This is a genomic window from Candidatus Bathyarchaeia archaeon, assembly GCA_038873195.1.
GTDB lineage: Archaea > Thermoproteota > Bathyarchaeia > Bathyarchaeales > Bathycorpusculaceae > DSLH01.
The window spans coordinates 1313741-1371411 of the sequence record JAVZEV010000001.1 but is presented as its reverse complement, the minus strand read 5'-3'; the positions used below and the strand labels follow the sequence as shown (position 1 = coordinate 1371411).

Annotated in this window: 65 protein-coding genes and 1 tRNA gene (2 of these 66 running past the window's edge); 41 read left to right on the top strand and 25 right to left on the bottom strand. The window is 41.8% G+C overall.

Annotated features, from left to right (window positions below; translation table 11 throughout):
* Positions 1-1454: the 5' portion of a glycosyltransferase family 2 protein gene (locus QXW63_07670; protein ID MEM3461770.1), read on the bottom strand. It extends 28 nt beyond the left edge of the window; the window shows 1454 of its 1482 coding nt (coding positions 1-1454); its start codon is at positions 1452-1454; its stop codon lies beyond the left edge, outside the window.
* Between the two features lie 123 nt (positions 1455-1577).
* Between QXW63_07670 and QXW63_07665 the strand changes: the two genes are divergently transcribed.
* The 3 genes from QXW63_07665 (at position 1578) to QXW63_07655 (ending at position 4078) form a co-directional block, all read left to right on the top strand.
* The gene (locus QXW63_07665; GenBank protein ID MEM3461769.1) at positions 1578-2402 is read left to right on the top strand and encodes a winged helix-turn-helix domain-containing protein; all 825 of its coding nucleotides are present in this window, start codon (positions 1578-1580) and stop codon (positions 2400-2402) included.
* Positions 2403-2501: 99 nt separating this feature from the next.
* On the top strand, positions 2502-3854 hold the full coding sequence (locus QXW63_07660; GenBank protein MEM3461768.1) for a hypothetical protein: 1353 nt from the start codon (positions 2502-2504) through the stop codon (positions 3852-3854).
* A gap of 101 nt (positions 3855-3955) precedes the next feature.
* Positions 3956-4078: a hypothetical protein gene (locus QXW63_07655; GenBank protein MEM3461767.1), complete on the top strand. Its 123-nt coding sequence runs from the start codon at positions 3956-3958 to the stop codon at positions 4076-4078.
* A gap of 63 nt (positions 4079-4141) precedes the next feature.
* Here QXW63_07655 and QXW63_07650 read toward each other — a convergent pair whose 3' ends face one another.
* Positions 4142-4483 carry a winged helix-turn-helix domain-containing protein gene (locus QXW63_07650; protein MEM3461766.1) on the bottom strand — a complete coding sequence of 114 codons (342 nt, stop codon included), beginning with the start codon at positions 4481-4483 and terminating at the stop codon, positions 4142-4144.
* A gap of 183 nt (positions 4484-4666) precedes the next feature.
* On the opposite strand from QXW63_07650, the gene QXW63_07645 reads away from it, so the two are divergent.
* Positions 4667-5164 carry a metallophosphoesterase gene (locus tag QXW63_07645; GenBank protein ID MEM3461765.1) on the top strand — a complete coding sequence of 166 codons (498 nt, stop codon included), beginning with the start codon at positions 4667-4669 and terminating at the stop codon, positions 5162-5164.
* 93 nt (positions 5165-5257) lie between these two features.
* Here the strand turns inward: QXW63_07645 and QXW63_07640 are convergent, their stop codons facing one another.
* Both QXW63_07640 and moaA read right to left on the bottom strand, forming a co-directional pair.
* A complete protein-coding gene (locus QXW63_07640) occupies positions 5258-6175 on the bottom strand; it encodes a GNAT family N-acetyltransferase (GenBank protein ID MEM3461764.1) in 918 nt (305 codons plus the stop codon).
* A 64-nt stretch (positions 6176-6239) separates the two neighbouring features.
* Positions 6240-7163: a GTP 3',8-cyclase MoaA gene (moaA, locus tag QXW63_07635; protein ID MEM3461763.1), complete on the bottom strand. Its 924-nt coding sequence runs from the start codon at positions 7161-7163 to the stop codon at positions 6240-6242.
* A gap of 195 nt (positions 7164-7358) precedes the next feature.
* Here moaA and QXW63_07630 point away from each other — a divergent pair, with 195 nt between their 5' ends.
* Complete coding sequence (locus QXW63_07630; protein ID MEM3461762.1) at positions 7359-7649, top strand: hypothetical protein; 291 nt, start codon at positions 7359-7361, stop codon at positions 7647-7649.
* A gap of 26 nt (positions 7650-7675) precedes the next feature.
* Here the strand turns inward: QXW63_07630 and QXW63_07625 are convergent, their stop codons facing one another.
* The 5 genes from QXW63_07625 to QXW63_07605 are packed head-to-tail and all read right to left on the bottom strand — an operon-like array spanning position 7676 to position 10834.
* Positions 7676-8212: a MogA/MoaB family molybdenum cofactor biosynthesis protein gene (locus QXW63_07625; protein MEM3461761.1), complete on the bottom strand. Its 537-nt coding sequence runs from the start codon at positions 8210-8212 to the stop codon at positions 7676-7678.
* Positions 8187-8729, bottom strand: a complete 543-nt coding sequence (moaC, locus tag QXW63_07620; protein MEM3461760.1) for a cyclic pyranopterin monophosphate synthase MoaC — start codon at positions 8727-8729, stop codon at positions 8187-8189. Before moaC ends, QXW63_07625 begins: the two co-directional genes overlap by 26 nt.
* Positions 8668-9360: a hypothetical protein gene (locus QXW63_07615; protein ID MEM3461759.1), complete on the bottom strand. Its 693-nt coding sequence runs from the start codon at positions 9358-9360 to the stop codon at positions 8668-8670. The genes moaC and QXW63_07615 overlap by 62 nt, the downstream gene beginning before the upstream one ends.
* 12 nt (positions 9361-9372) lie before the next feature.
* A complete protein-coding gene (locus tag QXW63_07610; GenBank protein MEM3461758.1) occupies positions 9373-9669 on the bottom strand; it encodes a winged helix-turn-helix domain-containing protein in 297 nt (98 codons plus the stop codon).
* Positions 9650-10834 (bottom strand): ORC1-type DNA replication protein, encoded by a 1185-nt coding sequence (locus QXW63_07605; GenBank protein ID MEM3461757.1) that lies wholly within the window; start codon positions 10832-10834, stop codon positions 9650-9652. Before QXW63_07605 ends, QXW63_07610 begins: the two co-directional genes overlap by 20 nt.
* Before the next feature lie 117 nt (positions 10835-10951).
* Here QXW63_07605 and QXW63_07600 point away from each other — a divergent pair, with 117 nt between their 5' ends.
* From QXW63_07600 to QXW63_07585, 4 genes are all read left to right on the top strand, one after another.
* Positions 10952-11527 carry an arginine decarboxylase, pyruvoyl-dependent gene (locus QXW63_07600; GenBank protein MEM3461756.1) on the top strand — a complete coding sequence of 192 codons (576 nt, stop codon included), beginning with the start codon at positions 10952-10954 and terminating at the stop codon, positions 11525-11527.
* Positions 11528-11643: 116 nt separating this feature from the next.
* Positions 11644-12306: a triose-phosphate isomerase gene (gene tpiA / locus QXW63_07595; GenBank protein MEM3461755.1), complete on the top strand. Its 663-nt coding sequence runs from the start codon at positions 11644-11646 to the stop codon at positions 12304-12306.
* Between the two features lie 13 nt (positions 12307-12319).
* Positions 12320-13201: an ARMT1-like domain-containing protein gene (locus tag QXW63_07590; protein MEM3461754.1), complete on the top strand. Its 882-nt coding sequence runs from the start codon at positions 12320-12322 to the stop codon at positions 13199-13201.
* Positions 13202-15286, top strand: a complete 2085-nt coding sequence (locus QXW63_07585; GenBank protein ID MEM3461753.1) for an amylo-alpha-1,6-glucosidase — start codon at positions 13202-13204, stop codon at positions 15284-15286. It begins immediately after the preceding gene.
* Here QXW63_07585 and QXW63_07580 read toward each other — a convergent pair.
* From QXW63_07580 to QXW63_07560, 5 genes are all read right to left on the bottom strand, one after another.
* Positions 15278-16315: a DUF4921 family protein gene (locus QXW63_07580; GenBank protein ID MEM3461752.1), complete on the bottom strand. Its 1038-nt coding sequence runs from the start codon at positions 16313-16315 to the stop codon at positions 15278-15280. The two genes, QXW63_07585 and QXW63_07580, sit on opposite strands and share 9 nt — an antisense overlap.
* A 67-nt stretch (positions 16316-16382) precedes the next feature.
* Entirely contained in the window at positions 16383-16991 is a 609-nt protein-coding gene (locus QXW63_07575; GenBank protein MEM3461751.1) for a lysine exporter LysO family protein, read from the bottom strand.
* Positions 16988-17269 carry a LysO family transporter gene (locus QXW63_07570; GenBank protein ID MEM3461750.1) on the bottom strand — a complete coding sequence of 94 codons (282 nt, stop codon included), beginning with the start codon at positions 17267-17269 and terminating at the stop codon, positions 16988-16990. Before QXW63_07570 ends, QXW63_07575 begins: the two co-directional genes overlap by 4 nt.
* Before the next feature lie 94 nt (positions 17270-17363).
* Positions 17364-19580 (bottom strand): elongation factor EF-2, encoded by a 2217-nt coding sequence (locus QXW63_07565; GenBank protein ID MEM3461749.1) that lies wholly within the window; start codon positions 19578-19580, stop codon positions 17364-17366.
* A gap of 178 nt (positions 19581-19758) precedes the next feature.
* Positions 19759-20208, bottom strand: coding sequence for a hypothetical protein (locus QXW63_07560; GenBank protein ID MEM3461748.1), 450 nt, complete (start codon positions 20206-20208; stop codon positions 19759-19761).
* Between the two features lie 111 nt (positions 20209-20319).
* On the opposite strand from QXW63_07560, the gene QXW63_07555 reads away from it, so the two are divergent.
* Together QXW63_07555 and QXW63_07550 are read left to right on the top strand one after the other, a co-directional pair.
* Complete coding sequence (locus tag QXW63_07555) at positions 20320-21201, top strand: RsmB/NOP family class I SAM-dependent RNA methyltransferase (GenBank protein MEM3461747.1); 882 nt, start codon at positions 20320-20322, stop codon at positions 21199-21201.
* 3 nt (positions 21202-21204) lie between these two features.
* Positions 21205-21675, top strand: coding sequence for a hypothetical protein (locus QXW63_07550; protein MEM3461746.1), 471 nt, complete (start codon positions 21205-21207; stop codon positions 21673-21675).
* On the opposite strand, the gene hisS is transcribed toward QXW63_07550, so the two are convergent.
* The 3 genes from hisS to mtnA are packed head-to-tail and all read right to left on the bottom strand — an operon-like array spanning position 21672 to position 24599.
* The gene (gene hisS / locus QXW63_07545; protein MEM3461745.1) at positions 21672-22967 is read right to left on the bottom strand and encodes a histidine--tRNA ligase; all 1296 of its coding nucleotides are present in this window, start codon (positions 22965-22967) and stop codon (positions 21672-21674) included. The two genes, QXW63_07550 and hisS, sit on opposite strands and share 4 nt — an antisense overlap.
* 14 nt (positions 22968-22981) lie before the next feature.
* A complete protein-coding gene (endA, locus tag QXW63_07540) occupies positions 22982-23539 on the bottom strand; it encodes a tRNA-intron lyase (protein ID MEM3461744.1) in 558 nt (185 codons plus the stop codon).
* Positions 23540-23570: 31 nt separating this feature from the next.
* Positions 23571-24599, bottom strand: a complete 1029-nt coding sequence (gene mtnA / locus QXW63_07535; protein ID MEM3461743.1) for an S-methyl-5-thioribose-1-phosphate isomerase — start codon at positions 24597-24599, stop codon at positions 23571-23573.
* 74 nt (positions 24600-24673) lie between these two features.
* Between mtnA and QXW63_07530 the strand changes: the two genes are divergently transcribed.
* Entirely contained in the window at positions 24674-25384 is a 711-nt protein-coding gene (locus tag QXW63_07530) for a hypothetical protein (GenBank protein MEM3461742.1), read from the top strand.
* Here QXW63_07530 and QXW63_07525 read toward each other — a convergent pair.
* The 3 genes from QXW63_07525 to leuS all read right to left on the bottom strand — a co-directional run bounded on the left by QXW63_07525 (position 25350) and on the right by leuS (position 29269).
* On the bottom strand, positions 25350-26108 hold the full coding sequence (locus QXW63_07525; protein ID MEM3461741.1) for a phosphoribosyltransferase family protein: 759 nt from the start codon (positions 26106-26108) through the stop codon (positions 25350-25352). The two genes, QXW63_07530 and QXW63_07525, sit on opposite strands and share 35 nt — an antisense overlap.
* Positions 26109-26209: 101 nt before the next feature.
* A tRNA-Arg gene (locus QXW63_07520) sits at positions 26210-26321 on the bottom strand.
* Positions 26322-26368: 47 nt separating this feature from the next.
* The gene (leuS, locus tag QXW63_07515) at positions 26369-29269 is read right to left on the bottom strand and encodes a leucine--tRNA ligase (GenBank protein MEM3461740.1); all 2901 of its coding nucleotides are present in this window, start codon (positions 29267-29269) and stop codon (positions 26369-26371) included.
* Between the two features lie 266 nt (positions 29270-29535).
* Between leuS and QXW63_07510 the strand changes: the two genes are divergently transcribed.
* Genes QXW63_07510 through QXW63_07500 form a run of 3 tightly spaced genes read left to right on the top strand, consistent with a single transcriptional unit; the run spans position 29536 to position 30749 of the window.
* Complete coding sequence (locus tag QXW63_07510) at positions 29536-29787, top strand: GIY-YIG nuclease family protein (GenBank protein MEM3461739.1); 252 nt, start codon at positions 29536-29538, stop codon at positions 29785-29787.
* 46 nt (positions 29788-29833) lie between these two features.
* The gene (locus tag QXW63_07505; GenBank protein ID MEM3461738.1) at positions 29834-30304 is read left to right on the top strand and encodes an MGMT family protein; all 471 of its coding nucleotides are present in this window, start codon (positions 29834-29836) and stop codon (positions 30302-30304) included.
* 22 nt (positions 30305-30326) lie between these two features.
* Positions 30327-30749 carry a GNAT family N-acetyltransferase gene (locus QXW63_07500; protein MEM3461737.1) on the top strand — a complete coding sequence of 141 codons (423 nt, stop codon included), beginning with the start codon at positions 30327-30329 and terminating at the stop codon, positions 30747-30749.
* 82 nt (positions 30750-30831) lie between these two features.
* Here the strand turns inward: QXW63_07500 and alaS are convergent, their stop codons facing one another.
* Both alaS and QXW63_07490 read right to left on the bottom strand, forming a co-directional pair.
* Positions 30832-33627: an alanine--tRNA ligase gene (gene alaS / locus QXW63_07495; protein ID MEM3461736.1), complete on the bottom strand. Its 2796-nt coding sequence runs from the start codon at positions 33625-33627 to the stop codon at positions 30832-30834.
* 75 nt (positions 33628-33702) lie between these two features.
* On the bottom strand, positions 33703-34011 hold the full coding sequence (locus QXW63_07490) for an FUN14 domain-containing protein (GenBank protein MEM3461735.1): 309 nt from the start codon (positions 34009-34011) through the stop codon (positions 33703-33705).
* 93 nt (positions 34012-34104) lie between these two features.
* Between QXW63_07490 and QXW63_07485 the strand changes: the two genes are divergently transcribed.
* Positions 34105-34368 (top strand): hypothetical protein, encoded by a 264-nt coding sequence (locus QXW63_07485; protein ID MEM3461734.1) that lies wholly within the window; start codon positions 34105-34107, stop codon positions 34366-34368.
* Here the strand turns inward: QXW63_07485 and QXW63_07480 are convergent.
* Together QXW63_07480 and QXW63_07475 are read right to left on the bottom strand one after the other, a co-directional pair.
* Positions 34365-35705: a tRNA(Ile)(2)-agmatinylcytidine synthase gene (locus QXW63_07480; GenBank protein MEM3461733.1), complete on the bottom strand. Its 1341-nt coding sequence runs from the start codon at positions 35703-35705 to the stop codon at positions 34365-34367. The two genes, QXW63_07485 and QXW63_07480, sit on opposite strands and share 4 nt — an antisense overlap.
* Positions 35706-35796: 91 nt before the next feature.
* Positions 35797-36036: an Lrp/AsnC ligand binding domain-containing protein gene (locus QXW63_07475; GenBank protein MEM3461732.1), complete on the bottom strand. Its 240-nt coding sequence runs from the start codon at positions 36034-36036 to the stop codon at positions 35797-35799.
* Positions 36037-36169: 133 nt separating this feature from the next.
* Here QXW63_07475 and QXW63_07470 point away from each other — a divergent pair, with 133 nt between their 5' ends.
* The 24 genes from QXW63_07470 to QXW63_07355 all read left to right on the top strand — a co-directional run bounded on the left by QXW63_07470 (position 36170) and on the right by QXW63_07355 (position 55608).
* Positions 36170-37702, top strand: coding sequence for an NAD(P)H-hydrate dehydratase (locus tag QXW63_07470; GenBank protein ID MEM3461731.1), 1533 nt, complete (start codon positions 36170-36172; stop codon positions 37700-37702).
* The gene (locus QXW63_07465) at positions 37686-38204 is read left to right on the top strand and encodes a DUF367 family protein (protein MEM3461730.1); all 519 of its coding nucleotides are present in this window, start codon (positions 37686-37688) and stop codon (positions 38202-38204) included. Before QXW63_07470 ends, QXW63_07465 begins: the two co-directional genes overlap by 17 nt.
* A 66-nt stretch (positions 38205-38270) precedes the next feature.
* Positions 38271-38780: a hypothetical protein gene (locus QXW63_07460; protein ID MEM3461729.1), complete on the top strand. Its 510-nt coding sequence runs from the start codon at positions 38271-38273 to the stop codon at positions 38778-38780.
* Between the two features lie 100 nt (positions 38781-38880).
* Entirely contained in the window at positions 38881-39501 is a 621-nt protein-coding gene (locus QXW63_07455; protein ID MEM3461728.1) for a LysE family transporter, read from the top strand.
* A 78-nt stretch (positions 39502-39579) separates the two neighbouring features.
* Positions 39580-40134 (top strand): O-acetyl-ADP-ribose deacetylase, encoded by a 555-nt coding sequence (locus QXW63_07450; protein ID MEM3461727.1) that lies wholly within the window; start codon positions 39580-39582, stop codon positions 40132-40134.
* 222 nt (positions 40135-40356) lie between these two features.
* On the top strand, positions 40357-41085 hold the full coding sequence (locus QXW63_07445) for an archaeal proteasome endopeptidase complex subunit alpha (protein MEM3461726.1): 729 nt from the start codon (positions 40357-40359) through the stop codon (positions 41083-41085).
* A gap of 7 nt (positions 41086-41092) precedes the next feature.
* A complete protein-coding gene (locus QXW63_07440) occupies positions 41093-41782 on the top strand; it encodes a ribosome assembly factor SBDS (GenBank protein MEM3461725.1) in 690 nt (229 codons plus the stop codon).
* Positions 41783-41813: 31 nt separating this feature from the next.
* Positions 41814-42533, top strand: a complete 720-nt coding sequence (gene rrp4, locus QXW63_07435) for an exosome complex RNA-binding protein Rrp4 (GenBank protein ID MEM3461724.1) — start codon at positions 41814-41816, stop codon at positions 42531-42533.
* A complete protein-coding gene (rrp41, locus tag QXW63_07430) occupies positions 42517-43254 on the top strand; it encodes an exosome complex exonuclease Rrp41 (protein MEM3461723.1) in 738 nt (245 codons plus the stop codon). Before rrp4 ends, rrp41 begins: the two co-directional genes overlap by 17 nt.
* Positions 43254-44045 (top strand): exosome complex protein Rrp42, encoded by a 792-nt coding sequence (gene rrp42, locus QXW63_07425; protein ID MEM3461722.1) that lies wholly within the window; start codon positions 43254-43256, stop codon positions 44043-44045. The genes rrp41 and rrp42 overlap by 1 nt, the downstream gene beginning before the upstream one ends.
* A 5-nt stretch (positions 44046-44050) precedes the next feature.
* A complete protein-coding gene (locus QXW63_07420) occupies positions 44051-44350 on the top strand; it encodes a 50S ribosomal protein L37ae (GenBank protein ID MEM3461721.1) in 300 nt (99 codons plus the stop codon).
* 8 nt (positions 44351-44358) lie between these two features.
* On the top strand, positions 44359-44613 hold the full coding sequence (locus QXW63_07415; protein ID MEM3461720.1) for a KEOPS complex subunit Pcc1: 255 nt from the start codon (positions 44359-44361) through the stop codon (positions 44611-44613).
* Between the two features lie 241 nt (positions 44614-44854).
* On the top strand, positions 44855-45226 hold the full coding sequence (locus QXW63_07410; GenBank protein MEM3461719.1) for a prefoldin subunit beta: 372 nt from the start codon (positions 44855-44857) through the stop codon (positions 45224-45226).
* Positions 45227-45260: 34 nt separating this feature from the next.
* Positions 45261-45554, top strand: a complete 294-nt coding sequence (locus tag QXW63_07405; protein MEM3461718.1) for a DUF3194 domain-containing protein — start codon at positions 45261-45263, stop codon at positions 45552-45554.
* Positions 45536-46528 (top strand): DHH family phosphoesterase, encoded by a 993-nt coding sequence (locus tag QXW63_07400; GenBank protein MEM3461717.1) that lies wholly within the window; start codon positions 45536-45538, stop codon positions 46526-46528. Before QXW63_07405 ends, QXW63_07400 begins: the two co-directional genes overlap by 19 nt.
* Positions 46529-46590: 62 nt before the next feature.
* Positions 46591-47442 carry an ATP-binding cassette domain-containing protein gene (locus QXW63_07395; protein MEM3461716.1) on the top strand — a complete coding sequence of 284 codons (852 nt, stop codon included), beginning with the start codon at positions 46591-46593 and terminating at the stop codon, positions 47440-47442.
* On the top strand, positions 47439-48263 hold the full coding sequence (locus QXW63_07390; protein MEM3461715.1) for an ABC transporter ATP-binding protein: 825 nt from the start codon (positions 47439-47441) through the stop codon (positions 48261-48263). Before QXW63_07395 ends, QXW63_07390 begins: the two co-directional genes overlap by 4 nt.
* Positions 48260-49048: an energy-coupling factor transporter transmembrane component T gene (locus QXW63_07385; GenBank protein ID MEM3461714.1), complete on the top strand. Its 789-nt coding sequence runs from the start codon at positions 48260-48262 to the stop codon at positions 49046-49048. The genes QXW63_07390 and QXW63_07385 overlap by 4 nt, the downstream gene beginning before the upstream one ends.
* 56 nt (positions 49049-49104) lie before the next feature.
* Entirely contained in the window at positions 49105-49704 is a 600-nt protein-coding gene (gene hxlB, locus QXW63_07380; protein MEM3461713.1) for a 6-phospho-3-hexuloisomerase, read from the top strand.
* 289 nt (positions 49705-49993) lie between these two features.
* Positions 49994-51556, top strand: a complete 1563-nt coding sequence (locus tag QXW63_07375) for a type II/IV secretion system ATPase subunit (protein ID MEM3461712.1) — start codon at positions 49994-49996, stop codon at positions 51554-51556.
* Positions 51553-52551 carry a type II secretion system F family protein gene (locus QXW63_07370; GenBank protein MEM3461711.1) on the top strand — a complete coding sequence of 333 codons (999 nt, stop codon included), beginning with the start codon at positions 51553-51555 and terminating at the stop codon, positions 52549-52551. The genes QXW63_07375 and QXW63_07370 overlap by 4 nt, the downstream gene beginning before the upstream one ends.
* Positions 52551-53372, top strand: a complete 822-nt coding sequence (locus QXW63_07365; GenBank protein ID MEM3461710.1) for a type II secretion system F family protein — start codon at positions 52551-52553, stop codon at positions 53370-53372. Before QXW63_07370 ends, QXW63_07365 begins: the two co-directional genes overlap by 1 nt.
* A gap of 12 nt (positions 53373-53384) precedes the next feature.
* The gene (locus tag QXW63_07360; GenBank protein MEM3461709.1) at positions 53385-53804 is read left to right on the top strand and encodes a hypothetical protein; all 420 of its coding nucleotides are present in this window, start codon (positions 53385-53387) and stop codon (positions 53802-53804) included.
* A 37-nt stretch (positions 53805-53841) separates the two neighbouring features.
* Positions 53842-55608: a hypothetical protein gene (locus QXW63_07355; GenBank protein MEM3461708.1), complete on the top strand. Its 1767-nt coding sequence runs from the start codon at positions 53842-53844 to the stop codon at positions 55606-55608.
* Between the two features lie 4 nt (positions 55609-55612).
* Here QXW63_07355 and QXW63_07350 read toward each other — a convergent pair whose 3' ends face one another.
* Complete coding sequence (locus tag QXW63_07350; GenBank protein ID MEM3461707.1) at positions 55613-56593, bottom strand: hypothetical protein; 981 nt, start codon at positions 56591-56593, stop codon at positions 55613-55615.
* A 559-nt stretch (positions 56594-57152) separates the two neighbouring features.
* On the opposite strand from QXW63_07350, the gene QXW63_07345 reads away from it, so the two are divergent.
* On the top strand, positions 57153-57671 hold the 5' portion of the coding sequence (locus QXW63_07345; protein ID MEM3461706.1) for a hypothetical protein. The gene runs 291 nt beyond the window's last position; 519 of the gene's 810 nt are visible here — the first part of the coding sequence; the start codon lies at positions 57153-57155; its stop codon lies beyond the right edge, outside the window.

Below are 57671 nucleotides of genomic sequence, written 5' to 3'. Positions count from 1 at the left end.
TGGTCTCCGAACAAATATTTGACAGAACTGGTTGAGCGTGCAAGAATGTTAATTAACCGCAGAATCGGGTAGAAAGGCGTGTAATAGAGCAGAGCTCTGTAATTGTGTTTATTGTATGCGTACTTTAGGGCTATGGCTTGGTTTATTACGCCTATGAGCAAGCCGTAAGACGCGAATACTAGCAAGTTGATAACAAAGAATATTTGGTCAGGAGCAAACCAAAAGAGAAATGGAAACGCAAATAAAGCAGCCAAATCCACAAAAGCGCCGCCATACTCAAAAATATAGCAGTACCACAAAAGCAAGCTTAACCAAGACCTTTTCAGCAGTAAATCTTTATGAATGCCTAAAGTGTTGTGGAGCCAGCCGGTAAACCATCTTAAGCGTTGATTCCACAACATGCTAAATGAAGATGGAACAACCGTCAAACTTGTTGCAACATTAACGTAGCCAACATGCGCACCTTTCTTATGCATTTCCAGCGTTATTTCCAAATCTTCAGTAACAGAACGCAAACTCTTTTCATCTAGAATTCCACGCAAAACATCTGCATCATACAAGCCTATGGCGCCAGAAACAACCAATACATTATTGCCTAAGGACTGGGCACAGCGAGCTACTCCTAACCCTTGACTATACTCGAGCTGCTGCAAAACCACATATGGATTCACTTCGGCATTTCCGTCTGAAGGATGCACATAACCCGTTACAGCCTTTTTGCCATTAAGAAGCATGAAATCGACAAGCCTAACCAGCGTATTTGGCATCCACCAAGAATCTGCATCAACAATACCTATCAAACCGCCTAACGCTTTACTCACGCCGGTTTTGATAGCTTCAGATTTGCCAAGATTTGCAGAATGCCTGATAACTTTTCCACGTATGTGTGGATGTTTTCTGCGGTTAAGTTCTACGGTTGCCCAAGCAACTTCATAGGTGCAATCGGTACTTCCATCATCTACAACGATGATTTCGCATGGTCCATGATAGTTCTTGGCACATTTGAAGAGACTTTCCAAGCAACGTGAAATGTTTCGCTCCTCATTGTATGCTGGAACAATAAGAGAAACCATGGGATAATATACTTGCTTTGCACTGTCCCGTCGAGTTTTTGCAACCCATGCAGCAACTGCCCAAACTCCTGCAATACCTATGGCTAAAAACGTGTACCAACTGTAGAAAAAGAAGACAATCGAGTGCCAAAGCCAATTTGGTGGTTGTGCTGCTACGTTGTATCCAAAAACCCGCGTTATGAGCCAATCTGCGAATAAGGGGAAGAACTGCCATGAAACATAAGCCAGAATAACGGGTATAAGAAAAAGTAGATAAACTGCTTTGGAATGTTTCAGTTCTTCCAGTTTTATGGGCAAGTCTATCCCCTTAGTAACCAGGTTCGAAGCTTCTCCTTTCCACGATTGAACAGTGTTTTCTTTAGATAAAGCAACTATTCCCAACGAAACAATATTCTAAAAAGAAGAGCACATCCCTAAGAACATGTTTTAACGGTAGCTAGGGATAAGAAATTTTTAAATATGGTCATGCGACAAGTGTCAAGAATTACGGAGAAACGCGCCCAAATGGAAGATTTATCGCGATATTACACTTTACTTAGGGACCCTGCACGCAGAAAAATAATCGAGATTTTAGGCGCGCAAGAGAAGATTGGGTTTAAAGAGTTGAGAGAAATTTTAGGCTTGGGTGTTGGCACAGTTTACTATCATTTGGACATGCTTTCAGACTTCATAACGCAAGACAAACAACGCAAGTACAAGCTTAATGACCGTGGACAAACGCTTTACAGAATCTTAAAAGAGGGCAATGTTCCAGCAACCTTAGAGATAAGCGAAACTTTCAGTCACCGTGTTGGAAAATGGATTTTTCTCTCGCCTGTTTTCGCCAAAACAGCCAAACCTTTAAAGCTTTTACCAGTTTCAGTTGTCATACTGCTTATCGGCGCTTTGGGCGCGGCCTATGCTGACCTTGAACCACTAATGTTTTTCTATTTTCCATACTCTACTTATAATTTCAACAGTATAATGGCATTGTTTGTTTTTAGCTGGATTGGATTGTTTCTTTTTGCAGAACTTCTCACTTATTTGCTTTATCGGCGTGTGGGAAATGACCTTCAGCTTTTTGTTTGTGTTGGTTTAGCGGCTACGCCTTTAGCAGTTTACCCGTACATTTACATGGCGCTTTTCGCATTTTTCCCAAATCTTAGCGTAGCTTACTTACATATGGTTCTGCAGTTCATTTTGATATTCTTACAAATATGGAGTTTGTTGCTGATTTCTGCGGCTTTCTGCTTTGGAAAAGGAATAAGACTTGATAAAGCAGTAGTCATAAGCCTAACAGCAATGTACTTTAACATGGCAATATTATTCATGCTTGGACGTTTCTCGTAAAGTTCGAGTTTTCTAGAACCCCAGTGAAGTCATATTCGGGTTTTTTCGAAACGATTTTCTTAATAAGCCGTTTTACATGGTTATTTTCGGTGAAAAACCGTGAAAATTGAAAGAAATCAAATATTGGCTTTGAGTTTGACACTGCTTCTATCGCTGTCTACGTTTGCAATCCTAATGCCAGCAGCAAACGCTGAAGAAAATGACGAAACACCCGTGAATGTAGAAATTGATCCGCAATGGAGAAGCATATGGTACAAATTTGAAACTCCGTTGGTAACACTTATTTTTCCAGCGAGTGGGAGGAAGCCCATGTTCTTGTGGTGGTATACAAACGATAACAGCACTGTATATGTGGTGAAATTCAAAGGCGTAATTGAATATCTCTTACTTGACAGGCAGTATTACCAAAGAAGGTTCAATGCGGACAACGACACTATAAATGCAATGTTGTGGAAGAACTATATTGAGCCGAAACTGCGTCTTAGATATGGATATGGCAATTGGCGCTATAACTGGGCTGTCAACCAATTCCTTGGGCTATTGCTTGGTTTGCATCGTGCCTTTCTACCCTTCAGCGCGTGCAACTGGACCCTTACACCTCCAACGCTTGTAGTTGACGAAGATTCTTCCTACTGGTCCTTCAACTTCACCTTAACAGAAGTATATGGCCATCCCGGCTTCAAGTTTGCAGAAAACAACATTGAGATAAGATGCAGATTTTACAACACAACAACCACGGAAACGCCTGATGAAAACTATCCAGAATACAATTATACAGTCGCAGTTGGACAATTAAAGTTTGACTTTGTTGTAAGCAATTGGGAATGGAACATCGACAAAATTAACCAGTTTGTTAGGAATAATGACATTGAAATACCCACAAACAGAACGGGATTAGCTTTATGGATTAACATGGCTTCAATAAAAATTGAGGACATAAGTGCCGCGGAAAATGAAATTCAAAATCAATATCAAGAAACTGTCGAAACAAAATCTCAAATGCAAGCCGCAAGCGTAAACGATGATTACTACTCGGTCACTGAAAATCAAACACAAAACGAGTACGAAAGACAAGTACGCGTAACTAGTAACTTTAGAAACCGCACAAGAATACAATATGCAAAAGTTGAAGGGAACATTTCAGGCTTTCTCGAATTTGTTCCATGGGCAAGACTTCTAGACGATGCAGGCGCTACTGTTGATTACGTGGATGTTACTGCTTCATACATTGCTGCTGGGGCTCACTTAAGATTATTCATTTGTTATCCATACTTTGGCAACTACACGTTGGAACATGACCCCACAATAGGGCTTGCCTCAGCTCCATTAATTCCAACGCTTGTATCGCCGACGCTGCTGGCAATTCTAATCGGAGCAACAATTGTGATTGTTCTTGCTGTAGCGACTTTGAGAATGAGAAAGAAACCAGTGAACATCGTAGGCATTCACTAGCTCCTTTTTTTCTTTTTTTTTGTTGTTGGAGGAATATTTCATGGTGGAAATAAAGGTTTATATGGAGTATTGCTACATACTATTAGAGGTCGTTTATTCGCATGAGCGCTAACGCAAAGAATGAGGAAATTCGTTGGCAAGTCATAAAGGCTATGTTAGATGAGTTTCCAGCGTTAAAAGAAAAAGTCAAAAGCTATCTGAAAGAGCAGAAGCGTAAAAAATAGTTTGAGTTAGTTTTGTTCTTTTATAAAGAAGACTTTTGCAAAGTTCAGCAGCTATAGGCGGTTTTAGTTTCTTTTCAGAAGATGCGGAGGCGGTATCTTAACGCCATTTTTATTGTAATTTTCGCCTTCTGCCTTAATCAGTTCCGTTATTTCACGATAACGTTGAAGAAAATCCAACCCTTTCGCGGTTGCCCTGTATATTTCTTTGTCATTTTCTTCTGTTTTATCTAACAGGTTGATTTTTAACATGAACTTGAGATAGTCGTTAAGCTGTGTAAAGCTAAGGTTCGCTCTGTACATGATTTGAGTTTTTAACGTTCCATCCTTCGCTATCTCCAAAATCTCTGCGATTATGTACAGTTTATCTCTCCTTTTCTGGGACGGGTTCGAACCCCAAGGATTCATTTTCTATATTCCTCTTTCAGAACAGTTTTCTATTTGAAAAAGCGTTATGGAGCATTTTAAGCGGTGTTTCGTTGGTCTAACTATTCCGAGAATCGAAATATTCTCTAGAACAAACTTCTATATGATTAAACTATGAGAAGGCTTTATTTTCCCAAAACGAAAATTTAGGAAGGAAGTGAAAAGATGTTAATAGGCATAATTTCAGACACACATGACCGTTTGCCTTTAGTTGAGAAAGCCATAGAAAGATTTAACGAGGAAAAAGTTGAACTTGCTCTTCACGCTGGGGACTATGTTGCGCCGTTCGTGATTCCGAAATTCAAAAAGTTAAAGGCAAAAATGATAGGGGTTTTTGGCAACAATGATGGCGACCGCGAGCTTTTGAAGAAAAGGTTCAGCGAAAACTCTGCTCTTGAAATTCGTGGAAGCTTTGCCATGATTGTTGTTGATGATGCAAAAATTGCGTTGTTGCATGGAACTGAGGAAGAGTTGTTGAGGGCTTTGATTGATAGTGAAAGTTTTGATGTTGTGGTTCATGGGCATTCTCATACGGCTGGAGTTTATAGGAAGGGCAAAACGTTGGTTGTTAATCCCGGAGAGTTGTGTGGGTATTTGACTGGGAAATCAACGATTGCTTTGCTTGACACGATGAAGCGTGAAGCGAAGATAATCCAACTGTAGACTGAGAATGTTTCTGTGAAATTTCGCTCTCTGCAGAGTTATCCCCTCACTTATATATAGGTTGAATCAGGTTGAGAATTCATTGTATACTTTTTAGAACCAGTCCAGAGATGTCATAAAGAATTTGTCGCCGTATGCTTGTTTTATTGAAGCATTCGCTGTTAGAGGTTTCGCCATGAGAACAGAGTGGCTTTCTCTGCGGATCATGTAGCCGCGAGATTCGTAAAACTGAAGTAAAGCGTTGTTTAGAACAATTCTATCGTAGACTATGTCTCTGGCTTGCTGTTCAATTCTGCTAACTAACCTTTCCATATCCTTCGCGGTCAATGCAATAAGCTCTCTAATCCAAACCCCTTCTCGGTCTTTTCTGAATATGGCGTATCCTTTTTCGCTGAACATGCATTGTTTAGCGGTTATTCTTTCTCCTTTCTTGAGCATTTTCAAATGTTCTTTGTCGCGAATTACAAAGCCAGTTTTGTCCCGTGAAAATTCATTGTATATTTTTAAGATTTTGTCGAAATCAAACTTTACAGTTTCTTTCTTTGTAGAGAGTTCAGCTTTTTTATGTGTAACTACCTTGTAGGCGCTTAGATATTGGGTAACGTCAAAGTAGCCGAGTTTTTCGTAAAACGCGTGTGCTATGAGAGTTCGGCTTGTTGTTAAAAAAGAAAAGCGGAAACCTTTCTCGGCAAAATACTCATGGGCTCTTTTCATTAACGCCGTGGAAACTCCTTTCCGCACATGACTTGGCAATGTGGCGACTCCATAGATTCCGCCAACACGCTCTACGCTTCCATCTATCGTTCGAGTAGACAAGTGCATGACTCCAACGAAACCAATCGGCAAATCATTTTCCACTGCGCAGAAACCGACGGGACCGTCTCTCGACCTTGGGTCGCTTTTGATGAAATCTTCAAATGTTCTATGGTTGAATGGCCAGCGAAAGGCTTGGTCCATCAGGGGCAAGAGCCCGTCTTTTGATGTTAAGTCTCTGTAGGTTACTATCTTCACTATGTGTTCTCCTTTTTGCTGAGAATTTGGCGCTAATGTGTAATAAAAATGTTTAAGTTTAAAGTTAACTCTTGTTGTATGGCTCTCTTCTCTGGTTTGCCAGTTTAAACAACTCAGTTAATTCTTTGTCATTTGCCCCGTTTCTCAAAGGCGTTAGGATATCCACAAGATTACCATTCCTCATCAAGCATGGTTTCAGTTTTCCATCGCTTGTTACGCGCAACCGTGTGCAGTGCATACAGAAACTTGTGTTTTCTAGTGGATGCACCACTTCTACCTTTGCGCTTGGCAAGTGGTAGACACGGCGGTTTTGCATGTACTGCCTAACCTCAACGTTTACCGCCTTTTCTTTCAGCATCATTTCGTACTCATCTAAAGATTTATGACTTGCAGAGTAATACGCGTCGTCAATGTTTACCGGTTCAAGCTCAATAAGCTGCAAAATTGCTCCAGTTTCACTGGCAAACTCAATCATTTCCGGAACTGCATAATCATTCACGCCTTTCAAAACAAGCATGTTAAGCTTAACAGGATAAAATCCAACTTTCACAGCGGTTTTAACGCCTTCCACAACATCGCCTAATCTGCCGCCAGTTAACTTGCCATAAACTTCTTCATTTAGTGTTGGAAGACTAATGTTTAAGCGTTTCAAGCCATTAGCATGGAGTTCTTCAGCTAAAGAAGTAAGCAATGTCCCGTTAGTAGTCATGGAAAGGTCCGTTAAGCCTTGTAAGGATGCGATGCCCTTGACGATTTCTGTGATGTCCCTCCGCATTAACGGTTCTCCGCCTGTAAGCTTCACTTTTGAAACACCAAGCTCCACAGCAATTCGCACAATGCGGACAATCTCATCAACAGCCATTTCCTCGGCAGAATTAGCATTTTTTTCTTCGCCTTCCATGTGGCAGAATTGGCAACGCAGATTGCAGCGTCTAGTAACTGCTAAGCGTAAGTTGAGGAGTGGTCGTCCATAATTGTCCTTTAGTATCATCGTTATTCCCGAGCATGCTTAACGATGTCAGCAACTTCCGGCAATATAAAATTTGCTTAAGAGACGTGACTTTACATACTTCGACAACGCTAAATATTAAAAAAATAATTAAATTATTGGTGAACATAATTGATAGAAATTTTTGTACGTTCCCATTCCCCTTACTCCGGCGATATAAGCTTCGCCAGGGAAATGTCTACGCATATAATTTGTCTCCCAGAAACAGCCGCGCGAGCAAGCGAATTATTTTCTTCCAAGTTCAAAGGGCGCATAGTTTCCCAAGAAGACAGCACCGCTTTAGAACAAGCATTATTAGTGGCTAATAAAACCAAAGAAAAAATAATAGTATACGACATTTCACGAATGACTGACAAACTTAAAGCGCTAAAGCGTGGGATTCGAAAAACACCAGTGGTCATAATAAATGGAAAAAAATACGAAAGAATAGAAGAAATCCTAGAAGGATTGCAAACAATTACCTAGCAAACCAGACTTGTAAGAGGCTAATCTCAAGTTCGTTCGCGCGCATGCTTTAGTACGTGAGGCGCTTCAGGCAAAATAAGCTCTTTGACGCAAAGCTGCACTGCGTCAGGTGAGCCGGGAATGCAGAAAAACACCTTGCCTTTTGCGACCCCAGCGATTGCTCGCGACAAAATTGCAGCGGAACCTATTTTCTTGAAGCTTAAAAGCCTAAAAATTTCGCCAAACCCGTGCAGAATTTTCTCTAAATATGATGAGACCGTTTCAATTGTCATGTCTGAAGGAGCTATGCCTGTGCCGCCGCAAAATATGACAGCATCTAAATCTGCAGAAGACAAAACTTGCTTTACGCCTTTTTCAATAAAAGCTTTATCGTCTGGAATCAACTCTCTAAAAACCACCGTGTGCCCAGCGTTTTTAAGCATAGACTCAACCAAGTCACCAGAAACATCCTCAAACTTCTCACCTTTTTCCAATTTTTGATAACGCGACGTGCTGCATATGAAAATGCCAAATTTCAGCTTCTTAGGCGCTTCAGCCTTATGCCTTCTTACGCTTTCGCTCACCTAAAACTCCTTCCTTGATTTTCTTTACTACACAAATATTCTCAATACGCGTATGCGGATACTGTCCTTCAGCGTCCTTTTCATATTGTTTAACCATGTCCCAGATGGTTAGAAGGCTGGTAGCAACGGCGACGAGAGCCTCCATTTCAACGCCAGTCTGAGCTTTCGTTTTAACAGCAGAAGTAACTTGTACAGTGGTTTTGTCTAAAATTTTTGTTTCAATTTCTACGTTTGTTAAAGGCAGCGGATGACAAAGCGGAATCAAAGTGCTCGTGTTTTTGGCAGCCAAAATTCCAGCTATTTTCGCTGTGTAGAGCGGGTCTCCTTTTGCAATTTTTCCTTCCTTAATCAAGCGTACAGTTTCTGCTTTAAGTCTAATAGTTCCAGTTGCGGTGGCTTCGCGAAAGATTTCAGGTTTATCCGACACATCAACCATTGACATGCTTTTTTCCTCTTTATGCTTGTTCAGTTTTAAAGTTTGAAAGAGAAAGCTGTTTCTGTTCTGTCTTGTTTTCAGCCAAACTAGGCTGCGAAGAATGTTTGCTTGAAAGGATTTTTAGGCTTTCCTCTTGAAGTTCCCGCATAATTTGTTTCATTTCATCAACCTTCTTCTCCAAAGCGATTAATGCAACTCTAAAATCGTCAATACGACCTAAAACATATTTGATAAGGGGCTGAATATCCTCTTTTGCTTGTATGCTTATGACGGAACCTTTCGTCTCAGAAGCCTTCTTAAAAGTTATTATAGCATCTATGAGCGGAGATGGATTATCCCTAACCTCGCGCATTAGAAAGAGGAAATCTGAACCATCACACAAAGCCTTCCTCAATTGTTCATAAGCCAAACGCGAATTTGCAAGCGGCTCTTGAGTGGTTTGAAGGAGAATTTCTTTGAAGTTTATCAGCGTTTGAATTAGATTCTTACACTTTAACTTGATTGTCGACGCCTTTTCCGGTTTCAGAACAAGCATGAGTTCTTCGCCGTGTGTTGCCAAATCTTTCATACTGTTAACGTCATGTTCAGTCTTTGCGAGCAGTTCAGAAGGAGAAAGTTTCTCGGACACGACACCACTAGCGATTTCGCTAGCAACCTTCTGCAACACTTCTTCAAACTCTCTTATTTTTTCTTCAAAATCCTCTTTAAACAAAATTCCCCACCACTACTCATTTGCGCGCTCCCAAACTTCAATAAGACTCTGCACCACTTTAGCCTTAGGCGAATTCTCGTCAAACCTGTACAAGCGTATCCTTCCAAACACTTTATGCTTAACAACACCTTCGTCTTCCAAAACCTTCAGATGCCTACTTGTCATATTATAGTTGACGCCAAGCCTACGTGCAATCTCAGAAACGTTAAGCTCGCCCACTTGCGCCAGAATCTTCAAAATCTTCATCCTAAGCTTAGAAGAAAAAACATCCTCTACATCCATAAAGTGTTCACGCTTTCTCCTTTTCAATAATAACACTTAATTCTTTCTCCAAATCCTCCGCGGAAATCTTAGGCAAGCAAATAAGCGTTGACCTTCCTCGAGAGCCAACAGTCGAAACCTCCGTCTTTACTACGCCCAAAGAAGAAAGGCTTTGCAAGTGTTTCCATAACTGCGTGTGGCTATGCGTTCTCTCATTAAATTCCTCACAAACAACAGCATAGAATTGTTCTGCTTCAGAAAGCGAAATGTAAGCTTTACGACTCTCCTTAAAACATCTAGCAATCCCCAACAAAAGGAGCTTTTCATGAAAACCTAAAGCTGTTAATTCGCTTTTTCGCATGGCTGGAACCACACTTGAAACCGCCTTTCGAACACAATCAGGCGTAACGGAATCCAATCCGTCCGCGTCTGCGTATTTTCCCGCTCTCCAAAGCAAATCAATGCCGAAACGCGCGTTTCCGCCTTCGGAAGAGGCAAGCTCAGCTATTAAGCTCACAGAGTCTTCCAGCACAGCTAATGGTTTGAATGCAAGCGAAACACGGTCGTTAAGGATGTCTACCAGTTGCTGCTTTGAGTATCTTTCAAGACTGATTACGTTAGACTGCAAAGTGCTACGTGTACTCTCATCCAACCGCTCAATCGCTCTTAAGTTTCGCAAAATACAAACAAGCGAAAGCCTTTGAGGCTTATTTTGCCTCGTTTCATGCAATCGCGTGAGCTTGTAAACAGCGTCAGAGCCTTCTCTTTCGATGAGGCTTTCAAATTCGTCTAAAGTCAAAATAACATAGGCGTCTTCTTCATCCAAAATTTGCATGAGCATGCCTAGAAGCTCTTCTGCTGAGTAACCGCGTTTTGGAAAGTTCGGATGAAAAGTGGAAACTACATGATGCAATAATAAGAACAAGCTTCCGCGGTATTCGCGACAGTTAACATGCACATACCGAAGATTTATTCCACGCTTGCCTGCTTCACGCGAAATGTCAGCCCCAAAACGTTGAGAAAGAACAGTTTTGCCAGAGCCCACATCACCAGTTATCATCACCCGCTGAGTCATTTTCCCGGGAAACTGCAGCATAAAACCGAAAAACTTCATAAGCAAACGCAGTTCAGCGTCTCTGTGTGGAAGCCTAAAGGGCACATAGTTTAAATCAAGCTTTGTTTCGTCCGTGAATACGCTTCGGTAATGCGACACTAAACTGACCTCAAATAAACTATGCGCGTTTACATGTATTCTTTTCTCCTGCTGTGAGAAGCGCTAATCAAAATTTGTGTATTACAAAAACAAAAAACTAATAAGTGCATTTGCTAAATGTATTGCAAAATGATTCCAAAATATTTCTTTCTAACGAAAGGTGTTGGAAAACACAAAGAGCAACTGCAATCTTTCGAGTTGGCGCTGAGAAACGCTGGTATACAACACTGCAACATAGTGAACGTCTCAAGCATAATACCGCCAGGCTGCAAGCTAATCTCAAGAGAACGTGGCTTAAAAATGATAAGACCAGGCGAAATAACTTTTGTTGTTTTAGCCAGAAACCAAACTAATGAGCCGCACAGGCTTATAGCGTCATCAATAGGAGTTGCGATTCCTTCAGGTAAAAACAATTATGGCTACTTGTCCGAACACCACTCTTACGGACAGCCAGACGACAAAGCAGGAGACTACGCAGAAGATTTAGCGGCAACAATGCTTGCTACAACCATGGGAATTCAGTTCGACCCAGAAACTGCTTGGGACGAAAGGAAACAGCTTTTCAAAACCACTGGAATGATCATCAAAACAACGAATATAACGCAATCTGCAACCGGAGACAAGGGTGGCTTATGGACCACAACCATTGCTGCTGCTGTTTTCGTGCCTAAACGAACCGCTTTTAACCGTTAGGTGCGAGATTAGTCGCGGCACATCCACAACCAATTTTTTTGTTCCAAAATAATATTAACTGTTAAAGTTAACCTAAGATAGGTGGGTTACTCTTGCCGAAAAAATTCGGAACACCAATGATAATTGTCAACTTCAAAACATACTCTGAAGCAACTGGACGAAAAGCAGTTGAGCTTGCAAAAAAAGCTGAAAGGGTGAATGAGGAGACATCTGTTTATGTCGGCGTTGCTCCCCAGTTTGCAGACATCGCGGCAGTCGCGAAAGTTGTGAAGATTCCAGTTTTTGCTCAACACATAGACCCTATAAAGCCGGGCAGTTTCACGGGACACGTGCTTGCTGAATCTGTAAAGGAAGCAGGCGCTGTTGGAACGTTAATTAACCATTCGGAGAGGCAGCTTAAACTTTCAGACATCAATGAAGCAATCATGATAACGCGTGAACAAGATTTGCTTTCAGTTGTCTGCGCCAATGACCCCAACGTAAGCGCGGCGGTGGCAGCCCTTAAACCAGACATAATAGCTGTTGAGCCTCCAGAACTTATCGGCACGGGAATCCCTGTTTCAAAGGCTAAGCCAGAGGTTGTAACTGGCACCGTGAAGCTCGTCAGAGAAGTTAACTCCGAAGTAACGATACTTTGTGGCGCTGGAATAACCCGCGGAGAAGATGTTAAGGCAGCGTTGAAGCTTGGCACTCAAGGAGTGTTGGTTGCAAGCGGCATAGTGAAGGCAAAAGACCCATATACTGTTTTGCGGGAATTTGCAGAAGTAGCAAAGAAATAGGCGTGTTGAACGTTTGAAAGTCGAAGCAGAATGTGCAGCTTGTATTCTCAACAGAGCATCAGCAGAAGCCATCGAAGCCACGACAAACCCTGCATTGCGTTTCAGAGCAATGAATGAAGTTATACGATTACTCCACAAAGAGTTTAGACCGACCGCTGTGCCTGCAGATTTGGGAACGAAGAGAGACCGAATAATAAAGAGAGTAACGGGCAACAATGACCCATACATGAGAAGCAAGCGAATAAGCAACGAAAAAGCATTGAAGCTTCTGCCATACGCAAGAAAAATGGTGGAAGATGGCTACGCGCAGCAAGACAGATTCAAAAAAGCATGCTTGTGCGCAATGGTTGGCAACATAATGGAATTTGACATTCCCGGACACAAGTTTACCTTTAGCATTTTGAGGAAGAGTTTTCGAGAAGCAGCAAAAGATTTAGCAATAGACGACACCGGCAAAATTTACGAGATAGCAAAAGGAGCACGCAAGGTTCTGTATTTGGCGGATAATGCTGGAGAAATCGTTTTTGACACATTGCTTGTGGAGCAGTTGAAAAACATGGGCTTAACCGTTATTGTTGCAGTGAAAGGCGGTCCAGTAATAAACGACGCCACTTTAGTGGATGCTGAGGTTTCTGGAATGAACAAAATTGCGGATAAGATAATAACGACGGGTACAGACGCTGTTGGACTAGCGGTTAAGGAAGTTTCAACAGAATTTCTTGAGATTTACAATAGCGTAGATGTGGTTTTTGCGAAGGGCATGGGCTACGCAGAAACTCTTACGGAATATAAACTGAGAAAGCCACACGCGTTACTTTTTAGGGCAAAGTGTAATCCAGTAGCAAACTTTTTTGGTGTAGTAAGAGAGAAGAATGTTGCAAAGTTGATGCCGTAAATGAGGTTGCCAGTCATAAGCCTTAACAGTGAAGTGCTTTCTCGCTTCGATGATGCAATCTCGAAAGAATGGATTATAACGAATGGTCTAGGCGGTTACGCTTCTTCTACTGTTTTTGGCTTGAACACGCGAAAATATCACGGGTTGCTTGTAGCTGCTTTTAATCCACCCGGAGACCGCAGAGTATGCCTAGCAAAGTTGGACGAGGAAGTAAGCATAGGAAACAACACATATTCTCTTTACGCTAATGAGTTCCAAAATGGCATTTTTCCGCAAGGATATGCACTCCTAAAAGAATTTTCAATCTCGCCCTTCCCAAAATACTCTTATTTGATACAAAACGTGGAGATTCAAAAAACTATTTTCATGCCTCACGCAAAAAACGCCGCGATAGCAATCTACAAAATTTTGAACAAGAACGATTCTGACATTAAAATCCGCGTTTTTCCCTTAATAAACTGGAGACACATCCACTCGGTTACTGACAGATGGAAAATATCATGGGAATTTGCTCTAAAACATGAAAACAAGGAAGTAAACATGTACTTTGGCACTCCGAAATCTGTACTTATGATGAAAGCTACAAACGGACATTACCATGACGCGGGCAAATGGATTGAAAAGCTATATTACCGTGAAGAAGCGGCGCGTGGAGAAAGCTGCGTAGACGACGGTTATCAACCCGGCTATTTTGAAGTAGACACGAAAGCAAACAAAAGAGCAGATTTTGCTATAATTGCCGTCGCTGACAAAAGTGAGGATTATGCGCAGAAAATTCTGGCTGAAATGCCTTTGACCACCTATGACGCAGAAGTGCTGTATGAACAGGAAACAGCACGCCGCGAGGCGAATTTGGCGAAATTTTACGAAAACTATGAAGGCTTTCCTAGAAGTGACTGGTTAAATTGGATTTTATCAGCAACCGATACGTTCTTAGTTAAGGGAACAGATGACACGCAACAGTCTATAATTGCGGGTTATCCATGGTTTGGAATTTGGGGAAGAGACACCTTTGTTTCTCTGCCTGGTTTATTGCTTGTGACTGGAAGATTTGGGGATGCAAGAAAAGTTTTCTTAACATTCAAAAATTACTGTAAGCAAGGCTTGATTCCAAATTGTCTTCCAGAGCAAACAGAACCGCCAGTCTATAATGCTGTTGATGCAACATTGTGGTTTGTAAACGCGATATTACAATACTTAAAATATACAGAGGATTTTAGGTTTGTTCAGGACCAACTTTGGGAAACGCTAAAAAATATTATGGAAAACCATTGCAAAGGAACAGTTTTTGACATACATGCAGACCATGATGGTTTGCTTTCTCACGGCCCGCAATTAACATGGATGGACGTGGCAATAAACGGTCAGCCATTAACCCCGAGAGCTGGAAAAGCCGTTGAGATTCAAGCATTATGGTACAATACTCTTAAAACTATGGAATTGTTAGCAAGCAAGTTTAAAGAAGGAAACGAAGCGGAAAAATATTTACAGATGGCTGAGAAATCAAAGAAGAGTTTTGCCGAAAAATTCTGGAACCCGGATAAAAACTGTCTATTTGATGTGGTGAGCGAAAACGCTCGTGACGATTCCTTAAGACCTAATCAAATAATTGCCGTTTCTCTGGATTTCACCATGCTAGATAAAACGAAAAATGAAAAAATAGTTGATGCCGTCCACCACGAGCTTTTGACGCCTTACGGATTGAGAACTCTCGCAAGAAGCGACCCAAGATATGTCGGCGTTTATGCTGGAAACAGAAATAGCAGAGACAAAGCCTATCATAATGGCACAGTTTGGCCTTGGCTGCTTGGGCCTTTCGTGACGGCGTTTTTGAAAACTAAAGGCTACGTTGAATATAGACGCGAATATGCCTTGAAAAATTTCATTTTACCCTTATTTACTGAACAAATTGTTAAGGCTGGATTAGGCATGATAAGCGAAATTTTTGATGGAGAACCACCACATACTCCCAAAGGATGCATTGCTCAAGCATGGAGTGTGGCCGAGCCATTAAGAGCTTACGTTGAAGATGTCATGCAAAAAAGACCGAAATATGAAAAGCAAGTTTTACAAAGATTAAGCTGAAATTGTTTTTCTGAGGCTTTCAGCTGCTGTTTCTGGCGTTACCGTGTTTATGTACGTGCCTGTGCTTTTTTCGAATCCAGCCCAAATTGCCAGTTTCGGATAAACTTCCAGATGCCAATGGTAATAGTTGCGAGCGTCTTTGCTGGCGGCTAAGTGAAAACCGTAATTATAAGGTGGGTCGTTCACTAGCTCTTTTAATCCTTTAAGGCATGTTTTTAATGTTTCAGCGAAAGTTTTAACTTCAGTCTGTGACATGCCTAGTAAAGTGCTTTCATGTTTTTTAGGAATTATCCAGAATTCCATGGGGTTAACGCTTGCGTAAGGAGCAAAAACAACAAAGCGCGAGTTTTCGAGAATAAGCCTCGGTCCATCAATCTCCTTTTCTATTATGCTGCAGAAAACGCATTTTCCGTTTTGTTTCCAAAATTTCTTACCAGCCATAAGCTCTTCTTCAACAGTCTTTGGAACAAACGGCGTAGCAATTATTTGACTATGCGCATGTGAAAGCGAGGCTCCTGCTTCTAATCCGTGATTGCGGAAGATTGAGACGTATTTCACGTATTTTTTTGCGGAAAGCCAGCGAAGTCGGTCAATGTAAGCATTAATCACGTGGATTAACTGGGGGATTCTTGCATCGGCTGGGTGTTCATCATGGTTTGACGATTCAATAAGGACTTCGTGATGTCCGATGGCTGCAGCCAAATCGTTTCTTTTAAGAATGCTTTTTTTGCTGGTTTTCTTTTCTGGAGGAGAAAATGCAGGGTAAAGGTTTGGAACGCAACGAACAAGCCAGTTCTTATGCCTAAAACCGTTCTTGTCCTTGTCTTTTCCGATGCCCTCGCCCTTTTTAATGTAGACAAGCACTGCTGGCGGCGTCATGTGCTCGTTGCCTGGACACATTGGGCAAACTGTGGTTTTAGCTTGCTCTCTTTCTTTCTTGGCGAAGTCTGTGGGTCTGCGACTTCGTTCTGTGGCTATGACAACCCAACGGTCTAGCAAATAATCCTTGCGGATTTCATTGTGTGGCATGAGCAGACCTTCGGCAAGGATTAGATTATTCGCCTCACTGCATTTAGCATTTTCCAAAACTGGATTTTCAGTGAGGCAATGCTGCAATTGCTGTTATTGTGAACGGCGCTAGTACGCTTAATATAAAGCCGCTTGAAAACGCAGTTATCAGCGTGTCCGCCCCGCAGTAACGCATGATTATTGGCAATGTCGTGTCCATGCTTGTTGCTCCGCCAAATGCTATGGGCGCGTACTTGTCAACTTTAACGGTCAAAGAAATCGTCGTTATCGTTAACAGCTCCCTCAGAAAGTTTACAGTAAAACCCAATGCGCCCCATTCAACCCCAAAAAGTTGATTAGTTAAAGGTCCAGCTAACGTGTACCAGCCGTAACCTGCGCTTACAGCCATAGACGCCACTACATTACCAAAAATCAATCCGCCTACGAATCCGCCTAAAACGCTACCTAAAGCAACAGCTGATGGAAAAGCCAAAATTTTGAAGCCCGACTTTTTAATTTTCACTATTGATTCCTTGTCCATTCCAAACGATATGCCCATGACAAAAAGCAACAAAAGAAGAAAAGCATTAAACAAGTAGTCAGAAACAAAGTTTCCCGCTGCAATGTTTCCCCAATTGTTATTAACGTAACCAACTATTCCACCAAAAAATAGAGCAGCAACAATGTACTTCATCATTCTATTTTCACCAGTTTTTTTGCTGCTTTAACAAAAACTACACTGAAAAACACGGACAAAACCAAAATTACAATCGCGTTAACTCCAATCTTTGGAAAAGAGCTTAGCAATTCATTATTTGAGCCTATGCTGAATCCTAACGAAAATATTAAGGCTATGATAATTCCTAAAGTAACCTTGTCCAAGTTGACGCGTTTTCTGTTCCTTAAAAGAAAACCTAGCAATAATCCAGCAACCAACGCAGCCACAAGCCCAACCAAATACACAACATTAAACATGCTCAATACCAACCTAACTAAATGAAAACTATAAGCTCCACTAAAGGATTTAATCTTTCTCAAAAAGCGAAAGAAAGAGAATAAGAATCATTTGTTATGCTTCTTCGTAGAACTCTTTCGCGTCTGGCGGTGTTGGACTCAAACCTCTGCGTTTGCGTATTTGCGCTATTATTTCAGCTTGCATCGACTCTGGAACAGGAGCCCAACGGCTAAACTGCGTCGCCCAAAAGGCTCTTCCCTGCGTTGACGAACGCAACTCGTCTGCAATGCCGAAGGATTCAGCCACAGGCATTTCAGCCTTAACAACAACCATGTCCTCTTCGTTTATCATGTCCAATATTTTTCCGCGGCGTTTCTGCACTATCGCGATGACCGAGCTTACGAAGTCATTTGGTACTTTGCACTCAAAACTCATTAAAGGCTCCAGAAGTTTCGGGTCGCTCAGTAGAAAGCAGCACCAGATCGGACGCCAAGTCATCGGAAGTATTTGTGCGGGACCTCTGTGCACTGGGTCCTCGTGAACCATAATGTCTTCCAAGTTTACTTTTAATCCATAGGCGGGTTCTTTTGCTAAAACAGAAGTGTGCACTGCTTCCCTGAAACCCGATTTCACATGGTCTATGACCTCTTCAACGTATTGTCTTCCCTTTATTCTGTTCACAAGAATGTTTGTTCCTTCAATCGCGATAACGTTGCGCGCATCGTCTGTTGACCAGCCAAACTGTTTCAGAATTTTCTGTCTTTCATCACGTGTTTGCATCTCTGAAATCTTGCCGGCTCTGATGGCTTCGATTACTTCTTCCGGCAATTTCTCCAATGTCACCCACAACTTGCTGTGTTTGTTGGGGCTTTTACCCATAATTGGCGGTCCTTTGTAGTCATGACTTATTGTTTCACGATAAATCACTATGGGCTTACTAATCTTTACCTTCAAGCCTGCTTCTTGCATTCGATAAGCTGTAACTTCAAGGTGTAATTCGCCCATGCCGCTCAGTAAGTATTCTCCACTTTCCTTGTTTATTGTGAAGTGAAGGTTTGGGTCTTCCAGCGTCAACTTGTGGATTACTTTGTCAAAAAGCGGCAAGTCCTTAACATCTTCAGGCTCAACAGCAACCGTTACCACAGGGTCAGAAACATATTTTAATCCTTCAAACGGATGCGTTTCCACACCTTCTTCCGCGACTGTTTCGCCCACATGAACGGATGGTAGTCCAGAAAGTGCAGCGATGTTTCCTGCTGGAACTTTGTCTACTATGACTCTGTCAGCAGCCATGCTCATGTAAACCTGCTGAATTGTTCCTTTCTGTCGGCTGGTTACGAGATTAACAACTTTCCCCTTTTCAACTGTTCCGCTGAAAACACGTCCAATGGCGACGACTCCGCTGTGTGGGTCAACTTCAATGGTTGTTATGCACATAAGAAGCGGTCCATTTGGGTCAACATTCGCCATGCCTTTGCCTACTGGACTGTTTGGGTCGCCTGGCCAAATTTGGCTTTGTCTGTATGGTTGTGCCTGTAATGGATTTGGCAAGTGTTCGCAGAACATGTCTAATATGGGCTCATATAACGGTGCTTTTTTGCTTAATGCGTCAACTTTTCTTGCAATGTCTTCTGGTTCTCCAGAGTAAGCGTCAATTATGTCTTTGAACGAGACGCTCTTCGCTTTCATGTGCGGTAAGTTTAATCCCCATTTGTGAAGGGCTGAACCGAACGCTACGCGTCCGTCTTCAACGTTGACTTGCCAATCTTTCTTATGCTCTGGCGGCGCGTACTTTTCTATTAGGTTGTTTATTCTGGCGATTATTTTTGCAAATTTGCGCTGGATTTCTTCTGGGGTTAGCTTTATTTCTTTTATGAGTCTGTCAACTTTGTTAATGAAAAGGATTGGTTTGACTCTTTCACGTAATGCTTGCATCAAAACGGTTTCTGTCTGAGTCATGGGGCCTTCTACAGCGTCAACAACCACTAATGCACCGTCTACTGCGCGGAGGCTTCTGGTTACTGCTCCGCTGAAGTCAATGTGTCCCGGCGTGTCTATGAGGTTTATGAGGTATTCTTTTCCTTTGTAGGTGTGGGCTAAGCTAATGTTTGAAGCGAAGACTGTCATTTGTCTCTTCTGTTCAAGTTCCCACGAGTCGAGAAACAGTTTTTGACCCGCGGTTTGTTCGCTTATTATGCCTGCAGCAGCTAATAGGCTGTCTGAAAGCGTGGTTTTTCCGTGGTCTACGTGAGCGATTATGCTAGTGTTTCTCACCATTTCGCGGTTATTCATAAGTTTAACAATTTCTTCAATTTGTCTATAACGTCCCATAACTAAACCTTCTTTACACTGGTTGATTGTTCTTGAATGCAAGCATTTTCGATAATTGCCTTTTGAAACATTACTACTTTTCACTTTTGGAAATTTTGAATAGGCTACATGGAAGATAAAACGGCAACCTATTAACTTTTTGTTGCAACAATTAACTTATCAAAATCTGTCTTGTTTTTCATTCCATTAATGTAATTATCTTTTCCGCAGTTTCCTTGTCTACATAAAAGCCTCCTCTTGCAAGTCTCTTCACGCCGAGAAGCATTAGAAAGTTGTTGAGTGATATTGGTTTGGCAGCTGCTTGTAGGTTTTTAAATCTGATGAAAGAAACCCTCTGCATATCACGAGTAAACTCCTCATATTTCTCCTTAGTTTGCAGAACCGACTCGCTGCCATATTCCTTCCATAAACTTTCAGCATCTCCAGTTTTGCGTTCAACAAACTCCGCATGTCCTGCAACTTCACCGACGGGCTTGGAAACATAAAAGAACAGTAAGGAAGTATTTTTAGGAGGCGCCCAACCATTCTGCACGTAGGATTGTACCTGTTTTCCCTCATGTCGGAGGCGGAGGAATTCGCGCCACCATTTATCCTTAATCATCATGACAAAGGCGTATTTACAGTCCATGAAATCACACTTAATTAGTGAGAAAGGCTTGCCCATTTAAAATTTGTCAAACTAAAGTTGCACTGATTTGAAACATCAAGTTTTTATGAGAACCCTCTCTATTATGGAGTGATGTCTGGCAAGGAATTTTTTGTTAACCGTTATGAAATGCTTGGTTGGAAATTTCGAGATGTTGAGCCTAAACAAGCGATTAGAGTAAACAAGATGAATATCGCTGAGGAGGAGCTTGTTAAAAGGCTGCAAGCTTCGGGAATAGAGCTTGAAAAGATTCCTTTTCTTGAATGTGGCTATTGGGTTTGTAAATCAAAATTTTCAGTTGGAGCGACTCCGGAATACCTTTTAGGCTTGTACTCAATACAAGAAGCGGCAGCTCAAATCCCAGCTACATTATTTACAGATTTAAAAAACAAGATTGTTTTGGATGCTTGCGCGGCTCCGGGCGGAAAAACTGTTCAACTAGCTGATTTAATGCGTAACACTGGCGTAATAGTCGCGTTGGACGTGGACAAGCGTAGATTGACAGCATTATCTAACCATCTGGAAAGATGCAATGTGTGCAACACTGCTGTTTATAGGATGGATGCAAGACAAGCTTCAAAGCTTAACATGAAATTTGACAGAGTACTCTTGGATGTTCCATGCTCGGGCAACTTCGCCGCCGACAAGGAATGGTTCAAGCGAAGAACAATCAAGGATGTGGAGAGAAACGCTAAACTTCAGAGAGAAATATTAGCTGAAACAGTCAAAGTTCTCAAGAATGATGGCGAACTGGTTTACGCGACATGCTCACTGGAACCAGAAGAAAACGAATTAAACATCAACTGGGCAATAGAAACGCTAAACCTTCAAACCGAAAAAATCAACTGCTACGGAGAAGAAGCGCCAACCAACATTTTCAATAAACAACTAGATGATTCCATAAAAAATTGTAAGAGAATATGGCCTGAGCAAACGCAAGGATTCTTTGTTTGTAAATTGAAAAGGCGTGAATAAACTGTGAAGCCCATATGGGATTTTGTAAGTCGTTTCGGTGCAAGCGTCAAATTAGATGAAAATTTAATAGTAAAGAAAGAGAACCGCTACTTCCTCATCGACGAGAATCTGAAAAAGGTAGTTGCCAAAGACTTCTTTTACGCTGGAGCTTATCTAGGAAAAATTAAGGGCGACAAATTCTTTCCGAGCCTTATCTTACTGAAAATGATTGCCAAAGGAAAAGCAAACAAGATAATTGTTGACAAGAAGACAGAGTGGCTTTTCATTTGCGGAAGAGACGTATTTAAAAGGGGGATAATTCAAGTTTCTGGCGCAAAAAGAAGAGGCGTTTATGCTTTAATACTTAATCAACGCGGCGAATGTTTAGGTTTCGGCAAAATACTCAGCAATTTAGACGAGAAAAAATGCAAAGTTGCTGTAGAGAACGTTCTGGACATAGGAGATTTTCTGAGAAGAGAAACACGTCAAATCTAAACATGTTGACCTTTTATTGTTTCCACTATCTTCTCAATTTTCACAATTTTTTGCTCTCTTTTAGCCAGATTTCGAATAGCAACCGCGTTTTCTTTTAATTCTTTTTCTCCAACAATTATTGCGTAACTCATTCCTCTCCTATCTGCATCTTCCAATGCTGCAGTTACTTTTCTTCCCATAACCTCAACTTCCACGGGCACATCCGCTTCTCTAAGCAACCTTGAAACTTTCAAAGCTTCACCTTTCAACTCTTCTTTAACTGGAATAACCATGACAGATTTCTCCCTAGCTCCCACTTCAGCCTTCTGCATCTGCAACGCCAACATTATCCTATCTATTCCATGAGCAACACCAACGGCCGGTGTAGGTTCCCCCCCAAACAATTCGATAAGCTGGTCATATCTTCCACCTCCACCCAAGGCTATGTCAAATTCTGGCACATATACTTCAAAAACCATTCCAGTGTAATACTCAAGACCTCTAGCAAATCCAGCGTCAACAATAACATCCATTTTGCATTCGCTTTCTACTATTAATTTTAGAATTGCGGCAAGGTTCTCAATCGCAGAAACAGCCCTCTCATACCCCTTCACAACCGCCTTCATTTTTTCCACAGTCTCAAAAATTTCGCTACCTTTAATTTTCACGAGCTTCTGAAGAACATTAACGCATTTTTCAGACGCTCCAGCATCTCTAACCATTTTAAGCGCGACTTCATACTCTTTTTTATCCATCCGCTGCATAACCGCATTTTGCACGGCTTCCTCCAACCCTTCTTGAACAAAAATTCCCCTCAAAACCCCCACATGCCCAACCTTGAAAACATACTTCTTCAACCCAGAAGTTGCCATGAGACTATTGGTCAACATCAGTATTTCTGCATCGCCCTCTGGCTTATTCGAACCCATCAGTTCGTAGTTCGATTGCCAAAACTCTCTATAACGTCCCTTTTGAGGTTCATCATAACGATAAACAGTACCAAAACTAAAAAGCCTAAGCGGTTTAGGCTCAGCTCTCAAAGTTGTCGCCACCAACCTAGCAACAGAAGCCGTAAACTCTGGACGCAAAGCCACATCTCGCCCACCTAAATCCTTGAAAACAAACATTCGCGAACGAACTTCTTCACCAGCCTTCGCAGCAAGAAGCTCGTAGGATTCCACCACAGGCGTTACAACTTCTTTGTATCCGTAAAGTTCCGCCACTCTTCTAGCTTTGTTTTCAATAAACTTCAGCATGCTCGCTTCTTCTGGCAGAAAATCTCGCATTCCACGAACAGTCTTGAAAGCAGGCATCAACGATTTCTCCGTTATTTTAAGGTTAATTGCGAAACCGAATAGTAAACTATTTCTCCTCTGCGGTTCATCACGGCTAAAACTAGTTCTTTCTTTAGACTTTGGCACTGCAGCATTATACGCGTTAAATCTTCAATCGGAATCGGTTTTCCTTCCTGAATGCTTAAGATTAAGTATTTAGCCGTGTCTTTGCCATACTCGCCTTTTTCGTAAACACGAAAGTCAACGCCTAAACCGAAGCCTTCTCTAACGGTGTATCCGCGGCTTCGCAAATCTCGGTAAGTCAAATACTTAACCCATGCATTCTCCTCCAAATCCTCATAACATCGCAGAAGCTGTTGGAAATCCATCTTCTTGCCCTTTTTTGTCTCAACATCTAACCATCCCTTATCCAAAAGGTAAAGTGCTTCATAAAAAGTCAGCAAAAGCTCATCGTTTTCTTTAACACCATACCCTCGAGAAGAAAGTTCATTCACACTCTGTTTTTCAGAAATTTTAACTCCTTTCTCTACTAATGCGCCTTTAACTTTGAATTCAGAACGAGTAGATTCTTTCTCTTCTCTTTTGCTCATGCAAATCCTCAACCAGCATAAGCTATATTTTTCACTTATAGACGTTGGCTTTAAATTTGCCAAAATCTTTCTTGTGCAACACGCCGTCTTCGCAAATTATTGCTGTGACATAATCCAGCGGAGTTATATCGAATGCTGGGTTAAGAACGCTTATTCCTTCAGGAGCAATTCTATATGAGCCTACATTTGTGACTTCTTCTGGTTTTCTCTCTTCAATGACAACCTCAGTCGATTTACGTGATAAGTCAAAGGTGGATCTTGGAGCGGCAACATAGAAGGGTATTTGGTGTTCTTTAGCTAAAACAGCAATTGCGAATGTTCCAATCTTGTTAATAATCGCATCAGAAACTATCCTATCAGCTCCTACAACAACCACATTAACCAATTGTTTATACATAACATAACCAACCATGCCATCAGTAATCAAAGTGACTGGGATGCCTTCCTTTTTAAGCTCATAAGTTGTTAACCTTGCGCCCTGCAGTTTCGGACGAGTTTCAGTAGCAATAACCTCAATCTTTTTTCCCTGTTCCCAAGCAGCTCTTATAACGCCCAAAGCTGTGCCATATTCAACTGTGGCTAAAGCGCCAGCATTGCAATGCGTAAGAACCACATCTCCATCACTTATAAGTTCAGCTCCATACTTGCCAATCAAACGATTTGCCGCAGCATCTTCATCAGCTATTTTCCTTGCTTCATCAACAACAAAAGCAATCAACTCTTCAGCATTCCCAGCGAAACTTTTTGATTTGGCTAAAATTCTGTCTATCGCCCAAAAAAGGTTAACAGCAGTTGGTCGTGTTCTCTTAAGAGTTTCTGCTGATTTCTCCAACTCTCTGATTAACTCTTGTTTGGATTTTGCTTGGGAATTGTAAGCAGTTAAAGCTAAAGCAAAAGCTGCAGCTGCTCCCAGTAATGGTGCCCCTCTTATTTTCATGGTTTTTATTGCGTCAGCCACTTCATCGCAGCTTTTCATCTCAAGAATCACTGTTTCATGCGGAAGCTTTGTCTGGTCTATTGTGGCGACTGTTCCGTTGTGCCATTCTATTGTTCGCTTCATTGTCGCAGCAAACCTCAGTAAACCGTTTATGCAGCGGACTGTATAAAATTTTGTTAGACAAGTGAATATTGCTTATGAAACGTGAAAAACTGAAAACGCTCGTTGAAAACCTCGGAAATAAATACTCTGAAATATTGGATATAAACCTCTCAAATGGGAAAAGAGAGGAAATTTTCAAATGGTTTTTGGCGGCTATACTCTTCGGAGCACCTATAACAGAAAATTCAGCTATCAAAACCTTCAAATGCTTCCGAAAGTATGGCGTTTTGACACCAAACCGGATTCTCGAAACTGGTTGGGATGGCTTAGTTAAAATCCTTGACGAAGGTAGCTACACACGCTACGATTTCAAAACTGCGGATAAACTTTTGGAGGTCATGCAAAATCTCATTGAAAAATATGATGGAAACTTGATAACCATCCACAACAACGCTTCTGACTCGCGTGATTTAGAAAAGCGATTAAAGAATTTAGGAAAAGGCATTGGTGACGTAACAGTAAACATCTTCCTAAGAGAACTGCGCGATGTTTGGGAAAAAGCTGACCCAAACCCAACAAGCCTAGTAATCCTTGCAGCAGAAAACCTTGGGATGGTAAAGAAGGAGGTAACCGCCAAAGACGCGTTAAAGCAGCTGAAAACTTTTTGGCTTCAAAACAAGATTGCAGGAAAATCTTTCATTACCTTTGAAACTGCATTGCTTAGGCTAGGTAAAGATTATTGTAGAAAAGGAAAATGTGACACGTGCTTAGTTAGGGGCGAGTGCTTGACTCATAAGGCGCTTTAACATAGGTTATTACTTCTATTGGGCATTCGCCGGTTAGCTTCAGTTTCTTTTTCCATTCTTCTCCTACAGCTATTAGCGAGAAAACTCCGGAAATTTCAGCCTTCGCTTTTCGAACAAGATTTACCAAGGCCGCTTGTGTTTCTCCAGTTTTAATCATGTCATCAACGATTAAGACGCTGTCTCGTTTTTTGATGGCTTCCTTTGGAATGTAAAGTGTCATCGTTACACCCGAGTCTTTGCCCAACACGTATGTTTCTTCCAAAAAAGCCTTAACCCCAACTTCCTTGTTTCTCTTTGCAAGTATCAAATTTACGCCTAACGCGTTTGCAACCATGGTCGCCAACGGTATTCCATCAACTGCAGCCGTCAAAACTTTTGTTACACGTTTTCCCGCGAAAATGGCAAGCGCGTGGTTGGCTGCTTGTTGGATGATGTTGAAATCGCCTATAATGTCAGTATTATCAAAATATCCATCTTCATCAAACTTTATTCTACTGCGAAGCTCCACTTCTAACCCAACAAGTTTTGACAACACTTTCCAAAGCTGCTTCGCTCTTGCAGTGTTTGGCAAAACATGTCCCTTCGCATATCTACTCAGAACTGTCACGGGCAAACCAGTTTTAGAAGCTAATTCGCGATATGTGATGTTTCTTTTGTACTTTGCAGTTCTAAGCAGTTCAATGGTCATTAAGCGAAGTTTTAACTCGTCTGCATGCGTGCTCATAACTTTTCCCCCTTATACAAGGATAACTCAAATACCAGAGTGTTTACCATTTATTATTGCATTACCAATTTAAAATTTCCGTTCGCACAGCGAACGATTGGTGGCGGGCCCGCTGGGATTTGAACCCAGGACGTTCAGCTTTCTTCAATGTTTAGTTTTAGAAGGCTGACGCGCTTTTTGGCTTGTTTGGTGTCCATGCTGCGCCACGGGCCCTTTTGGATTTTGGATGTATAAGAAAATTGGTGCTGCTGTGATATATTTTATTCTATGTATATTGCTGGGCGGTGTGGTTTTGCTTGTTGTGCTTTGTTTTTTGGGTCGTAGCGGTTTGTGTTTTCTTCGTTGTAGATGTGTATTTTGGAGTGGAGTTCTTTTGTAAGGAAGTTTTCTGCTTCTTTTAGTATGTTGTATTCGTTTAGGGTTCCGATTTGGGTTAGTTTTTTCTTTCTTTCTTCTGGCATGTGGTTGATTTCTTCGATGATTTGATTGGTGAATTTTGCTACTTTTTCTGCCATCGCTCTTAGAGTAGAATCTGCCATTAGTTCTTTCATTAAGTCTTTCTGCTGGACTCTGCCTGAGACGGCTTTTTCGAGAGCTTTTGTGTAGACTTTCCATTTCCATGGTGCAGCTGTGTAGTAGCATATTTTTTTGGGCTTTATTTTTGTGGCTTTTATTATGTTTGATGTGTCTTCGAGTATGTTCATGATTAGGGTTTCGTTTTCTTCGGCTATGATGTCTATTTTTGTTTTGTCTGGTTTGGGCCAAGAGCTTGTTGAGACGAAGTTTCTTTTGCCTATCATTTCCCATAGTTCTTCGCATACGTGAGGTGCTACTGGGGCTAGCATTCGGATTTGGGCTTCTAAGACTTCGCTTATTACATGCGTTTTAGCGTTGTTTTCTTTTTGTTTTGTTGTTCGTTTTTGGTACCATTGGAAGTCTTGGTCTAATTCGTATATTGCTGTGTGTATGGCTTTGCGTACTGCTAGTTTGTCCATGGCTTCAGTTGCTTTTTTTATGTGTTCTTGTAGTCGGCTGAGCATCCATTTGTCTATGACTGATAGCTCTTTGGGCGGAGTTCTTGTGTGTTTTTTCTTTGTGAATTCGGCGACGAATTTGTATAGGCGTTCTAGTCTTTCGCGCATGGATTTGGCTACTGACGGGCTGAAGTCAGCGTCTTGCAGTAGTTCGGCGGTTGCTAAAACGCTGAGTCTTATTGGGTCTGCGCCGAATTTGGTTAAGCCTTCTCGTAGTGGGATTATGTTTCCGAAGGATTTGCTCATTTTTGCGCCTTCCATTAGGACGTGTCCGTTGGTTACGATTTGGCGTGGCCAGTGTTTTTCTGGGAATATGGCGGTGTGGTTGAATATCATGAAGGTTAGGTGGTTTGGGATTAGTTCGTGGGCTGAGTGTCTGCTGTCGAGTGGGTAGAAGTATGAGAATTCGTTGTGCATGGCTTTCAGTGTTTTTGTGTCTATTTTGGCTTTTTTAGCTATGGTTGTTGGGTTGCCTTTTCCGAGGAAAATGTAGTCGAAGACGTTTTCCGTTAGTTGTTCTGCTTTGATTTTGTGTTCTTTTATGTGTCTAACGATTGTGTAGTATGCCATGTATATTGTTGAGTCTGATAGGGATTCGATTATCCATTCTTTGTCCCATGGGAGTCTTGTGCCCATTCCGGATTTTCTTGCGCATGCTTTTTCGTGTAGCCAATCGATGACGTAGTTGTATTCTGAACGCATTTCGTCAGGCAATATTTCCATCATGTCGAGGTTTTTGTGAGCTAACGCTTTCCATTCTGGCTTTCCGTAGTCGATGAACCATTGGTCTTCCAAGATTTTTACGACGCATTCTGTTCCGCAGCGGCACAAAACAGGTCTGTTTAGTAACTCGTACATTGTTGTGGCTTTGTCTTCGGCGATTAGGTCTTGTTTGACTTTGTCTTTTGCTTCTGCCACCGTCATGCCGTGGTATTTGCCTGTGTTTTGTTTCATCTTGCCATTGTGGAATTCGTGACGGTAGACCTCTTTTGTGGCGTCTTCCAGTTTCGGGTCTGTCTGGTTTTGAACTTGCATTTTTTTGACTACGTCTGCTGCTGGAGTTTCTGAGTAGTTTGGAACTTGGATTAGGGAAATTGGTTTGATTGCATTTACGGCGTCGGTTGCTATTCCGTATTCTTTCAGTTTTGACGGTGTTTTTTTGATGTTTTCTAGAGCGACATAATCATATGGCGCGTGTCCTGGAACAGACATTACCACGCCTGTTGCGTTTTTTGGGTCGACGAAGTCTGCTGGGAGGATTAGGATTTTAGTTTTTGTTGCTGGGTTTTCAACTGTTTTGCCTATGAGTTGTTTTCCTTCGAAGGTTTCTAAAATTTTGACTTTTCTTTTTTGGTAGGTTAGTTTCTCTGCGCTTTCTTTGCTGATTACCCATTGTTCGCCGTTAACTTTTGCTTTTACGTATTTTACGTTTGGGTTTAGCCAAATGTTTGTTACGCCGAAGACTGTTTCTGGACGCAGTGTGGCGGTTGGGAAGACTAGGCTGTTTTGTCTGAATTTTATGACTGTGAATTCGCCGATTTCTGGTTCTACGTCGCCTTTTGTGTCGTGCATTCCGACTGGGTTTCCGCATTTTGGGCAAAAGCCTACTGGGTGGCTTCCACGTTTTATGTATCCGCCTTTGCGTAGTTTTTGGAATTGCCATTCTATGAAGCGGTTGTAGTGTGGGTCTACAGTTGTGAATTCGCGTCGCCAGTCGATTGAGTAGCCTATTTCTTTCATGCCGGCTTTGATTTCTTGGTGGAAGTAGCGTGCCATTGTGATTGGTTCGGTTAATTCTTTGAGTTTTTCTTTTGGGATTTTGTAGACTGTTGTGAAGTCTTTGATGAGGTCTTTGTCGTTTTCTGCGAGTCGTTTGGCCATGGCTAGGACTGGTGTGCCCGTGTAGTGGAAAGCCATTGGCAATAGTACGTTGTAGCCGCGCATGCGCATGTAGCGTGCGTGTACGTCTGCGAGTGTGTATGTTCTTCCGTGTCCGATGTGTTGTGGCGAGTTTGGGTATGGATAAGCCACTGTTATGTAGTATTTTGGTTTTTTCGGGTCTGGGTTTGCTTCGAAGATTTTGGCTTGTTGCCAGCGTTTTTGCCATTTTTTTTCTGTTTTTTTCAAAAATTCCATAAAACTTTCTGATTTGGTTTGAGGGGTATTAAAGGTTTTGTTTTCACGAGCAGAGAACTTTATCCCTCATTTTGTGCACCGTTGTATAGTGTGTATGTGGTTGGATTAATCTTTTGCTGTGCGTGGAAAGCTATAGCCCCTCCCTTATAAATAGGTTGAAATTGTGGTTGAATGGGTGTTGAGGTAATTGTTATATGGGGTTGTGTGCTGAATGGAGAGAGAGAGAGCAAGTGTAAATTTGGTGTGGAGTTTGGCGTATGCCTTACTACGTTTATATTATTCAGTGTAATGGTGGCTGTTTCTACACTGGTTACACGAAGGATTTGGATTTGCGGATGAGGCTTCATGTTAATGGGAAAGGTGCCAAATACACGCGGATGCACAAGCCTAAGAAACTTGTCTATGTTGAGGAGTTCAATTCTCGGTCTGAAGCAATGAGGAGAGAGAAAATAATCAAAAGGATGACTCACTGCCAGAAACTTGAGCTTACAAAATCCAAGACTTGTTGAAGACTTATTAGCAGAATGCTTAGAAACTATTGTTAGAGGAAAGCGTATGGCGAAAAAGAAAAGCTGGAGCGAAAAATTGCATGATGCTAGAGGTTTGCCGAAAGTGGAGAAGATTACTGGAAAAATGAGCAAGAGGTGGGGCGCTGGCACCGTGGTTATTCCTGCGCCATTGGAGGTTGACGAAATAATGCGGAAAGTGCCTGAAGGAAAGGTGACAACAATAAATGAGATTCGGGCGGCGCTCGCTAAAAGGCACGGCGCAACAATTGGCTGTCCAATAACCACTGGAATTTTTGCTTGGGTTGCGGCTCACGCAGCAGAAGAACAACGTGAGAAGGGTGAGAAGAAAATTACGCCTTACTGGCGAACGTTGAAAGTGGGCGGAGTTTTAAACGAGAAATACCCTGGCGGAGCAGAAACTCAAAAGAAGCTTCTAGAAAAAGAAGGGCACGCAGTATTACAGAAGGGCAAAAAATACGTAGTAGCCAACTATGAAAAAGTACTAGCAAAAATATAGTAGGGCTGCATGGTTTTAAATTATGGTTAAGGCGACTATTCGTAAAGCAAACGTTAATGATATTCCTGCCATTGTCCAAACGAGATTAACCTCAATTTCAGAAAGGGAAACAGAGGGTTTTGGCGCACCTGAATGGGCAACCGAGTGGTCGGTTGCAGAATGGAGGAAACTATGGGCTGAAGAAAATAAATTGAAAGACGGTTCAGAAGTTCTTGTGGCTGAAAAAGAAAACAAAATTGTGGGGTTCATCGTTTTCAAAGAAGAAGTCGGTTATGTCTACATTGATGACGTTTACGTCACTAAGGCTGAGCAAAGAAAAGGAGTAGGCAAAGCACTTGTTACCTATGTTGAAGATATTGCGGTGGCTCTGGGTTCTCTTGTATTAAGACTGATACTACGGAGAATGCGCAAGGCATCCCTTGGAAGTCTTACAGTTTCTGGATAAAGATGGGATACAAAGATACGGGCGAGCGACTACCAACACAATGGAGTTTTAAAACAATCCCTTTTGTCAAGAATTTGAAACATTAAGACTTTAGCTGTTTCTTTAGGATTTCTTCTGCTTTTTTGGTTGCTTCTGGTAGTTTTTGTGGTTTTGTTCCGCCGCCTTGTGCGAAGTTGGGTTTTCCTCCGCCTCCACCGCCAATGATTGCTGATGCTTCACGCACTACTTCGCCTGCGTTTACACCTTTTTCTAGTGCGGTTTTTCCAGCCATAACCATTATCCGCGCATTCTTTCCATCCGAACCATAAAACACTGCGACTGACGCATCATCTCTTTTGATTATCTCGCTTGCCGTTTGAACCATGCGGTCAACATCAATGTCTTCCTTAAAATCGCGAAAAACAAGCTTCAAACCGCCTACTTCCTTAACTTCCTCAGCTTTTCCCGCACCTAAACCAGCGCTTTCGCGTTCCGCCAATTCTTTAATGAGTTTTCTTCTTTCCGCATTCGCTTCCTTCAATTCTTTAACAAGCCTCTCCGCTGTTTTGTCCAGCTTCTCCAAAGGCGCGTTCAAAATTTCTGAGACACGCCACAACAAACGCTCATTCTCCTGCACCGCCTTCAAAGCGGGAATCCCAACAGAATAAACAAGCCTCTCAACGCCGTCTTGCACGCGTTCTGTGTGAATTATCTTTATGAAACCAATTTCGCCAGTGCTTCTCAAATGCGTTCCCGCACACGCTTCAACATCCCAATCACCAGTAGCCACAACACGAATTTCCTTGCCTGGAACCGCTCCACCCTGATAAAGCCTAAAACCGTGACGGCTTTCCGCTTCGCTTCTCAGCATCCACTCAGTCGTAACCGCCATGTTCTGCAGAATCGCCTGATTCGCCAAAGTCTCTATCTCGTGAACCTCTTCCGGCATAAGTCTTCGATAATGTGAAATGTCCAATCGGGAACTGTCAATGCCCTTTTGCGTTCCAAACTGCCAAACATGCTGTCCCAGCACGCGCCGCGCAGCACCATTAATCAAGTGCGTAGCCGTATGAGCCTTCATAAGACCGTAGCGCCTATCCCAATCAATAACGCCAGTTATTTTGCTGCCTTCTTTTGGAAGAACCTCGCTTTTGACTTTGTGAACGATTACTCTGCCAACCTTCCTTACATCAAGAACCTCCGCTTTCTTCCCGTCAAACATGAAAAAGCCAACATCAGCCGGTTGTCCACCGCCTTCAGGATAAAAGCACGTTTTATCCAAAACCACGTATTCGTTAAACAATACCTTAAGAACCTTAGCATCGAAGCGTTGCATGTACGCGTCTTTATAATATAACTGCTCAGTTTCCGGCAAACCTGAAACCGCCGTTTCCAACCGTTCTTCTGGTTTAACCTCCTCCTCAACAGGCTTCTCAGCTTGCATGTGCCTCTGCGCAATCAAAGTGTAAAAATTATCTGGAATCGCCACCCGCAAATCTTCTTTCTCCGCAACTTCTTTAACAATCTCAGGCGGAAGCCCATGCGAATCATAAAGTTCAGTTAAAGTTTCTATTGGAATTTCCTTTTTCCTTTTCGTTTTTAACTCGGCTGAAATCCGCTTAATCATTCCTTCGCCGCGTTTAAGCGTGTCTCCAAACTTTTCCTCTTCCACCTGGAGCATATCCATAATCTCGTTCCGCATTTCCTTAAGATGTGGATAATCTTCACCCCAAAGGCGAATCTGCATATCAACAATATCATAAAGCTTGTCCGCAATGCCAAGCATCCTCAAAAGCCTATAGACTCTTCGGAACACGAGCCTCGCCAAATAACCCTCTTGAATGTTCGATGGAACAACGCCTTCAGCAAGCAAACAGCTAAGGCATTTAGTGTGGTCCGCAACCGCGAAGACATTCTCAATAGGAACCAAAAACTCATCAAGCTCATCCACGCTTAAACCAACAAGCGCCGCTTCCCTCTTACGAGTCTCCAACCTACTCGCAGTCTTATCCAAATTAACCAAACTGGAAAACTTAGCCACTTTCTTTAACAAATCAACGTCAATTTTAACCAAACCCGCCATCCTAAACAATCTATCAAGCAAGTCACCATAAACCGCATGAAAACCGCTAGGAGCGCCTTGCGAAAGCCAAGCATAACGGTCCATGCCATAACCAGGGTCAACTGTCCGAATGGGCAACTTAACAAACTCGTCATCAACAACCTTGTATTGCATGAAAACAAGCGTCGCAACCTCTAAACCTCGAATAACAGACTCCAAACATGGTCCAGCGTTTCCACCCCCACACCACACTTCCTCCTTGTAAGTAACCTCGTCAGATTTTACACCCAAAACTTCCGTAACCCATCGATGATGAAAACGCACAGTCTCGTCTTTCCAGTAAACCTCCTTGTCCGGATAATTGAACGCATGCGCTCCACCCATCTCAAAAATTGTCAAGTGCCTGCCAAAAGTTGGACCAGTATTTGCAATGTCCACTAACCGTATGCAAGGCTGAGAAACCACAAGCGGATTCGCCGGGGGTGGAGCAATTCCATTCGTTACGTAAGGTTGAAAATCAATAATGCTTGCATGCGTTAGGTAAATGTCGTCTCGCCATCTCGCCACTACAGGATAAGGCTTTATGCGTGTGTGCCCATTCTTTTCAAAAAACGAAAGAAAGGCTTCACGCATCTCACGCAAACCATAACTTTTCCGGGTAGGCGGATTATCTATAAATGTGTAACATGCACACTCGTCTGAAGACGCTTCACCACAAGTTTCTTGGCTTTGATTTTGCGTCCAAAAGTATTTGCCACATCGAGGACACAATTTCCTAACATAACCTGCTTCTTTAAAGAATGGAACGTTGTATTCCTCTGCAGGAAACCTATCCAACTCTTAAGCACTCCAATTAATGTGTGATCTAAGTTTTCAAAATGTTAACGGACAGCAAACATTTAAACTATTTCGCTAACCAAGTTTGAAGCCTAACAGAAAGCCCACGGCGAAGCTTCCAATGAACGGCAAAACCGATAGTATGCCGACAAGCCATGACGCGGCTTGCTGGGCGCCACCAAGCCATCCAGCTACAGCGTCCCAAAGCGCACTGTAGTTTATGTTGATTATTCCTTGAGTGCTTAGGTATATGAGGGCGATTAGGAAGACGCCTATCAAGATGACTATGAGCTTGCTAATTTTCTTAATAGCGTATCCGCAGATGAAGCCGCCTACGGCGCCTATGCCCAGTTGATAAACGAGTGGAGTAACTAACTCGCTCATTCAATATTCCTCTTTATTGGCGTTTGTTATGACAAGTTTGATTTAAATGCGTTTTGTTATTAAGAATAAAAAAAAAATGTTTGCGGTGAGGAGGTGAAAAACACGGAGTTGCTAGACATATACATACTGAACCTTGTGGTCACCATAGGCATGTTTGTCGTTTTAATTTTCAGAGCATGGGTTGAACAAAAACATTACCATATGATGTGGCAGGAAATGGAGTGGCGAAGAACATACCAAACCATGGGACAAATACTGAAAGCAGAAAAAGACCTATTCTCAAAAATGGAAGGCGGCGACGAACTCTACCAAATGCTATGCGAAATCTTCAAAGTCGACGAAAACAAGAAAACCTAAGGAAAATGCCACCCCTCAATCATTCCATCAAGCCTTTTGCTGCGCTTCTCCATTCCATAACGTCTAAAAGGCTTCGTCAAGTGCCTCTGAGACCTCGTTGATGTAATGTAAAGACCTCTTTTAACTTCACGCTTCACTAGAGTCTGAATTTTTTTAAGGTCTGCGTGTCTTGAGCCGCATTTTTCACATCTGAAGCCCTTATTCTTTCCCATGGACTCTAAGCGTTTACCACATTTTGGACAAAGCGGATTATGACTGATAATTTTCGGCGCAAGCTTCAGCAATCTAATTTTTTCAAGATTCACGGTTAATGGCTTATCTTTCGACGCTGCTCTTACGCCGCCGTAAACTTCTACACAATCTCCAACTAACAGTTTTCCCGCAACCTTCCTAAGAACTCCAGTAGGCTCATATGCTGCGCAATCGACCTGCGCGCTTTCATCCTTTATCGCGAAAATAACGTGTCTTCTCGGAATCAAAGTAGGATTTGACGCTACTGTTCCTCTTGCAATAACTGGGTGGTAAGGTTTTATTTCACTAAGGCTTTTAACCCGTTTGAGATGCGCATCCGTTCCATGATTCGTGCGGAAAATAACCCACCGCTCAACTGACTCAAGAGGCTTAACCATGAAGAAAGCCTTTTTCACAATTTCTGGGGTCTCTCCTCTGATGCCAAACAATATCGGGTCGGGTCCCCGCGGCGTTATAATAACTCGCTTTTTCTCAAGGTCAACATTATTAAAAGTGTATGGCGCCGTAGCCTTGTCCATTTCAAAAATTGAAGCCTCATCCACGCGTCTCTTTAAACCGTAATTTTCTGGAGCACGATACGCAATAATCTCGTATGTGTGGTCTCTTTGAAGCGGTTCGCCAACAGCAGCTAAACCGCCGATTATTCCTCTGCCGTTCTTGAAACCCACCGCTTCTTCTCTGAACATTCGCAGAATTTTCAACGCTTCTTTCAAACTTACAATCCCAGTTATCGCATTTTTGGCAAAATTCCTAACCAGTCTTGGAATTTTGGCTCTTTTAAAGAAAACTATGCCCGGGTCTGTTCCTTTAAACGCTAGGTCCGCATGCTCTTCAACAGTGTTTATCACCGCTTCTTTAATTTCGTTTTCCACACGCTCATTGTATCGTATTCTTAGGCATAAAGCTCCGTTTCCTCTGGTCTTCCACGGCACGTTAGGATTCAGCCTAACCAAATTAGGATAATCAATGAAAGTTGCGCCTAGTTTTTGCAGTTTCTCCACGAGAAGAGCGGCAACATAGGTTGTGCATCCTTTCCTTGTCGAATCGGTATCGTCGAATCCTATGTGCATTGTTTTTGTGGTCATCTATGGCAGCCTGGCTTTTACGAGTTAGAGAATAGCGGAGCGTATACTAAAAATGTTGTTTTGGCGTGAATGAAAAAAGAGGAAGCGTGTGCTATTTTGTCTCTTCGACAACTATCATTGTTAATGTTGAGCGAACCTTGTCAAGCCTTCTGACACGCCATGTCACAATTTCCTTCAGTTTATCCATCGTGTCTGCCTTAACCCGCGCAATTATGTCATAGACTCCATAGACTGCATAGGCTTCATCTACACCCTCAACTTTCTTTAAATCCTTCAGAACATCAGCTTCTGACCCTATTTCCGTATTTATCAGCACAAACGCTGTAGGCATTTTGAATCTCCTCACTTAATGTTTAACGTTGTACATTAAAATATTTTGCTATAAAAACAGAAATGAACAAGCATGCTCAATTTGAAAAGATACTCTTATCTTCTGTTTAAGATAATAAATATTAGGTTTAAGCATGTCGACCACTATTACAAGCCGCGAAATGCGTGCTTTAGAGCTTAACGCTGAATATTTCGGAGTTTCACAACTTCAACTCATGGAAAACGCAGGAAACCACGTAGCCCTAGAAATCGCATCAAGATTTCCAAAAAACAAGACAATTGCCATTTTCTGTGGTTTAGGCGGCAACGGCGGAGACGGTTTCGTCGCCGCGCGGCATCTCTCCGCATTAGATTATAAAGTTACAGTCATTCTCGCTGACAAAGCTAAAGAAATTTCCCATAAAGCGGCTTTAGAAAATTGGAATTCCTTACAGTTTTTGAAAGAAAATATCACCATTCATGAAGTATACGACAGCGCACTCATACCAGACATAACCGCTGATGTGGTCGTTGATGCATTATTAGGAACTGGCACAAAAGGAAAACTAAAGCCGCCTATTCTGCAATTGGTTCAAAAAATCAACGCTATAAACGCCTTTAAAATAGCGGTAGATGTGCCAACAGGAATAGACTCAGACACAGGCGAAGTATTAGGCGAAGCAGTGAAAGCAAACCTAACAATCACATTTCACAGAACGAAACAGGGACTTGAAAAAGCCAGAGACTACGTTGGAGAACTACTCGTAAAAAACATAGGATTACCAAAAGAACTCGAAAATTTTGCTGGTCCTGGCGATGTTATGCTTGTTTCTAAACCGCGACCAAAAGAATCCCATAAAGGAGACTTCGGACGCTTACTCATCATTGGCGGAAGCGAAACCTATTCCGGCGCGCCCGCACTTGTGGCTTTAGCTGCTTTACGAACAGGCGTAGACCTTGCTTATGTTGCGACCCCAGAAAAAACCGCGCATGCAATTTCTTCCATGGCGCCGGACTTGATAACGATAAAGCTTGAAGGAAAACACTTGAACATAACAAACATGCCAACGTTAAAAACATACATAGAAACAGTTAACGCCGTCGTACTGGGACCTGGTCTGGGATTACACGTAGAAACCAAAGAGGCTGTTAAAGCCATAATTGAAATTGCCGAAAGTGCTGGCAAGCCTTTGCTTTTGGACGCGGATGGTTTGAAGGCTTTTGCAGAGTTTAAGAGAAAACTGAAAACGCCTCTGGTGTTGACGCCTCATGCTGGAGAATATGCCATATTAACTGGCAAAAAGTTACCCGAAGTTTTCAAAGAAAAAATTCTTGACGTGCAGAAAACCGCGGCAGAGCTAGGCGCAGTAGTATTGCTTAAAGGACCAGTCGATATAATCGCAGACGAGAAACGCTTCAAACTCAACTTTACGGGAAACCCAGGTATGACAGTTGGCGGAACAGGAGATGTGCTCTCCGGAATTGTTGGCGCCCTTCTCGCTCAGAAGGCTAATCCATTTGAAGCCGCTACCGCTGGAGCCTTTGTCAACGGAGCCGCCGGAGACTTCGTTTCCGAAGAAAAAGGCCACCACATGGTCTCCACAGACCTACTAGAATGGATTCCGCAGGTTCTAAACGACCCGATGAGCCATTTGAAGGTGCGCAAAACAAGTGCAAAAACAACTTAAAATCATCGTATATCACGCTCGACAATGTGACCCAAAAAAATGCACAGCCTTAAAGCTTAAACGCCACGGGCTCGTTCGCGTAGTTCACCAAATAAAATTCTTGCCAAGAAGAGCAGTCGTGCTTAATCCCTTATCTAAAATCGCGTTTTCTCCAGCTGACAAGGAAAGAATCGAAAAATTTGGGTTGGTTGCTTTGGATTTCAGTTGGGAACACGCCGAGAAAGCTTTGCTGAAAAATGTTAGAGGAACATCCAGATGCTTACCTTACTTGATTGCTGGAAACCCAGTTAATTTTGGAAGACCCACAAAACTTAGCACCGTAGAGGCATTAGCCGCAGCCTTACACATCGCTGGGTTCAAGAATGAAGCTGAACAGTTGCTTTCAGTTTTCAAGTGGGGACACACCTTTCTCGAAATAAACCATGACCTATTAGAAGGCTACGCGAACGCAAAAGACAGCAAAGACGTGGTACAATTACAAAAGAATTTCATGGAAATTTAGATTGCTAATATTTAAGTTGTTGCGATAGATTTTAAAATATCCCCCTTATAGTTTTATGTGCAAAGGTTGCGGCGCACAGTGTACGAAAACATTGCCAGTCTAGTAGTGTTCATTACAGCAACCGCAAATTGTCTCGCGTTTTTCCTGCGATGGAAGAAACTCTACTTACTCTACAATACAACCTCTTTCAGCATTGAATCCACGAGAACATATTTTATTTGGAATCCTTATGGAAAACCGAGAAAAATATTTACCAATTTGATATTCTTGGCGGGAATAGCGTTCGCTCCGCCTCTTTTCTTAACTTGGGTTTTTGTAATCGTATGGTCTATTGTTTCTGCATTTCCAATTTTAATAATAATAACTGGACTGTACGTCATAACACGAGTAAGCGATTATGAATTATTAGATTTCGCTAAAAACTTCATAAGATATAAACCATTAAAAATCGGCGAAGGCGACTTGAATCTTCTGAAACAAACACAGAAGGTTCTGCGTCGTTCTGCCATCTTGTCTCTTATAGTTGCTTTCGTTTTTCTTGTTTTAACCATATTTTTAACGTTCTTAGCTATTTGATAATTAACAGTTTAGACTCACATTTTGCTAATTTGAAAACCAAGCAACTATGGTGAAAAATTTAAACATAAAACACACAACGTTAGTTTCAGTGAAACAAATGGAGGCTGTCTTCAGTTTTCTCTATTTCTTACTTTCAATAATTTTATTATCTTTGTCTGGAGTCATGATGCCTGGACCAGTTTTTGCCATAACAATTGCAAAAGGATACAAGAATAAAATTGCCGGAGCCTTAATCGCTTTGGGGCACGGCGCAGTGGAATTTCCATTAATGTTTCTGATTTATTTTGGCTTTACATGGTTTTTTGCTTCCACTACCGTTCAGAAGATTATTGGGCTAGTTGGAGGTTTAATTCTCATTTTTATGGGCTTTCAAATATATCAAGCACGAAAGGAGAAAAATGAGAACTATAGGACATTTCATCACGGTTCTTTTGTTGCCGGTTTTCTCGCAACCATCGCCAATCCTTACTTTTTCCTTTGGTGGGCAACAATTGGCGCAAATTTAATATTAACCGCTGTGGCTTTTGGGTTTGCTGGCTTTTTGGCGTTGGCTATAACTCACTGGTCATGCGACCTTGCATGGGACACGTTTGTATCCATGGTCGTCTTTAAATCGAGACATTTCTGGACAGAAAAGACTCGTAAGATAGTTTTCGGCTTTTGCTTTGTAGTGTTGACTGGGTTTGGATTATGGTTTATCCTCTCAGCAATATTTTAGAAATGCGCCCTTTTGCTGAAAATTTTAAGAGAATAAATGTAGAATAGAAAATATGTAGGGTCAGAAAAGGAACCAACTATGATCGAATTTCAAATCGGCAAGGCAAAGGTCTGTCTTGTTCAAGGGGACATAACTGAAATGGACACTGATGCCATAGTTAACGCTGCAAACTCAACACTTATGGGCGGAGGAGGCGTAGACGGCGCAATCCACCGCAAAGGCGGACCAAAAATCCTAGAAGAATGCAAATGCATAAGAGCCACAGAATGGCCAGAAGGCTTACCAACCGGCAAAGCAGTAATAACTTCTGGAGGCAATTTAAAAGCTAAATATGTCATTCACACGGTTGGACCAATCTGGCGTGGCGGGAACAGCGGCGAATCAGAGCTTTTGGCGAACGCTTACCGTAACTCGTTAAAACTGGCAGTAAATAAAGGGCTTAAGACTATAGCTTTTCCATCCATAAGCACGGGCGCATACAGTTACCCAATAGAAAAGGCATGCCGAATAGCTTTAGAAACTGTTAAAGAATTTTTAGAAAAAGAAGACAATGTTGCTAAGATTGTATTTGTCTTGTTTTCTACGCATGACTTTGAAGTTTACAAGAAGTCAGCAAAAGAAATTCTGAGGTAAAAAAAGATTGATATGCTGATCGTAGCAAGATACATCAATCACCATACTTCTTATACTATCTCGCAGATGGGATTGCTTCAATAAAGCGAATCTGCCAACTTTTCCAAAAACCAAAATAAACGACTATACTAAAGTCCCAAATAACTTAGGAAAAGGTTTTTAGTCAAGTTGTCATATGAAAGTCTGCAAATGCACTAGGTAATAGTGAGAGGTAGATATGTTATGTCCGTATTTGCAGCGCCAGGAGCATATGACCGTGCCATAACCGTTTTCTCACCAGACGGTAGACTGTTCCAAGTTGAATATGCAATGGAATTAGTTAACCGTGGAGCAACAATTTTGGGAATACGTTGCTCCGAAGGAATAGTTTTGGGAGCGGAAGAAACCGTTGAACCCCTTGAGGACGCAGAATACTCCTGGAAAATTTTCAAAGTTGACGAGCATATTGGCGCAGCAATAGTTGGTTTAAGCTCTGACGCGCGCATTCTTATAGACCAAGCAAGAGTGTACGCTCAAAGTAACAGACTAACTTATGATGAACCAATAGACGTAGAAGTTGTAACTAAAAGAATATGCGACATAAAACAACTATACACGCAACATGCAGGCGTCAGACCCTTCGGAGTTTCAATGATTTTCGGCGGAGTCGACAAAGCGGGAAACCGACTATTGGGAACGCATCCAAGCGGAACATACAGGGGCTACAAAGCAACAGCTTTAGGCGCTGGAAGAGAAACCGTGCTATCAGTATTGAAGGAAGAATACCGTGAAGACATGGTGCTAGAAGACGCTACGAAACTTGCAATAAAATGTTTAGTAAAAGCCCTAGAAGCCAGACAACTGCCACCAAGAATAAAAATAGCCGTCATTCCTTCGGCAACAAAGAAAATGGAAATGTTAGGCGACGACAGAATTGAAAGTTACATGAAAGAGTTAGGACTGGGCAAGTGAAACGCTGATGAGCGAAAAGTACACCGTCGCACGCATAATAAAGGATAACGAACACTTTGAAGTGCTCGTAAAACCTCAAAAAGCATTAGATTACCGGATGGGAAAAATCGCCGCAATAACCGAAGTGTTAGTAACCGAAACCATATTTTCAGACGCAAACAAAGGCACAAAAGTTTCAGAAGAAAACCTCCGCAAAGCCTTCGGAACAACAGAACCACTAAAAATAGCAGAAATGATACTGAAAAAAGGAACATTGCAACTAACAACTGAACAAAGAAGAAAAATGATTGAGGACAAAAGAAAACAGATAGTAGACTTCATATCAAGACAATGTGTCGACCCCAAAACAAACCTTCCACATCCACCATTACGCATAGAAAACGCCCTAGAACAAATCCGCTACTCAATAGACCCTTTTAAGCCGGTGGAAGAGCAAGCACGAGAAATAATCAAGCTACTCAGACCAATTCTGCCACTAAAAATGGAACAAGTATCCGTAGGCGTCCACATACCGACAGAATACGCGGCTAGAGCATATGGAACAGTAAAGACTTTTGGAACAATAAAACGGGAAGAATGGCGTGGCGACGGTTCATGGTATGGCGTCTTGGAAATGCCAGCAGGTTTATACGGTCCTTTTCTGGAGAAACTTGGAGAGATAACTAAAGGAAATGGAGAAGCGAAAATAATCGCTTAAAAATTGTTATGAATGGAAAAGGTGTGAATTTATGCCAACATTTTTTGAAAGAAGACAGCTTGTAACGCCTGGAGATTTGATTGCAGAAGGCGATTACATGGCTGGCGAGAACACTTACCGGGAAGATAACAAAATTTACGCTTCGCGAATCGGTATAGTGGAATACGAAAACAAAAAAGTCAACGTTGTAGCTTTACGAGCATTTTACATTCCAAGAATCGGAGACATAGTCATAGGAACAGTCACCGAAGTAGGATTCAACGGATGGACAGTGGACATTAACGCGCCATACGAAGCCCTTTTAAGAGCATCAGACGTTTTAAGCAGACCATTCAAACCACAAAAAGACGAATTATCCCAAGTTCTCGATGTAGGAGACTTAATAGTCGCAAAAATAATCGCCTATGACAGAGCTCACAACCCGCAACTAACGGTTGGCGAACCAGGACTTGGAAAAGTAACTCGCGGACAAATCATGAAGATTACACCGACAAAAATTCCACGCGCCATAGGTAGAAAAGGATCCATGATATCAATGATAAAACAAGAAACAGGCTGTCAAATAATTCTCGGACTCAACGGAGTCGTGTTAATTACAGGGAAAACCCTTGAAGATGAACAGTTGGCAGTGATGGCGCTGCGCAAGATTGAAGAAGAATCTCACACAAGCGGTTTGACAGATCGCATAACCCAAATGATTAAACAAGAAAAAACAAAACGAGGGAAAGTTAAAAATGAGTCAGAAAACTGAAAAATTAATTGATAAAAAAGGTTTAAGACTGGATGGAAGAAAACCAGACGAGTTAAGACCGATAAAAATTGAAGTAGGAATTTTGTCAAACGCTGACGGCTCAGCATATATTGAACAGGGAAAAAATAAAATTTTAGCCGCAGTATTTGGTCCGAAAGAATTGCACCCGAAACATTTGGCACTTCAAGACCGAATGGTTTTGAGATGTCGCTACCACATGGCGCCTTTCTCGGTTCAAGAACGTAAATCACCGGCACCCTCAAGAAGAGAAATCGAACTTTCAAAAGTCATCAGAGAATCACTAGAACCCGCAATTTTTCTCGAATACTACCCAAGAACAGGCATAGACATCTTCGTGGAAGTTTTGCAAGCTGATGGCGGCACAAGATGCGCAAGCATAACCGCTGCGTCTTTAGCTTTAGCAGATGCAGGCATTCCAATGCGCGATTTGGTCGCTGCATGTGCTGCTGGAAAGGCTGATGATACCATAGTATTGGATTTGATGGACACAGAAGACAAAATAGGGACAGCAGATGTGCCAGTCGCTTTAATGCCAAATTTAAATGCTATAACGCTTCTGCAAATGGACGGCATACTAACCTTAGAAGAGTTTGAAAAAGCCGTAAACATGGCAATCGAAGGATGCAAAAAAATCTACGCGCTACAAAAAGAAGCATTGAAACTCAAATATGTAAGCGTCAAAGAGGAGGCGGAAGAGTAATGTCATCAATAATCACACGAGTAAAACAGAAACAAATTGCACAGTTAATCGATAAAGGAAAACGCTTGGATGGTAGAGAATTAACAGATTACCGCGAGATAAAATTAGAACAAGGAATAATAGAACGCGCAGAAGGCTCAGCAAGAGTGTTGCTTGGAAAAACAGAAGTCATGGTCGGAACCAAAATTGAAACAGGCGAGCCCTTTCCAGACACGCCGAACGAAGGAGTTCTGACAGTAAACGCTGAACTTGTGCCTTTAGCCTCATCAACTTTTGAACCTGGACCACCAGACGAGAACTCCATTGAACTTGCAAGAATTGTTGATAGAGGAATAAGAGAATCAAAAGCTATTGATACAGAAAAACTTTGCATCGAACCTGGCAAAAAAGTGTTTGTCGTTTTCGTTGATGTTTATGTGCTCAATCACGACGGAAACTTGATAGATGCTTCAGCATTAGCTGCGATGGCTGCTTTGCTTAACACGAAAATGCCCAACTATGAAATCGAAGAAGGCGAAGTGAAATTAAAGTCGGGATACACTCCGCTTCCATTGAAAAAGCGCCCCATAACCGTCACGTTCGCTAAGATAAACGACAAACTAATCGTTGACCCATGCCTCGAAGAAGAACAAGTAATGGATTCTAGGCTTTCAATAGCAATCGACGACGACGGAAACATCTGCGCAATACAGAAAGGCGGTAGCGGATATTTCACACAAGAACAAGTTTTCGAAGCCGCCAAAATAGCTAAAGAAAAAGCTGAAGAAATGCGTAAAAAACTGAAATGGTGAGAAAAATGGGAAAAAGAACTAAAAAGGTTGGGCCAACACGAGGACTTGGACCACGTTACGGCGCCACGGTGAGAAAGCGCTACATCAAGGTAATTACAGAAATGAAAAAGCCACACGCGTGTCCACAATGTGGATTTGCACGCGTCAAAAGAGAAAGCGTTGGCGTTTGGAAATGCAAAAAATGCGGATTCACTTTCACTGGTGGAGCATACACACCAACCACAAAACTTGGAATCGTAGCGAAACGCGTGGCTAAAGGAGCACCATTAGAGGAAGTTGTGAAAGCGACAGAAGAAGAAGAGTAACAGGAAGCATGAAAGCAAAGGCTACTATCCGTTTGAAATTTCCCTCAGAAAAGCACTTAGAAATAGTCTTAAAGGCTTTGGAGCCAGAAATTAGAAAATCGCCTACAACGCGTTCACAAGCTACCTTTACGCGAAAAAAGAACTTGATAATCTTGAGTGTTGCTGCTAAAGACACAGTTGCTCTGCGAGCAGCAGTAAACGCTTATTTAAGATGGATAAACTCGACAACAAATGTTTTAGAAATTTTAGAAGGTATATCTTAGATTACAATTCTGCGATGGATAAAGCAGTTTGTGATTAGAATATCCCTTTCTATGTTTACTGTAAAAAACAACTCCTTCAGACTTATTCTCTAGATTTTGGTTTATAGTTGTATAATTTGTTAGAACACAGAAAGTTTTGTTAAACAACATTGCAGCAATCCCTCTGTGGAATTTACCTTTATTTCGGGAAATGTTTTATTAATGACTGTGCTTATTGCTGTGCAGAATGGAAGGATAAGAAGTGAGTGATGAAATTTCGAAACTTCCTCCTCAAGTTCAAGAGCGCTTATTGCGGCTTAATCAACTTCAGCAGACACTTCAGTCAATTCTAGCGCAGAAGCAACAGGTAGAAATGGAACTTACAGAAATTGAACAAGCCTTAAATGAGTTGCAGAAATTGGCTGACGATGCAGTAATCTACAAGGCTATTGGTTCGCTTCTGGTGAAATCGGAGAAAGCCAAAATATCCGCGGATTTAAACGAACGGAAAGAGTTGCTCAACACGAGAGCGACGGTGTTGGGGAAGCAGGAAGAACGATTGCGTAGTCAATTGAAAGATTTGCAGACTAAGCTTCAACAAGATTTGAGTCCAGTTTCTCCGTCCCAGTCATAGCCTAGTTTGCGTCTAGGTGACGATTGTGGAAGACATGGGCATACCGGAGTTAACTACAGAACAAGTTGAAGAACTGTGTTCTATCGCAGAGTATGCCGCTAGAAAATATGTCTTGTCAAAGGTTCCTCAGAAAAAGATAGAGAAAATGGACATCATCGCCGAGGCAAATGGCACAAGACCAGTAACGCTTACGATTGACGTAGACATTGCCTTATCGCCCTCGATAGAAAACCTTGACGTGCAGAAACTTGTTGATGAGGCAGTTAAGGAAGCTTTTGCTTCGGCGGAAAAATATTTGAGGAAATTAAAGTGTCATTCGCCAAAATAGATAAAATTTTAGAGGAGACAAACGCTAAACTTGCCGTTTTGCTATGCCATCATAATGCAGATCCGGATGCAGTCTGTTCAGCTTATGCACTAGCAAGTTTGATACGGCGATTGAAGCCGGAATGCGCCGTGGAAATTGGAGCAACTCAGGGAATAAGTAGACTTTCAAAGCATCTTATCAGATTTTTGCCAATAGAAGTGAAAACTCAACCAAGTGTGGAAAAGGCAGACGTAATAATGCTACTCGACACTAACACTATACAGCAACTGAATAATTGGGCTGAAAAAGTAAAGGCTTCAAAAGCGCCTATCATCGTTGTTGACCATCACGCGGCTCACCCGGAAACTGAACGATTAGCTAAAATATGCATAACCAATGAAGAAGCATCCTCAACATGCGAAATTGTCTACAGTTTCTTCAAAGAAAAAAACATCAAACCAAACGAAACAGAAGCTAAAGCATTGTTTTTGGGCATAGCCTTCGACACGCGCCATTTTGTCCTAGCTAACTCATCCACGCTGAAGACAATAGCAGAACTCGTCGATGCAGGTGCAAACGCCCAAGAAACCTTGTCATTATTGTCTTTGCCTATGGACTTCTCGGAACGCGTCGCAAGGTTAAAGGCGTGTAAAAGAGCCAAACTTTTCAAGATTGGCGAGTGGATTGTTGCCTTTTCTCATGTTAGCGCTTATCAAGCTTCAGCGGCGAGGGCTATCATTGATTTAGGTGCGCATGTTGCTGTTGTTGCAGGACAAAAGAACGAAAGTTTGGAGATTAGTCTACGTTGCACGCGCGAGTTTCAAGAGAAAACAGGGATACACTTGGGCAAGGATATTGCTAAACCTCTAGGCGAGTATCTTCAAGGAATGGGCGGTGGACATGCGTCTGCTGCTGGAGTTAATGGTGTAGGCGACATTGATAGCGGTCTTAAGCGTTGCTTGCGGCTTTTGAAGGAAAAGTTATCTAATCAATAATAAGTAGCTACTCTTAAATGAGCCAAAACAATCGCTAAAAAGCTGGCAGGCGCCCAAAAAGAATGGCAATAATTGAAACAAAAAATCTTATATACACATATCCAAGCGGAACAAAGCCTTCCATTAGAGAAGTCTCTATAAGAATAGAGAAAGGCGAATTCACCCTTATAACAGGTCCGAGCGGATGTGGAAAAACAACCCTCTGCAGATGCTTTAATGGGCTGATTCCACATTTCTACCATGGCGAATTAAAAGGAGAAATAACCATTGCTGGGTTAAATATTATTGAACATCCAATTCACGAATTAGCGAGACATGTGGGGCTTGTTTTCCAAAATCCCGAAAACCAATTGTTTGCGTTATCCGTAGAGAAAGATGTTGCTTTTGGATTAGAAAACCTTGGAGTCCCAAGAGAAGAAATGCGCAAGAGAGTGGATTGGGCTTTAAACCTCACGGGTATATATGATTTGAGGGAAAGGGCGCCTCACGAACTTTCTGGTGGACAACAGCAGCGTGTCGCTATAGCATCTATTTTAGCAATGCAGCCTGAGGTTATAGTATTAGATGAGCCAACGTCTTTTCTCGACCCATTAAGCGCAAAGAAAATATTCGAAGTAATTTATGAATTAAACAAAACGCTTGGAATAACTGTGGTGTTGGTTGAGCATAGACTTGATTTAACTGCCAGATACGCAGACCACATAATTATAATGGATGAAGGAAAAGTAGTTTTAGACGGAAAACCACGAGAAATATTAAGCTCTGAAGAAACACGCTTGATAGGAGTTGGCATTCCAAAAGCAACACGCCTTTACCAAATTCTCAAAAAAGACGGAGTGAAACTCAGCAACACAATTCCGCTTTCCTCAGATGAAATGGCTAATCTATTGAAGGAGGCTTTTAGAGCACAATGATTGAAGCTAAGGATATTTACTTCTCTTATCCGAATGGAGTAGAAGCTCTAAAAGGCGTGTCAGTAACAATTGAAAACGGCGAGTTTATAGCCATAATGGGACAAAACGGCGCTGGAAAAACCACTCTTGTCAAACATTTTAATGGACTCCTCAAACCAACAAAAGGAAACGTGTTTGTTGATGGCGTGGATACAACAAAGGTCAGCGTAGCAACACTAGCAAGAAACGTGGGGTTTGTTTTCCAAAATCCAGACCACCAGCTTTTCAGCGAAACAGTTGAAGAGGAAATAGCTTTCGCACTGAGAAATTTCGGCTTTAAGGAGAGTATTCTAAAAAGAAGGGTCACGTGGGCTTTGAATCTTCTAGGCTTGACACAGTATCGAAAAACATCACCCTTCATGCTCAGCGGAGGAGAAAGAAAACGCGTAGCCTTGGCGTCTGTTTTGGCATGGAATCCAAAAGTGCTAATATTGGACGAGCCAACAATAGGACAAGACTATCAACAAAAAGAGAAACTAAGACAGTTCATTTTGCAAATGAAGGCTCAGAGAAAAACCATAATCATTGTCACGCATGATGTCGAATTCGTAGCAGAATGCAATCCGCGAGTTCTGTTGATGAGAGAAGGAAAAATAGTCGCTGATGGAGAAGCAAGAAAAATACTTACAAACCTAGATGTTTTAACTCAAGCATCCATTGTTCCGCCTCAAATAGCGCAGATTTTTCTGCAGTTATCTGATTTAGGTTTGCCCAGCAACATTATTGATGTTTACGAGGCACGAGAAATATTACTTAAGGCTCTGGAGAGAAAGCAAAAATGAGTGTTTTTGAAGGACTTAAATTCCGAAAAGTCTATTCGCCCATTCACAACTTAGACCCAAGAATAAAGTTTGTGTACGTCTGCGCGATTTTCGTAATCGCAATACTCTACGGCGAACTTATTCCCTTAATAGTGCTTTTCGTAATGCAGATTCCATTTGTTATATTAGCTGGTGTCAAACGCGAATGGTTCCGTTCAATGAGAGGAGCAGTCTTCCTAGCATCAATCATATTTTTAACAAACTTCATTTTCGCCTACTTCGGAGGACGAGGACTCACAGAAAGTCTTGAAGGCGCATCCGCCATGACCCTGCGCTTTATTGTGCTCGTTGAGTCGTTCTCAATCTTTTTCTTAACCACGTCACCAGACCATTTAGGCTTAGCATTAGAACAAGCACATGTGCCTTACGAGTTCTGTTTTGCTTTCACCACAGCCGTGCGTTTCGTTCCAGTCTTGGCTGAAGAAGCCCAAACAATAATGGACGCTCAAAAGGCACGAGGATTAGAGCTTGAACGGGGCAATTTTCTGAAAAGAATCAGAAATTACATACCAATCTTGATACCATTAATTGTAAGTGCAATCCGCAGAAGCCTAGAATTAGCAGAAGCCATGGAGTCACGAGCATGGGGAGCCACAAAAAAACGCACAAACCTATACGTGCTTAAGATGCACAGAGGCGATATGATACTGATAGCCCTAACCACTCTTATTTTAGCAGTCGCAATCTATATTCGCCTATTCTTCAAAATCCCATCCTTAAATCAACTTTTAGGAAGTTTACTTTAAACCGCAAGACTTTTAATATAGGCGCAAATGTAAAGGGTTCTCGGAGTTAAAAGAAGTTGAAGTTGCTGAAAGCGGCAGCAGAAGAAATTCTTGAAGGCATAAAACGCTCTATTGAAGAATTAAACATGAAAGAAGTAGAGCGGCTAATCGAACTCCTACTTCAAGCAAAAGACAGAAAAATCTTCATAGTAGGCATGGGAAGAAGCGGATTCGTCGCCAGAGCCTTTGCCTTACGCTTAATGAACCTAGGCTTCCACGTCTATTTCCTAGGCGAAACAATCACACCAGCTGCGGAAAAAGGTGACATACTAATCGCAATTTCAGGAACCGGTGCAACAAAAATGGTTCTAACTGCAAGCTCAGCCGCAAAAGAAATCGGTGCAACAGTCATAGCAATCACATCTTTCCCTGAATCACAGTTGGGACAAATTGCAGACCATGTCGTAACAATTAAGGGAAGAACAAAGACTGGCTGGCCAAAAGAAGAAGACTATCTTGCTAGACAAATTATTGGTGAACGCGAGCCATTAACTCCTCTGGGAAGTGTGTTCGAGAATAACTGCATGGTTTTCCTTGACAGTCTAGTCGTAGAACTGATGCATCGGTTAGGAACAACCGAAGAGGACTTAAAGCGAAGACACGCAACATTGGAATAACTATTGGGAGCGTGCATAACATCCGCGCTAAATGGAAAAAGAAGAGAATGCGCAAGCAGAAGAAGAAACGGCAGAAGAGACGAGCAAGATACAAGTAGCTTAAGCTTTGGTGTTTTTTCTTTTGTGTGTGAGAGATAGCAGTGTAATGTATTTTGTTAGCGTGTTTCTAAATGGTTGGTAGCGTTAAGCATGCTCAAGATTGAACATGCATATACCTTATTAAGACTTACTACACACTATATTCATGAAAAACCACTCACCACTCTAAGCGAAGGAGACAACGCAAACTTTGAAACAAAAAACACCGAGGGCTCCGAAAGCAGTAGAAGAGACAGAAGTAGCCATAATACTAAAAGAAGAAAAGAAAAAACCTGCAATTTTCCGAGAAGCCTATCCAATACAAGAGCCCTATGTTTACGCTGCCATAGTAAAAGATCCAGAAACTCAAAAAACGCTCTATGAAGTCATAGAGCCAACGCTTCAAGAAGAAGAGGAAAAACGGCTAAAAGAGCTGAAAACCTTCTTAATGGAAGAAATAGACGTAAACCTAAAAGAAATTGAAACCAAAGAAAAAGCAGAAAACTACCTTAGGCAGAAGACGAAGGAAATAATCAAAAAATATCGAATGAAAGTACCGCCAGAAGCCATTGACAAACTCACATACTACATGATACGTGACTTCATAGGCTACGGAAAAATAGACCCATTAATGAAGGACCACTTAATCGAAGACATCTCTGCAGACGGAGTAAACATACCAATATACGTTTGGCACAGACTTTACGAGTCATTACCTACTAACATAATATTTAAGGATGAAGCAGAATTAAACTCCTTCATAATTCGCTTGGCATATTTATCCGGAAAAAACATCTCAATTGCATCCCCGATTTTGGATGCCTCGCTCCCAGACGGAAGCCGCATACAACTAACTTATGGAAACGAAGTGACGCGGAGGGGCTCAACGTTTACCATTAGACGTTTCAGAGTTGACCCACTTACGGTTTCAGACTTGATTGCCTTTAATACAATTTCCTCGGAAATGGCTGCTTACTTGTGGTATATCATAGAAAACAGAGCATCCGTCATAGTCGCCGGTGGTGTGGCATCTGGCAAAACAACCATGCTAAACTGTTTATCGATGTTCATCAAGCCTGAAATGAAAATAGTAAGTGTAGAAGACACGCAGGAGCTCAATCTTCCCCACGAAAACTGGATACCTTCCGTTATAAGATTGGGATTTGGGCATGAGGACAAAAAAAGCGGTACAATAACTTTGTTTGATTTGTTGAAGGCGGCTGTCAGACAAAGACCAGACTATATCATTGTGGGCGAAGTGCGAGGAGAAGAAGCTTACACACTGTTCCAAGCAATGGCGACAGGCCATCTGGGAATGAGCACGATACACGCTGAATCAGTTGAAGCCGTAATAAACCGTTTAGAATCTGAACCGATGAACATTCCAAAATCGCTCATAAAAATGACTGATGTTATAATGGTCATGACAAGAACAGAGATTCAAGAAAAGCCGGCAAGACGGGCCAGCACAACAGCGGAAGTTGTGGAACTTGACCGAAAAACAAAGAACATACTGACTCAAGAAGTGTTTCACTGGAACCAAAAAGAAGACAAGTTCATCTTTTCCGGCAACAGCGCCATCTTAGAAAGGCATATGAAGAAGACTGGCGTGAATGAAGAAGACATTAAACGCGAACTGCACCGTAGAAAAACTGTTCTAGAATGGATGGTCAAAGCCGGAATTCGCCGTCACTTCGACGTTGCAAATGTGATTCGAGAGTATTACGCCAACCCAAACCGTGTTTTCCAAAAAGCGAGGGTAGGACTAAAATGAGTAACAAAGCTTACGAAAATGTCAAGAGACTCTGGAACCGCGTCAAAGCAATGTGCAGATTATCAACAGCAACTTCAGCGCAAAAAACAGAATCGCCAGCGAAGGAAAAATTTACGTTAAGAGAACCACATTCCATAGCTTACCAGCTTATTGGCGGAAAAACAGAGCGTATTCTGCCACTCTTCAGAGATTTAGATTCGAGTTTGCAAAGTGCTGGACTGAAGATTTCATTTAAAGCATATGTTAGCTTAACAGTCTTAGCTGCGATGCTGATTGCAGTAGCTATGTTAATTTTTGTCCCGTGTTTGTTTATTTTTCTTTTTAACATGCCATTTTTACCAGCGTTACTGTTTGGTGTCGGAAGCGGCTTGTTCGCCGGTGCCCTTTCAGTTATTGGATTCTACTTTTACCCTATCTACCGTGCAGACAAGCTTAAAAGAGAATTGGAAGACGAGTTGCCTTTCACGGCTGGTTACATGGCAATTCTCGCCAGCGCCGGAGTTTCTCCAGAAAGAACCTTCTATTCATTATCAAATCTAAGCGTTCCACTAGCTGTTTCCACAGAAGCCAAAGACATTGTCAGAAATGTGAACCTCTTCGGTTTAGACATTATTTCAGCCTTGCAAGAAGCGTCAAAGCGCACGCCATCTAAAAGATTTCATGAAATGTTGGAAGGATTCATCTCAACAATACATTCGGGTAGTAACTTGGCCGCGTATCTTCGAGAGAAATCTGGACAATATATGAAGTTGAAGCGAATGAGTTTGCGTAAGTTTTCAGACACTTTGTCAACTTTGGCTGAGTTTTATGTGGCTTTACTTGTGACAGGACCATTACTTCTTGTCATTATGCTTGCAGTCATGGCAATGCTTGGAGGAGGCAGCTTAGGAATACTAAGTCCAGACCTCATACTCCAAATACTCACTTACATTGGGATTCCGCTTGGCTCCATAATGTTTCTGATAATCTTAGATGCGGTTTCGCCTAAGTGGTGATGAAAACGCCAAAAATATCGAATAAAATTAAAAAAATCGTTTGGATTATCTCGGCTTTGTCAGCCATCGCCATAGTTTTATTTGCTTACATTATGTTTTGGGGAACCGCAACATTTGATGAATTTGTGTTTTTTGCAGTTATGACGGGAATTTTTCCATCGACGGTGCTAAACTATATTGACTACAGATGGAGAAAAGCTATAGACGAAAACCTACCAAACCTTTTCAGAAGCATAGTCCAAGCTCAAGAGACAGGTATGACTCTTCCTCAAGCATTGGAAGAAGCATCAAAGAGAAGTTATGGCCCGCTAACAGCTGAATTAAAGAAAATGAATGCGCAAATATCTTGGGGTATGACATTTGAAGAGGCACTCTTAGCTTTGGTAAGACGCGTAAACACTGTGCTTGTGCAAAGAGTCGTACCACTAATTATTGAAGCAAGTCATTCCGGAGGACATGTAGAAAAAGTTTTTGACCCAATGGGTAAGTTTATACAGACAACACTTTTGCTAGATAGAGAAAGACGAAATCAGACAAAACCCTACATTGCCATAATCTACGTAGCCTTTTTCGTGTTCCTTTTCACAATCGTACTACTTTTCAGGTCGTTCTTCGTTAGCATAGAAGGCTTGCCTGTGCTTGGAACGGGAGTCATGTCGCCACAAGAAATGCAACGCATTTTTTTCCACATGACAATAATCCAAGCCTTTTTTGGTGGACTGGTTGCTGGAAAAATGGGAGAAGGAACAATAAATGCTGGGTTAAAACACAGCCTCATAATGATGGTTTGCGGCTACGTAGCTCTAAAGCTGTTTTTGTGAGAGGGAGAAGAAATGAGGCGAATGTTAAAGGGATTTTTGTGTGATAAGCGGGCTATAACGCCGGTTTTGAGCAATATCTTACTTATGGTTGTAGCTGTAGGTGTCATGGCAATTGCTACAACAGCAACGTATGTCATAACTACTAACTTACGGGAAAACATGAGTGAGCGTGTGGTCGTCGAAGATGTGTGGTTTAATAATTCAACAGGCCACATAAGCGTATATCTTCGCAATGTTGGAAAAATTTCTATTCACGTTTCCGCAGTGTATGTTAACCATACTTCACAAGCATTCACTAATCCTTTCAATTTGGAAATTGGCAAGCATGGTTGGCTCGACATCTCGTACAGCTGGATTTCTGGCAACTTGTACTACATCGACATCGTTACCAATAGGGGGGCTCATGTTGGAGGCTATTATACGGCGCCTTAGACAGAACAAGCGCGGCGTAAGCAATGTGATAGTGGTCATGTTGAGCTTAGTGCTAATAGTGATTATAGTTGGTAACGTGGTGCTTTGGAGTTACCAAATGAACCAGCTAGACCTAGAAAGAATGCAAGAAACAGTAAACATCACTAACGCTACGCGCATCACACGATCTTCATGGTTTACCGCGCAAGAAGAATTTTCAATTAGTGTGGGCACCAGATTAAGTGGCACATACACAAATACGAAAAACATAGATAATTCTCCAGAAACTTTCAGAGAGGAAATCCCAACCATCCAGTATAGTCCATCAAGCTATTCTCTATTAAATTCTACAACTTTTGTTTCTGGCTCTCTAACTGAACTACAAACGAATAATGGCGCCTATATGCAATTTCGCAGTTACCCATCTGTATTTTCAGACGCCACAGAAACATTTGGAAATACGATGGCCGGAACAAACTCTCGTAATACAGAAAACACTATTGTTGGTTCTATTTTTACTCCCACAAAAGATGGCGAAGCACAAAGCATCACTGCATATATCCGCATTACGTCTAGTTCCAAAAACATGAAATGCGCAATCTATCTACACAGCAACTTGAGCCTTGTTGCACAAACAGAGGAAATAGTTGTCCCAGTTAACCCTGCAACTTGGGTCACGTTTAACTTTCTCACGCCTAAACCAATACTCAAAGCAAACACAGAATACTTGCTCGTGGCATGGTCCTATTCAGGAAGCGGGTTTTCCTATCTCTACTATTCTTCAGGAGCAGCAAATCAAGGGCATTATGCCGGCTCAACCTATGGAGCAAACTTTCCGAACCCCATGCCCAATCCCACTCATGAGACAAGAGCGTACAGCATTTACTGTACTTTCAAACCAGCAACGGAAGAAACCGTTGAAGTCGAGTTCGCGGGCACATCCAACATTGAATCTTGGACAAACCTAACATGGACAATGGACGGTTCCTTCACAACAGATGGAGTAACCACAACATTTCAACTTTACAATTACCAAACAGGAGAGTATCCAACAAGCGGAGACGGATACATGACAGATATCATAGGCACAACAGATACCACCAAAAACCAGACAATAACTACTAACCCAACAGACTTTAAGGATGCGAACGGAAATTGGAAAATAAAAATCAAGGGAGTTAAAGTAGCTTCTACACAGTTTGAACTCAATGTTGATTGGGTTGAGTTTGAAACGACAATGTCAGACATTTACAGGTTGTCCATTAGCAATAATTTCATAGTAGACTTGTCAACTTACCCGTTAGACTATATTTATGGCATTGAGATAGTGGTTAGATATAACGTTACAGAAGACGCGGAAAGATGGTTCTTGAAAGCATACAACTGGAGTGCGGCGACCTTCAGCGACAACGGTTTCAACAACACTGGAGGAAGCCAACCTACACAGAATGAGTGGAATGAATACGCAATTAACATAACTGATAATTGGGCAAGCTACATTAGAGATGACGGAACGCTACTTGCCGAATTCTCAGATGAAGGATTGAACACGCCTCGAGCTATAACAGAAGTGGATTTTTTTGCTGTAAGAGTGATAATTAACGGTGCACGTTTAGATTTAAAGAATACAAGTCCACTAACAGTGCACATTATCGCCATATGGGTAACCAATTCAACCCTTCATCAACGTTACACAGCTAACTTATTCATTAACGCTGGAGAAGAAAAAACATACATTCGCGTCGACATAACCTTGCCAGAAGAAAACTGCATAGTTAAAATTATAACAGAAAGAGGCAATACTGCAGTTTTCCCGGTTGATTAACCGTTTATTTCTCCATTTTTTCCTTTAACGCCTTAATAACTTCTTTTTGATTTTTCGCTTCAATTATTTGAATATTATATAATTCCGCCATTTTCTTTCCATTTTCACTTATTTTCGGAATAGCAATCAAATAGGCATTTTCTGGGGAGACATCAAAAATCTTGGCGAACAACGCAATTACTGGCTGCTCAGAAACAGAATTTTCAGAGCTTGTCGCAACATCAATCACGGTCACTTTTCCTTTAACAGATGCCTCATAGACAACGATGTCAAACATGTGGTTCGCGCCAGACTTACCCTTGAGAAAAGCTGGGCTCTCAACTTTAAAGCCGCTTTCTGTAAGAAAATCCCTAATTGGAGCGATTATAACCCAACCAGACGACGCTTCTTCTTTCGCTTCTTCTCGCAGGCTGTATGTGTAAATGTCTTTAATTACCGCGTCCTCAAATGTGAAGTGTACGTGGCAATCTCGGCAGAAATGTCCTGTCACTGGAATGTCAAAGCTTTTGTTGCAGTCTTTACAGTTGCACCATACTCCAGCCTTTCGATAATCAACATCCGGTTTTTTTAGTTCTTCATGGCATTTTGGACAGACAAACTTGTTTCCCTTAAGGAAATTCTCCTCAATATCCATGTAGCCACACTTGACATGCTCAATCAGAGCACTTCTCTGTATGTCAAACGATTTGCAGTACGGACAACAATAGCGGACGGAAATGCTTACAGAACCACATTTTGGGCAGTAAATGATTTTGTCGTAAAGTTTTCTGTCCAAAACCTTAGCTTCATAGAGTCTATTAAGAAAAGGCTCCACATTTGCTGCATCACCAACAATCGCCTCAACCATAGGGTAACGGTAACCCAGTTTAGGGTCATAAACGGGTTCAAGCTCACTAATTTCGCTACTTAAAAATTTACTTAAGAAAACTTGCGTGTTACGGTCCTTGTAGAGTTCTAACCTTTCAGCTTTTTCCGTTTTCTGCATTCTCTTCCCAGACTAATTCGTTCTATGCCAACAGTTATTCATATGGAATGGCTTACGGTCTTTATTAATTGTTTTTAGTATTGTTAAAATTTTTGCATAAAAACGTTTGGAATCATTTAGAAAAGTTTTTAAAATTTTTCTCGATGGTTGATTTAGGATAAGCGATTTAGAATGAGCATGCAATCGAAACATGTAGTTAAATGTCCAAAATGTGGATTCGCATTTGACATATCGTATGGTCGAGCATTCGCATGTGGTGGTTGCCCGTCTTCCGTGCAGTGTGGAATGGCTAAATGCCCTAAGTGCGGGCATGAATTTCCATTGTGAAGGATAAAAGTAAACAGATTATGCGTTGAATAATTTTTTGCCCAACAGAACTTCCCATAACTATGTTACCATCCGCAATTAGACACTACTCTCTTTAAAAATAAAGAATTTAAGGTGTAATAATTCAGAGTTGAAATCGTTAGGCAACGTACACAGTCACATTTTTTAATGAGAACTTGCATATTCCAAGAGCACACATAAACATGTCAAGACGAAGTTGATGGTGAGCTAAGTGTCAAGTCAGAAACCTCTAAAGCGGCTAGTGATTCGTTGGGCAACACTGAAAGGACTAATAGCAATAATTCTATTCCTAATTATAACTGTCTTAATTGAGTATTTGGTTGTCCTTTATGGCATGCGTTTAGGCGCTGAAGAAAAGCCGGAAAGCAAGATGTTTGGTTTGATTAGTCCACTCTTCCATTTAGTCCCTGCAGCAGTCGTAATTGCGCTTATGTCAAGTTGGATATACTTGACAAGGCATGCAGCCGTAAAACATCCGGAAATACAGAAGGAAAAAGGCGACTTTAAACACGATAAAAAGCATAGACTGAGAGAAGTGAGGAAGTTCTTTGGAAGAATAAAATTGGGGTTGCTGAAGGTTAAGGGTATCACGTATGTTTGGCAGAAAATACACTTTGCTCGAGCCACAATAAAAAGTGCCTTAACGATAATCTTAGTTTTTTCTGCATTAATACTACTAGTCTCAGTTTTGGCATATCCGCAACTTATTTACCAAACCATAGTTAGCGTC

Coding starts and splice junctions, on each gene's coding strand:
- QXW63_07665 (MEM3461769.1), top strand. CDS start 1,578: ATGGAAGATTTATCGCGATATTACACTTTACTTAGGGACCCTGCACGC.
- QXW63_07655 (MEM3461767.1), top strand. CDS start 3,956: ATGAGCGCTAACGCAAAGAATGAGGAAATTCGTTGGCAAGTCATAAAG.
- QXW63_07650 (MEM3461766.1), bottom strand. CDS start 4,483: ATGAATCCTTGGGGTTCGAACCCGTCCCAGAAAAGGAGAGATAAACTG.
- QXW63_07645 (MEM3461765.1), top strand. CDS start 4,667: ATGTTAATAGGCATAATTTCAGACACACATGACCGTTTGCCTTTAGTT.
- QXW63_07630 (MEM3461762.1), top strand. CDS start 7,359: ATGTCTACGCATATAATTTGTCTCCCAGAAACAGCCGCGCGAGCAAGC.
- QXW63_07600 (MEM3461756.1), top strand. CDS start 10,952: ATGTATTGCAAAATGATTCCAAAATATTTCTTTCTAACGAAAGGTGTT.
- tpiA (MEM3461755.1), top strand. CDS start 11,644: ATGATAATTGTCAACTTCAAAACATACTCTGAAGCAACTGGACGAAAA.
- QXW63_07585 (MEM3461753.1), top strand. CDS start 13,202: ATGAGGTTGCCAGTCATAAGCCTTAACAGTGAAGTGCTTTCTCGCTTC.
- QXW63_07580 (MEM3461752.1), bottom strand. CDS start 16,315: ATGCCACACAATGAAATCCGCAAGGATTATTTGCTAGACCGTTGGGTT.
- QXW63_07575 (MEM3461751.1), bottom strand. CDS start 16,991: ATGATGAAGTACATTGTTGCTGCTCTATTTTTTGGTGGAATAGTTGGT.
- QXW63_07570 (MEM3461750.1), bottom strand. CDS start 17,269: ATGTTTAATGTTGTGTATTTGGTTGGGCTTGTGGCTGCGTTGGTTGCT.
- QXW63_07565 (MEM3461749.1), bottom strand. CDS start 19,580: ATGGGACGTTATAGACAAATTGAAGAAATTGTTAAACTTATGAATAAC.
- QXW63_07560 (MEM3461748.1), bottom strand. CDS start 20,208: ATGGACTGTAAATACGCCTTTGTCATGATGATTAAGGATAAATGGTGG.
- QXW63_07555 (MEM3461747.1), top strand. CDS start 20,320: ATGTCTGGCAAGGAATTTTTTGTTAACCGTTATGAAATGCTTGGTTGG.
- hisS (MEM3461745.1), bottom strand. CDS start 22,967: ATGCCTGCTTTCAAGACTGTTCGTGGAATGCGAGATTTTCTGCCAGAA.
- endA (MEM3461744.1), bottom strand. CDS start 23,539: ATGAGCAAAAGAGAAGAGAAAGAATCTACTCGTTCTGAATTCAAAGTT.
- mtnA (MEM3461743.1), bottom strand. CDS start 24,599: ATGAAGCGAACAATAGAATGGCACAACGGAACAGTCGCCACAATAGAC.
- QXW63_07530 (MEM3461742.1), top strand. CDS start 24,674: ATGAAACGTGAAAAACTGAAAACGCTCGTTGAAAACCTCGGAAATAAA.
- QXW63_07525 (MEM3461741.1), bottom strand. CDS start 26,108: ATGAGCACGCATGCAGACGAGTTAAAACTTCGCTTAATGACCATTGAA.
- QXW63_07510 (MEM3461739.1), top strand. CDS start 29,536: ATGCCTTACTACGTTTATATTATTCAGTGTAATGGTGGCTGTTTCTAC.
- QXW63_07505 (MEM3461738.1), top strand. CDS start 29,834: ATGGCGAAAAAGAAAAGCTGGAGCGAAAAATTGCATGATGCTAGAGGT.
- QXW63_07500 (MEM3461737.1), top strand. CDS start 30,327: ATGGTTAAGGCGACTATTCGTAAAGCAAACGTTAATGATATTCCTGCC.
- QXW63_07490 (MEM3461735.1), bottom strand. CDS start 34,011: ATGAGCGAGTTAGTTACTCCACTCGTTTATCAACTGGGCATAGGCGCC.
- QXW63_07480 (MEM3461733.1), bottom strand. CDS start 35,705: ATGACCACAAAAACAATGCACATAGGATTCGACGATACCGATTCGACA.
- QXW63_07475 (MEM3461732.1), bottom strand. CDS start 36,036: ATGCCTACAGCGTTTGTGCTGATAAATACGGAAATAGGGTCAGAAGCT.
- QXW63_07470 (MEM3461731.1), top strand. CDS start 36,170: ATGTCGACCACTATTACAAGCCGCGAAATGCGTGCTTTAGAGCTTAAC.
- QXW63_07455 (MEM3461728.1), top strand. CDS start 38,881: ATGGAGGCTGTCTTCAGTTTTCTCTATTTCTTACTTTCAATAATTTTA.
- QXW63_07450 (MEM3461727.1), top strand. CDS start 39,580: ATGATCGAATTTCAAATCGGCAAGGCAAAGGTCTGTCTTGTTCAAGGG.
- QXW63_07445 (MEM3461726.1), top strand. CDS start 40,357: ATGTCCGTATTTGCAGCGCCAGGAGCATATGACCGTGCCATAACCGTT.
- QXW63_07440 (MEM3461725.1), top strand. CDS start 41,093: ATGAGCGAAAAGTACACCGTCGCACGCATAATAAAGGATAACGAACAC.
- rrp4 (MEM3461724.1), top strand. CDS start 41,814: ATGCCAACATTTTTTGAAAGAAGACAGCTTGTAACGCCTGGAGATTTG.
- rrp41 (MEM3461723.1), top strand. CDS start 42,517: ATGAGTCAGAAAACTGAAAAATTAATTGATAAAAAAGGTTTAAGACTG.
- rrp42 (MEM3461722.1), top strand. CDS start 43,254: ATGTCATCAATAATCACACGAGTAAAACAGAAACAAATTGCACAGTTA.
- QXW63_07420 (MEM3461721.1), top strand. CDS start 44,051: ATGGGAAAAAGAACTAAAAAGGTTGGGCCAACACGAGGACTTGGACCA.
- QXW63_07415 (MEM3461720.1), top strand. CDS start 44,359: ATGAAAGCAAAGGCTACTATCCGTTTGAAATTTCCCTCAGAAAAGCAC.
- QXW63_07405 (MEM3461718.1), top strand. CDS start 45,261: ATGGGCATACCGGAGTTAACTACAGAACAAGTTGAAGAACTGTGTTCT.
- QXW63_07395 (MEM3461716.1), top strand. CDS start 46,591: ATGGCAATAATTGAAACAAAAAATCTTATATACACATATCCAAGCGGA.
- QXW63_07390 (MEM3461715.1), top strand. CDS start 47,439: ATGATTGAAGCTAAGGATATTTACTTCTCTTATCCGAATGGAGTAGAA.
- QXW63_07385 (MEM3461714.1), top strand. CDS start 48,260: ATGAGTGTTTTTGAAGGACTTAAATTCCGAAAAGTCTATTCGCCCATT.
- QXW63_07370 (MEM3461711.1), top strand. CDS start 51,553: ATGAGTAACAAAGCTTACGAAAATGTCAAGAGACTCTGGAACCGCGTC.
- QXW63_07365 (MEM3461710.1), top strand. CDS start 52,551: ATGAAAACGCCAAAAATATCGAATAAAATTAAAAAAATCGTTTGGATT.
- QXW63_07360 (MEM3461709.1), top strand. CDS start 53,385: ATGAGGCGAATGTTAAAGGGATTTTTGTGTGATAAGCGGGCTATAACG.
- QXW63_07355 (MEM3461708.1), top strand. CDS start 53,842: ATGTTGAGCTTAGTGCTAATAGTGATTATAGTTGGTAACGTGGTGCTT.
- QXW63_07350 (MEM3461707.1), bottom strand. CDS start 56,593: ATGCAGAAAACGGAAAAAGCTGAAAGGTTAGAACTCTACAAGGACCGT.